The organism is Stenotrophomonas sp. SAM-B, from assembly GCF_013387485.1.
Classification (GTDB): domain Bacteria; phylum Pseudomonadota; class Gammaproteobacteria; order Xanthomonadales; family Xanthomonadaceae; genus Stenotrophomonas; species Stenotrophomonas maltophilia_AA.
Map to the genome: position 1 here is coordinate 77,672 of NZ_JABBXB010000001.1, position 57,017 is coordinate 134,688.

General features: G+C 68.7%; 52 protein-coding genes (2 of these 52 running past the window's edge). 39 read left to right on the top strand and 13 right to left on the bottom strand.

Features of this window, described 5'->3' with window-relative positions; genetic code table 11:
• From HH110_RS00320 to HH110_RS00350, 7 genes are all read left to right on the top strand, one after another.
• A protein-coding gene (locus HH110_RS00320; protein WP_176988452.1) for an FAD/NAD(P)-binding protein crosses the window boundary here: on the top strand, positions 1–861 show its 3' portion. The gene continues 531 nt to the left of window position 1, outside the view; only the last 861 of its 1,392 coding nucleotides appear in the window; its start codon lies beyond the left edge, outside the window; the stop codon is at positions 859–861.
• Between the two features lie 63 nt (positions 862–924).
• Positions 925–3,114: a DNA helicase II gene (uvrD, locus tag HH110_RS00325; RefSeq protein WP_176987803.1), complete on the top strand. Its 2,190-nt coding sequence runs from the start codon at positions 925–927 to the stop codon at positions 3,112–3,114.
• Positions 3,115–3,129: 15 nt separating this feature from the next.
• Complete coding sequence (locus HH110_RS00330) at positions 3,130–3,456, top strand: low molecular weight protein tyrosine phosphatase family protein (protein WP_176987804.1); 327 nt, start codon at positions 3,130–3,132, stop codon at positions 3,454–3,456.
• Between the two features lie 141 nt (positions 3,457–3,597).
• Complete coding sequence (locus HH110_RS00335) at positions 3,598–4,152, top strand: hypothetical protein (RefSeq protein WP_176987805.1); 555 nt, start codon at positions 3,598–3,600, stop codon at positions 4,150–4,152.
• Between the two features lie 199 nt (positions 4,153–4,351).
• The gene (locus tag HH110_RS00340; RefSeq protein ID WP_176987806.1) at positions 4,352–4,609 is read left to right on the top strand and encodes a hypothetical protein; all 258 of its coding nucleotides are present in this window, start codon (positions 4,352–4,354) and stop codon (positions 4,607–4,609) included.
• A gap of 49 nt (positions 4,610–4,658) precedes the next feature.
• Positions 4,659–5,228 (top strand): sugar O-acetyltransferase, encoded by a 570-nt coding sequence (locus HH110_RS00345; RefSeq protein WP_176987807.1) that lies wholly within the window; start codon positions 4,659–4,661, stop codon positions 5,226–5,228.
• 76 nt (positions 5,229–5,304) lie between these two features.
• On the top strand, positions 5,305–5,751 hold the full coding sequence (locus HH110_RS00350; protein WP_176987808.1) for a universal stress protein: 447 nt from the start codon (positions 5,305–5,307) through the stop codon (positions 5,749–5,751).
• Between the two features lie 131 nt (positions 5,752–5,882).
• Here HH110_RS00350 and HH110_RS00355 read toward each other — a convergent pair whose 3' ends face one another.
• Together HH110_RS00355 and HH110_RS00360 are read right to left on the bottom strand one after the other, a co-directional pair.
• Positions 5,883–6,122 carry a hypothetical protein gene (locus HH110_RS00355; RefSeq protein ID WP_176987809.1) on the bottom strand — a complete coding sequence of 80 codons (240 nt, stop codon included), beginning with the start codon at positions 6,120–6,122 and terminating at the stop codon, positions 5,883–5,885.
• Between the two features lie 82 nt (positions 6,123–6,204).
• Entirely contained in the window at positions 6,205–6,486 is a 282-nt protein-coding gene (locus HH110_RS00360) for a DUF2782 domain-containing protein (RefSeq protein WP_176987810.1), read from the bottom strand.
• Positions 6,487–6,583: 97 nt separating this feature from the next.
• Between HH110_RS00360 and polA the strand changes: the two genes are divergently transcribed.
• The gene (polA, locus tag HH110_RS00365) at positions 6,584–9,355 is read left to right on the top strand and encodes a DNA polymerase I (protein WP_176987811.1); all 2,772 of its coding nucleotides are present in this window, start codon (positions 6,584–6,586) and stop codon (positions 9,353–9,355) included.
• Between the two features lie 362 nt (positions 9,356–9,717).
• A complete protein-coding gene (locus HH110_RS00370; protein ID WP_176987812.1) occupies positions 9,718–10,191 on the top strand; it encodes a DUF421 domain-containing protein in 474 nt (157 codons plus the stop codon).
• 68 nt (positions 10,192–10,259) lie between these two features.
• Here HH110_RS00370 and hemF read toward each other — a convergent pair whose 3' ends face one another.
• Genes hemF through HH110_RS00395 form a run of 5 tightly spaced genes read right to left on the bottom strand, consistent with a single transcriptional unit; the run spans position 10,260 to position 16,359 of the window.
• Positions 10,260–11,156 (bottom strand): oxygen-dependent coproporphyrinogen oxidase, encoded by an 897-nt coding sequence (gene hemF, locus HH110_RS00375; RefSeq protein WP_176987813.1) that lies wholly within the window; start codon positions 11,154–11,156, stop codon positions 10,260–10,262.
• Positions 11,157–11,208: 52 nt separating this feature from the next.
• Positions 11,209–12,861, bottom strand: a complete 1,653-nt coding sequence (locus tag HH110_RS00380) for a hypothetical protein (RefSeq protein WP_176987814.1) — start codon at positions 12,859–12,861, stop codon at positions 11,209–11,211.
• A gap of 52 nt (positions 12,862–12,913) precedes the next feature.
• Positions 12,914–13,513 (bottom strand): hypothetical protein, encoded by a 600-nt coding sequence (locus HH110_RS00385; protein ID WP_176987815.1) that lies wholly within the window; start codon positions 13,511–13,513, stop codon positions 12,914–12,916.
• Positions 13,514–13,544: 31 nt separating this feature from the next.
• On the bottom strand, positions 13,545–13,964 hold the full coding sequence (locus tag HH110_RS00390) for an NUDIX domain-containing protein (RefSeq protein ID WP_176988453.1): 420 nt from the start codon (positions 13,962–13,964) through the stop codon (positions 13,545–13,547).
• Positions 13,965–13,992: 28 nt separating this feature from the next.
• Positions 13,993–16,359: a S9 family peptidase gene (locus HH110_RS00395; protein WP_176987816.1), complete on the bottom strand. Its 2,367-nt coding sequence runs from the start codon at positions 16,357–16,359 to the stop codon at positions 13,993–13,995.
• Positions 16,360–16,834: 475 nt separating this feature from the next.
• On the opposite strand from HH110_RS00395, the gene HH110_RS00400 reads away from it, so the two are divergent.
• Together HH110_RS00400 and cydB are read left to right on the top strand one after the other, a co-directional pair.
• A complete protein-coding gene (locus HH110_RS00400; RefSeq protein WP_176987817.1) occupies positions 16,835–18,232 on the top strand; it encodes a cytochrome ubiquinol oxidase subunit I in 1,398 nt (465 codons plus the stop codon).
• 1 nt (position 18,233) lies between these two features.
• Complete coding sequence (cydB, locus tag HH110_RS00405; RefSeq protein WP_176987818.1) at positions 18,234–19,247, top strand: cytochrome d ubiquinol oxidase subunit II; 1,014 nt, start codon at positions 18,234–18,236, stop codon at positions 19,245–19,247.
• A gap of 258 nt (positions 19,248–19,505) precedes the next feature.
• Here cydB and HH110_RS00410 read toward each other — a convergent pair whose 3' ends face one another.
• Positions 19,506–20,528, bottom strand: a complete 1,023-nt coding sequence (locus tag HH110_RS00410; protein ID WP_241696352.1) for a pteridine-dependent deoxygenase — start codon at positions 20,526–20,528, stop codon at positions 19,506–19,508.
• A 181-nt stretch (positions 20,529–20,709) separates the two neighbouring features.
• Between HH110_RS00410 and HH110_RS00415 the strand changes: the two genes are divergently transcribed.
• From HH110_RS00415 to HH110_RS00515, 21 genes are all read left to right on the top strand, one after another.
• The gene (locus HH110_RS00415; RefSeq protein WP_176987819.1) at positions 20,710–21,444 is read left to right on the top strand and encodes a beta-ketoacyl synthase chain length factor; all 735 of its coding nucleotides are present in this window, start codon (positions 20,710–20,712) and stop codon (positions 21,442–21,444) included.
• Complete coding sequence (locus HH110_RS00420) at positions 21,437–22,240, top strand: 1-acyl-sn-glycerol-3-phosphate acyltransferase (RefSeq protein WP_176987820.1); 804 nt, start codon at positions 21,437–21,439, stop codon at positions 22,238–22,240. The genes HH110_RS00415 and HH110_RS00420 overlap by 8 nt, the downstream gene beginning before the upstream one ends.
• Positions 22,227–22,487: a phosphopantetheine-binding protein gene (locus HH110_RS00425; protein ID WP_019185497.1), complete on the top strand. Its 261-nt coding sequence runs from the start codon at positions 22,227–22,229 to the stop codon at positions 22,485–22,487. The genes HH110_RS00420 and HH110_RS00425 overlap by 14 nt, the downstream gene beginning before the upstream one ends.
• Positions 22,488–22,507: 20 nt before the next feature.
• The gene (locus tag HH110_RS00430) at positions 22,508–22,765 is read left to right on the top strand and encodes an acyl carrier protein (RefSeq protein WP_176987821.1); all 258 of its coding nucleotides are present in this window, start codon (positions 22,508–22,510) and stop codon (positions 22,763–22,765) included.
• A 22-nt stretch (positions 22,766–22,787) separates the two neighbouring features.
• A complete protein-coding gene (locus HH110_RS00435; protein ID WP_176987822.1) occupies positions 22,788–23,339 on the top strand; it encodes a hypothetical protein in 552 nt (183 codons plus the stop codon).
• Positions 23,332–25,017 (top strand): AMP-binding protein, encoded by a 1,686-nt coding sequence (locus tag HH110_RS00440; protein WP_176987823.1) that lies wholly within the window; start codon positions 23,332–23,334, stop codon positions 25,015–25,017. The genes HH110_RS00435 and HH110_RS00440 overlap by 8 nt, the downstream gene beginning before the upstream one ends.
• Positions 25,010–25,795 (top strand): glycosyltransferase family 2 protein, encoded by a 786-nt coding sequence (locus HH110_RS00445; RefSeq protein WP_176987824.1) that lies wholly within the window; start codon positions 25,010–25,012, stop codon positions 25,793–25,795. Before HH110_RS00440 ends, HH110_RS00445 begins: the two co-directional genes overlap by 8 nt.
• Positions 25,792–26,739, top strand: coding sequence for an acyltransferase (locus tag HH110_RS00450; protein ID WP_176987825.1), 948 nt, complete (start codon positions 25,792–25,794; stop codon positions 26,737–26,739). The genes HH110_RS00445 and HH110_RS00450 overlap by 4 nt, the downstream gene beginning before the upstream one ends.
• Positions 26,729–28,285, top strand: coding sequence for a histidine ammonia-lyase (hutH, locus tag HH110_RS00455; RefSeq protein ID WP_176987826.1), 1,557 nt, complete (start codon positions 26,729–26,731; stop codon positions 28,283–28,285). Before HH110_RS00450 ends, hutH begins: the two co-directional genes overlap by 11 nt.
• Positions 28,272–28,694, top strand: coding sequence for a thioesterase family protein (locus tag HH110_RS00460; RefSeq protein ID WP_176987827.1), 423 nt, complete (start codon positions 28,272–28,274; stop codon positions 28,692–28,694). Before hutH ends, HH110_RS00460 begins: the two co-directional genes overlap by 14 nt.
• Positions 28,691–29,311, top strand: coding sequence for an outer membrane lipoprotein carrier protein LolA (locus HH110_RS00465; RefSeq protein ID WP_176987828.1), 621 nt, complete (start codon positions 28,691–28,693; stop codon positions 29,309–29,311). The genes HH110_RS00460 and HH110_RS00465 overlap by 4 nt, the downstream gene beginning before the upstream one ends.
• A complete protein-coding gene (locus tag HH110_RS00470) occupies positions 29,304–31,649 on the top strand; it encodes an MMPL family transporter (RefSeq protein ID WP_176987829.1) in 2,346 nt (781 codons plus the stop codon). Before HH110_RS00465 ends, HH110_RS00470 begins: the two co-directional genes overlap by 8 nt.
• 44 nt (positions 31,650–31,693) lie before the next feature.
• Positions 31,694–32,935: an NAD(P)/FAD-dependent oxidoreductase gene (locus HH110_RS00475; RefSeq protein WP_176987830.1), complete on the top strand. Its 1,242-nt coding sequence runs from the start codon at positions 31,694–31,696 to the stop codon at positions 32,933–32,935.
• Positions 32,923–33,474, top strand: a complete 552-nt coding sequence (locus HH110_RS00480) for a DUF3261 domain-containing protein (protein WP_176987831.1) — start codon at positions 32,923–32,925, stop codon at positions 33,472–33,474. The genes HH110_RS00475 and HH110_RS00480 overlap by 13 nt, the downstream gene beginning before the upstream one ends.
• On the top strand, positions 33,471–34,658 hold the full coding sequence (locus HH110_RS00485; protein WP_176987832.1) for a beta-ketoacyl-ACP synthase: 1,188 nt from the start codon (positions 33,471–33,473) through the stop codon (positions 34,656–34,658). The genes HH110_RS00480 and HH110_RS00485 overlap by 4 nt, the downstream gene beginning before the upstream one ends.
• A gap of 2 nt (positions 34,659–34,660) precedes the next feature.
• A complete protein-coding gene (locus tag HH110_RS00490; protein WP_241696353.1) occupies positions 34,661–35,116 on the top strand; it encodes a hypothetical protein in 456 nt (151 codons plus the stop codon).
• On the top strand, positions 35,113–35,844 hold the full coding sequence (locus HH110_RS00495) for a 3-ketoacyl-ACP reductase FabG2 (protein WP_176987834.1): 732 nt from the start codon (positions 35,113–35,115) through the stop codon (positions 35,842–35,844). Before HH110_RS00490 ends, HH110_RS00495 begins: the two co-directional genes overlap by 4 nt.
• The gene (locus tag HH110_RS00500) at positions 35,844–37,085 is read left to right on the top strand and encodes a beta-ketoacyl-ACP synthase (RefSeq protein ID WP_176987835.1); all 1,242 of its coding nucleotides are present in this window, start codon (positions 35,844–35,846) and stop codon (positions 37,083–37,085) included. Before HH110_RS00495 ends, HH110_RS00500 begins: the two co-directional genes overlap by 1 nt.
• Positions 37,086–37,160: 75 nt before the next feature.
• On the top strand, positions 37,161–37,598 hold the full coding sequence (locus HH110_RS00505) for an excinuclease ATPase subunit (protein WP_176987836.1): 438 nt from the start codon (positions 37,161–37,163) through the stop codon (positions 37,596–37,598).
• A 229-nt stretch (positions 37,599–37,827) separates the two neighbouring features.
• Positions 37,828–38,094, top strand: coding sequence for a YcgL domain-containing protein (locus tag HH110_RS00510; protein ID WP_176987837.1), 267 nt, complete (start codon positions 37,828–37,830; stop codon positions 38,092–38,094).
• Positions 38,087–41,422 (top strand): ankyrin repeat domain-containing protein, encoded by a 3,336-nt coding sequence (locus HH110_RS00515; protein WP_176987838.1) that lies wholly within the window; start codon positions 38,087–38,089, stop codon positions 41,420–41,422. The genes HH110_RS00510 and HH110_RS00515 overlap by 8 nt, the downstream gene beginning before the upstream one ends.
• 72 nt (positions 41,423–41,494) lie before the next feature.
• Here the strand turns inward: HH110_RS00515 and HH110_RS00520 are convergent, their stop codons facing one another.
• Entirely contained in the window at positions 41,495–43,300 is a 1,806-nt protein-coding gene (locus HH110_RS00520) for a monovalent cation:proton antiporter-2 (CPA2) family protein (RefSeq protein ID WP_176987839.1), read from the bottom strand.
• A gap of 345 nt (positions 43,301–43,645) precedes the next feature.
• Here HH110_RS00520 and mgtE point away from each other — a divergent pair, with 345 nt between their 5' ends.
• The 3 genes from mgtE (at position 43,646) to HH110_RS00535 (ending at position 48,575) form a co-directional block, all read left to right on the top strand.
• On the top strand, positions 43,646–45,016 hold the full coding sequence (mgtE, locus tag HH110_RS00525) for a magnesium transporter (protein WP_176987840.1): 1,371 nt from the start codon (positions 43,646–43,648) through the stop codon (positions 45,014–45,016).
• Positions 45,017–45,102: 86 nt separating this feature from the next.
• Positions 45,103–47,832: a bifunctional acetate--CoA ligase family protein/GNAT family N-acetyltransferase gene (locus HH110_RS00530; RefSeq protein WP_176987841.1), complete on the top strand. Its 2,730-nt coding sequence runs from the start codon at positions 45,103–45,105 to the stop codon at positions 47,830–47,832.
• Between the two features lie 47 nt (positions 47,833–47,879).
• Positions 47,880–48,575 carry an alpha/beta fold hydrolase gene (locus tag HH110_RS00535; protein WP_176987842.1) on the top strand — a complete coding sequence of 232 codons (696 nt, stop codon included), beginning with the start codon at positions 47,880–47,882 and terminating at the stop codon, positions 48,573–48,575.
• A 141-nt stretch (positions 48,576–48,716) separates the two neighbouring features.
• On the opposite strand, the gene dkgB is transcribed toward HH110_RS00535, so the two are convergent.
• Positions 48,717–49,520, bottom strand: a complete 804-nt coding sequence (gene dkgB / locus HH110_RS00540; protein WP_176987843.1) for a 2,5-didehydrogluconate reductase DkgB — start codon at positions 49,518–49,520, stop codon at positions 48,717–48,719.
• A 143-nt stretch (positions 49,521–49,663) separates the two neighbouring features.
• The gene (locus HH110_RS00545) at positions 49,664–50,878 is read right to left on the bottom strand and encodes an MFS transporter (RefSeq protein WP_176987844.1); all 1,215 of its coding nucleotides are present in this window, start codon (positions 50,876–50,878) and stop codon (positions 49,664–49,666) included.
• Between the two features lie 126 nt (positions 50,879–51,004).
• Here HH110_RS00545 and HH110_RS00550 point away from each other — a divergent pair, with 126 nt between their 5' ends.
• Positions 51,005–51,907 (top strand): LysR family transcriptional regulator, encoded by a 903-nt coding sequence (locus HH110_RS00550; protein ID WP_176987845.1) that lies wholly within the window; start codon positions 51,005–51,007, stop codon positions 51,905–51,907.
• Positions 51,908–51,989: 82 nt separating this feature from the next.
• Here HH110_RS00550 and HH110_RS00555 read toward each other — a convergent pair whose 3' ends face one another.
• Positions 51,990–54,122 carry a methyl-accepting chemotaxis protein gene (locus HH110_RS00555; protein ID WP_176987846.1) on the bottom strand — a complete coding sequence of 711 codons (2,133 nt, stop codon included), beginning with the start codon at positions 54,120–54,122 and terminating at the stop codon, positions 51,990–51,992.
• Between the two features lie 181 nt (positions 54,123–54,303).
• Between HH110_RS00555 and HH110_RS00560 the strand changes: the two genes are divergently transcribed.
• Positions 54,304–54,756, top strand: coding sequence for an Rrf2 family transcriptional regulator (locus HH110_RS00560; RefSeq protein ID WP_176987847.1), 453 nt, complete (start codon positions 54,304–54,306; stop codon positions 54,754–54,756).
• Positions 54,746–55,654, top strand: coding sequence for an NAD(P)/FAD-dependent oxidoreductase (locus HH110_RS00565; RefSeq protein WP_176987848.1), 909 nt, complete (start codon positions 54,746–54,748; stop codon positions 55,652–55,654). Before HH110_RS00560 ends, HH110_RS00565 begins: the two co-directional genes overlap by 11 nt.
• A 75-nt stretch (positions 55,655–55,729) precedes the next feature.
• On the opposite strand, the gene HH110_RS00570 is transcribed toward HH110_RS00565, so the two are convergent.
• Entirely contained in the window at positions 55,730–56,689 is a 960-nt protein-coding gene (locus HH110_RS00570; protein WP_176987849.1) for an aldo/keto reductase, read from the bottom strand.
• Between the two features lie 225 nt (positions 56,690–56,914).
• Between HH110_RS00570 and HH110_RS00575 the strand changes: the two genes are divergently transcribed.
• A protein-coding gene (locus tag HH110_RS00575) for a class I SAM-dependent methyltransferase (protein ID WP_241696387.1) crosses the window boundary here: on the top strand, positions 56,915–57,017 show its start. Its footprint extends 707 nt past the window's final position; only the first 103 of its 810 coding nucleotides appear in the window; the start codon lies at positions 56,915–56,917; the stop codon falls past the right edge of the window.

Below are 57,017 nucleotides of genomic sequence, written 5' to 3' on the forward strand. Positions count from 1 at the left end.
CCCGGTGCCGATGCCCTGCCGCCCGCGCAGGTGGTGGAAGCCTGGGACTACGACGGCGTACGCGTGCTGGCCGGCGATGACGATCTGGCCATCATCGGCTCCGGCCTGAGCATGGCCGACAGCGTGGTCGCGCTGGCCGCCGCCGGGCACCGTGGGCGGATCTTCGTCCTGTCGCGCCACGCGCTGCTGCCGTTGCCACACGCCCACGGCGCGGCGGTCAGCTTCGATCCGCAGCCGCTGCTGGCGATGTCGTTGCGCCAGCGCGTGCGCGAACTGCGCGGGCAGGCCCGCGCGGCTGTCGCCCAGGGCATCCCGTGGCAGAGCGTGATGGACCGCATCCGGCCGATGGGCCAGGCGCTGTGGTTGAGCCTGGGCGAGGGGGACCAGCGCCGCTTCCTGCGCCACGTGGTGCGCTATTGGGACGTGCACCGCCACCGCATCGCCGAATCGGTGCATGCCCAGGTCGCCGAGCTGGAGCGCAGCGGCCAGCTGCAGCGCCACCGCGCTCGGCTGGACACGGTGCTGGTGCAGGAAACCGGGCTGCAGCTGCACGGGCGGAGCCCGGGCAGCGGGCTCCCACCGCTGACCGTGGCGGCGGTGATCAACGCCACCGGCGTGGAGACCCGCGCGCTGTCCATGCGCAATCCGCTGATCCGGCAGCTGCTGGCCGACGGCCATGCGCGCCCGGGTCCGCATGGCCTCGGCCTGGATACGACGGTGGAAGAGGGCGGCCTGATCGACGGCCATGGCCAGCCGCAGCCGGCGATCCGGCTGGTCGGCAGCCTGCGCATCGGCACCCTGTGGGAGAGCCTGGCGATCCCGGAGCTGCGCGGACAGGCCGAGCGGGCCGCGCGCGGCTGAACCCGTTCGATCCGGGCGCCGGGTAACGGCCCGGAGCGACCCGCCCGAGGGTAAAATGGGGACATGGATGTTTCCCACTTGCTCGACGGGTTGAACCCCGCCCAGCGCGAAGCTGTGTCCGCCCCGCCCGGCCACCATCTGGTGCTTGCCGGTGCCGGTTCCGGCAAGACCCGCGTGCTTATCCACCGCATCGCCTGGCTCAATGAAGTCTGCGGCGTGCCGACCCATGGCATTTTTGCGGTGACCTTCACCAACAAGGCCGCCGGCGAGATGCGTCACCGCATCGACCTGCAGCTGCCGCAGGGCAGCCGTGGCGCCTGGATCGGCACCTTCCACGGCCTGGCCCACCGCCTGCTGCGCCTGCACTACCAGGACGCCAAGCTGCCCGACAGCTTCCAGGTGCTGGATTCGGACGACCAGCTGCGGCTGGTCAAGCGCGTGGTCCAGCAGCTGGAGATCGACGACGGCAAGTTCCCGCCGAAGCAGATCGCGTGGTGGATCAACGAGCAGAAGGACGAGGGCCGTCGCCCGCAGCATATCCAGCCCGAGCCGCATGACGCGTGGCTGGAAACCATGCGCCAGGCGTATATCGCCTATCAGGAGCGCTGCGATCGCGCCGGCCTGGTCGATTTCGCCGAGCTGCTGCTGCGCGCGCATGAACTGCTGCGCGACAACCCGGCGCTGCTGGCCCACTACCGCTCGCGCTTCCGCGAAATCCTGGTGGACGAGTTCCAGGACACCAACGCCATCCAGTACGCCTTCGTGCGCGTGCTGGCCGGCGATACCGGCCACGTGTTCGTGGTCGGTGATGACGACCAGGCCATCTATGGCTGGCGCGGCGCCAAGGTCGAGAACGTCCAGCGCTTCCTCAAGGATTTCCCGGGCGCGCAGACCGTGCGCCTGGAGCAGAACTACCGCTCCACCGCCAACATCCTCGGCGCGGCCAACGCGGTGATCGCGCACAACCCGGACCGTATCGGCAAGGAGTTGTGGACCGACAGCGGCGACGGTGACCCGATCGATCTGTACGCGGCCTACAACGAGATGGACGAGGCGCGTTACGTGGTCGAGCGCGCGCGCCAGTGGGTGCGCGATGGCGGCAGCTACGGCGACGTCGCCGTGCTCTACCGCAGCAACGCGCAGTCGCGTGCCTTCGAAGAAGCGCTGCTCTCCGAGCAGGTGCCGTACCGCGTGTACGGCGGCATGCGCTTCTTCGAGCGTGCCGAAATCAAGGATGCGCTGGCGTACCTGCGGTTGATGACCAACCGCAACGATGACGCGGCATTCGAGCGCGCGGTCAACACGCCGACGCGTGGCATCGGCGACCGCACCCTGGATGAAGTGCGCCGCTTGGCGCGTTCCCACGCGATCTCGCTGTGGGAAGCCACCATGCTGACCACCCAGGGCAATGCGCTCGCCGCGCGCGCACGCAACGCATTGGCCGGCTTCCTGGTGCTGGTCAACCAGCTCCAGGCCGAAGCCGACGAGATGACACTGGCCGAACGCATCGACCACGTGCTGGTGCGCTCGGGCCTGCGCGAGCACTGGTCCAAGGAAAGCCGCAACGCGCTGGATTCGGAATCACGCGCGGACAACCTGGACGAACTGGTCTCGGTGGCTTCTCGCTTCGTCCGTCGCGAAGACGATGTCGAAGAAACCCAGGACATGAGCGAGCTGGTCGCGTTCCTCGCCTACGCCTCGCTGGAGGCCGGCGAAGGCCAGGCCCAGGCCGGCGAAGAAGGCGTACAGCTGATGACGCTGCACGCCGCCAAGGGCCTGGAGTTCCCGCTGGTGTTCCTGGCCGGCATGGAAGACGGCCTGTTCCCGAGCGCGCGCTCGCTGGAAGAAAGTGGCCGGCTGGAAGAAGAGCGTCGCCTGGCCTACGTGGGCATCACCCGCGCGCGCCAGAAGCTGGTGCTCTGCTATGCCGAATCGCGCCGCATCCACGGCCAGGACAACTACAACGTGCCCTCGCGCTTCCTGCGCGAAATCCCGCGCGAGCTGGTGAACGAAGTACGCCCGAAGGTGCAGGTCTCGCGCGGTACCTCGCTCGGCGCCAACCGGGTGATGGGCCATGCGGCGCTGGAAGCACCGCCGCTCAAGCTGGGCGCGATGGTCAACCATCCCAAGTTCGGCGAAGGCATGGTCACCGACTACGAAGGCAGCGGCCAGCACGCCCGCGTGCAGGTCGAATTCATCGAGGCCGGCAGCAAGTGGCTGGTGATGGCGTACGCCAATTTGACGGTGCTCTGAGCAGGTGTGTCACGGATGACGCGCCACGTGCTCTTCATCTGCAGCCAGAACCGCCTGCGCAGCCCGACCGCTGAGCAGGTGTTTGCCGATTGGCCGGGCATCGAGACCGCTTCTTCGGGTCTCAAGCCCGATGCCGACGTACCTGTCAGTCCCGAACTGCTGCAGTGGGCCGATCTGATCGTCGTGATGGAGCGCGCTCACCGCAGCCGGTTGGCCAGCCGCTTCCAGCGCTGGCTCGGAGGCAAGCGCATCGTGTGCCTGGATATTCCGGACGATTACGCGTTCATGGCACCTGCGCTGGTTGCGTTGCTGCAGACCAAGGTGCCACCGCTGCTGCGGTGAGCCGAGGCAGGCGCCCGGCGGATGCGCCGACGTCTGCGGTAGTGCCGGCCGCTGGCCGGCTGCGCTTTACCGTGGCGGTGTCGGGAGCCGGCCAGCGGCCGGCACTACAATGGCGTCACCCCCTTCGAACAGGCCCCCGCCATGACCGATTCGCTGCTGCACCTCACCGTCAAATTGAACGCCAGGCTCCAGCCCGAGCATCGCCATGAGCTGTTCGAAGACCCGCTCGATGCGCTGCTGGGCAGTGCCGAGCTGGGTGAGATCACCGGCGGTGGCACCGCGCTGAGCGAAGAAGGCGAAGTGGATTACGGCGATATCGAGATCGCGTTGAACGATCCGGCCTCGCTGCCCGGCGTGATCGAACTGCTGGAGCAGCTGGGCGCGCCGAAGGGTTCGCTGATCCAGCGCGAAGGCGCTCCCGATCAACCGTTCGGCGTTACCGAAGGCCTGGCCTTGTATCTCAACGGCACCGATCTGCCGGACGAAGTCTACGAGCAGTGCGATTCGAACTATGTGTTCGAGCAGATCGTCGAGCGCATCGACGGCCACGGCGAGATATGCAGCTGGTGGCAGGGCCCGACCGAGACCGCGCTGTATCTGTATGGCGCCTCGTTCGACACCATGCACGCGCGTATCGCCGATCTGCTGGCGAGCTACCCGCTGTGCCAGGGCGCACGCGTGGTGCGTACCGCCTGATCAGCCGTCCGGCGCGTGGCCTGCCGCTGCAGCACGGGCAGCGCATGCGTGCGCCATCCGCGTTGCAGTGGGCCAGAGCGCCTCGCTTCATCCCCGATCGCCCCCGACTCATCCCGGATTTCACGCAGTTCGTCGCGTGCCGCTTGTCGCTCCCCGGGCCGGCGCCCAGAGTCTGCCCCTGTCCGCTGGGAGCGCACTCGTGAACAAGGGAATTCCGTATCTGCTTGCTGCACTGGTCCTGCTGACATGGTCGGCAGGCTGGGCAGAGCCGGTGCTGGGCCTGTTCCAGCACGCCCAGACCTGCCTGGCCGGCGGTGGCGACTTCGACCTGCTGCGCCTGCGCTGCCAGCCGCAGCCCAGCGTGGTGTACATCGGCCGGGCGACGCTGTGGTTCTGGCTGGGTGGCATCGTCTTCGCGGTGGTCGCATTGCTGGGCACGCGCTACAAGGCGCGCTGACAGGCGGGCGGCCAACCGGCATCATCAGCCTCTGTCCGAAGGAGGCCATATGGGTCCGAGCGAAAAGGAAAAGATGCTGTCCGGGAAGCCGTATCGCCCGGGCGACCCGGAGCTGCAGGCCGACATGGCCGCGGCCAAGGTCTGGATGGTCCGCTACAACGCGGCACTGGCCGAGAGCCCGGCCGCGCGCCGCGCGCTGCTGCGCGAGCAGCTCGGCGCGGTCGGCGAAGGCGCGGTGATCCGGCCGCCGTTCCATTGCGACTACGGCTACAACATCCGCCTGGGGCAGGGCGTGTTCCTCAACTACAACTGCGTGATCCTGGACGTGGCCGAGGTCAGCATCGGCGATGGCACCCAGATCGGTCCCGCGGTGCAGCTCTACGCCGCCGACCATCCGCGCGACCCACAGGCGCGCGCCGAGGGCCTGGAGTCCGCCAGGCCGGTGCGGATCGGCCGCAACGTCTGGATCGGCGGCGGCGCGATCGTACTGCCCGGCGTCAGCATCGGCGACGATGCGGTGGTGGGCGCGGGCAGCGTGGTCACCCGCGATGTAGCGGCCGGCGCGACCGTGGTCGGCAATCCCGCACGGGAGGTGCCGGCACGGCCGCACGGCGATTGATCCAGCTCAAGGCGTCGCGTCCACATCGGGTGTGCAATGGTGGTGTCCCCATTGCCCATCCCCAAGGAGCTCTGCCATGTACAAGCGCATCCTGATTGCCACCGATGGTTCGGAGCTGGCCGGGAAAGGCCTGGCCAAGGGCCTGGAGCTGGCCAAGGACCTCGATGCGGAGGTCGATATCGTGACTGTCTCCGAGCCGTGGGCGGTCGGCATGTACGACGCCATGGGCTGGAGCGTGGGCTACATGAACACGCCTGAGTACAAGGCCGACCGCGAAGAGACCGCGCAGAAAGTGCTGCAGCCGGCCAAGGCCGCCGCCGAAGCGCAGGGCCTGCGTACCGCCACCGTGCACGTGCTGGACCGCTATGCCGCCGACGGCATCATCGATACCGCCACCGAGCGCGGCAGCGACCTGATCGTGATGACCTCGCATGGCCGCCGCGGCGTCACCCGCGTACTGCTGGGCAGCCAGACCGCCGAGGTACTGGCCCGCAGCACGGTGCCGGTGCTGGTCATCCGATAACGGGGAAAGCGGTATCCGGTAACGGGGACACCGGTAGTGCCGGCCGCTGGCCGGCTCCTCGGGTAGTCCGATGCAAGCGCAGCCGGCCAGCGGCCGGCACTACGCATCCGTTGCGCAGCGTGCGCGCCCGGTTAGTCGCGCAGCTTCAACGTCTGCGATTCATCCAGCGTGCCATCCGGCTGCAGCACCACGTAACGCTCGCCGCTGCGGTCGAACAGCACCGGGATCGGGTCACGGAACAGGGGGCGGCGCACGAAGCGCAGCTGCCAGCCGAAATGTTCGAGTGTCTCCACCGCCTGGCGCTGCTCCGCGGTCAGGCCGGCGCGCAGTTCAGCCGGATTCGGGACGTTGCGGCGTTCGGGTGTGGTCATCGAGCGTAAACGTGCAGGGACGGGCTTGCTGCCCCGGCCACCGTGTGCGGGCACGGGGCGGCGGGGCGGACACCAGCGGGGTTCACCAGCTGTAGAGCTTCCAGTAGACCGGCGAGACGCCGTCCTTGTCGCTGTCCATGCGGCCATCGCCGTTCTGGTCGTACATGTAGAACGGCGCGCCGCGCGACGGGGTCACCTTGACCATCCGCAGCTGGCCACCGACCCGGTATTCCTCGATGGTGTCGCCATTGTCCTGGACGGTCTTGAGCACGTCGGCACCCGAGACATCGACCGGGGGCCTGCCACCACCACCGGTGGCACAGCCGGCCAGCGCGAGCAGGCCTGCGAGCAACAGAATCTTCATGGGCCGGGAGTCCTTGGGCGAAGAAGGCCTGATTATGCCCGATGGATCGTGAGCCCGGTGCCGACGACGGTCAGGGCCGGGCGCGTAGAATCGTCATATGAGCCGATTAGTCCTGATTGACGGGTCCAGTTACCTGTATCGCGCGTTCCACGCGCTTCCGCCGCTGACCAACGCACACGGTGAACCCACCGGTGCCTTGTTCGGTGTGGTCAACATGCTGCGCGCCACCCTGAAGGAGCGCCCCGAGTACGTCGCCTTCGTGGTCGATGCGCCCGGCAAGACCTTCCGTGACGACCTGTATGCCGACTACAAGGCCAACCGCCCGCCGATGCCCGACGACCTGCGCCCGCAGATCGAGCCGATGTGCCGCATCGTCGAGGCGCTGGGCCTGAGCATCCTGCGCATCCCCGGCGTGGAAGCCGACGATGTGATCGGCACGCTGGCCCTGCAGGGCCACCGCGAGGGCCTGCAGGTGACCATCTCCACCGGCGACAAGGATTTCGCCCAGCTGGTCCGCCCGGGCATCGAGCTGGTCAACACCATGACCGGCAGCCGCATGGATTCGGACGCGGCCGTGATGGAGAAGTTCGGTGTGCGCGCCGACCAGATCGTCGACCTGCTGGCGCTGATGGGCGACGCGGTCGATAACGTGCCCGGCGTGGAGAAGTGCGGGCCCAAGACCGCCGCCAAGTGGCTGTCCGAGTACCAGCACCTGGATGGGGTGATGGCGGCGGCGCCGACCATGAAGGGGAAGATCGGCGAGAACCTGCGCGCGGCGCTGGAGCGCCTGCCGCTCAACCGCGAGCTGGTCACGATCCGTACCGATGTGCCGCTGGAGGTCTCAGCGCAGACGCTGCCGCTGCGCGAGCCGGACGTGCCGTCGCTGAGCGAACTGTACCTGCGCTACGGCTTCACCCAGGCCCTCAAGGAGCTGGGCGGCCCCGTGCCGGCCCCGGCCGCTGCCAGCGATGCCCCGGTCAGCCTGCGCGGCACCGCAGCCGGCTACGCTCGTGCTACGCCGGATGACGCGGTGGTGCCGGTCGATCCCGCACTCTCGGCCCCCGGCGAGTACGAGATGGTGCTGACCACCGGGCAGCTGGAGGCCTGGGTGCAGCGCCTGGCCGATGCCGAGCTGATCTCGTTCGATACCGAGACCGACGCGCTGGACGCCATGCGCGCCAACCTGGTCGGCATCAGCCTGGCGGTCGAACCGGGCCGGGCCGCCTACATCCCGGTCGGCCACGATTACCCCGGCGCGCCGGCGCAACTGCCGCGCGAGCAGGTGCTCGAGGCGCTGCGTCCTGCCCTGGAAGACCCCGCCAAGAAGAAGCTTGGCCAGCACGGCAAGTACGACCTGCACGTGCTGCGCCGCCACGGCGTGAACCTGCAGGGGTATCACGACGACACCATGCTCGAGAGCTTCGTGCTCAATTCCACCGCCACGCGCCATGACATGGACTCGCTGGCGATGCGCTACCTGGGCTACACCACGATCAAGTTCGAGGAGGTCGCCGGCAAGGGCGCCAAGCAGATCTCGTTCTCGCAGGTCGGCCTGGACGAAGCCTGCCGCTATGCCGCCGAAGATGCCGACGTGACCCTGCGCCTGCACCACGCGCTGCAGCCCCAGCTGCAGGCCACGCCGTCGCTGGACAGCGTCTACCGTGACATCGAGATGCCGCTGGTGCCGGTGCTGGCGCGGATCGAAGCCAATGGCGTGCACATCGACATGGCCGAGCTGCGCCGGCAGAGCCAGGACCTGGGCTCGCGCATGCTGGCCGCCCAGCAGAAGGCCACCGAGCTGGCCGGGCGCACCTTCAACCTGGATTCGCCCAAGCAGCTGCAGGCCGTGCTGTTCGACGAGCTCCAGCTGCCGGCGCTGGTGAAGACCCCCAAGGGCCAGCCCAGCACCAATGAAGAGGCGCTGGAGGCGATCGCCGAGCAGCACGAACTGCCGCGCGTGATCCTGGAGTACCGCGGGCTGGCCAAGCTGCGCAGCACCTACACCGACAAGCTGCCGGAGATGATCAACCAGGACACCGGGCGGGTACACACCAGCTACCACCAGTCCGGTGCCGCCACCGGCCGGTTGTCGTCCTCCGATCCGAACCTGCAGAACATCCCGATCCGCACCGAGGACGGCCGCCGCATCCGCCGCGCTTTCGTGGCCCCGCCGGGCCGCAAGATCCTGGCCTGCGATTACTCGCAGATCGAACTGCGGATCATGGCCCACCTCTCCGAGGACCCGGGCCTGGTGCGGGCGTTCGAGCAGGGCGTGGACGTGCACCGGGCGACCGCGGCGGAAGTCTTCAGCCGGCCGTTGGACGAGGTGACCTCCAACGAGCGCCGCGCCGCCAAGGCGATCAACTTCGGCCTGATGTACGGCATGAGCGCGTTCGGGCTGGCCCGCAACCTGGGCATCGACCGCGGCCAGGCCCAGGACTACGTGGCCCTGTACTTCAGCCGCTACCCGGGCGTGCGCGATTTCATGGAGCGCATGCGCCAGCAGGCCCGCGAGCAGGGCTATGTCGAGACGCTGTTCGGCCGCCGCCTGTACCTGAACGACATCAACGCCCGCAACCAGGGCCTGCGGGCCGGTGCTGAACGGGCCGCGATCAATGCCCCGATGCAGGGCACCGCCGCGGACATCATCAAGCGCGCCATGGTGAACGTGGACAGCTGGCTGCAGGACCACGGCGACCAGGCCAAGATGATTCTGCAGGTGCACGATGAACTGGTCTTTGAAACCGAAAGCGGTTTCCTCGACACCTTGCGTTTGAAAGTCGTTGAATTGATGTCCTCCGCTGCCGAACTGCGTGTTCCGCTGGTGGTGGATGCGGGCGTGGGCGATAACTGGGACGAGGCGCATTGAGGCCTGAATCACAGTCAAAAGGCTGAATTGGTTCAGTGCCCCGCGATAATCTGACTGTTGGATGAATGTTCATGGGAAGAGGCCCGGATTAATTGGGCCCCTTCACGAACTATCAATGTTCGGAGTGCTTTTATAGACCTCGACAGGCGCAATGCCTGTTGTGGATCTCTCCCATCCCCTGGAGCAGATCTCGGAACGGGGGCTCCTCCCCAAGCGCCCGTTCCCCGGCCCCGCTAACCTCCCCCTGGTTGGCGGGGCTTTTTATTTGTGGCGTTGGAACGCACCTCGCCGCCCGCGACGCCCGGCCATTGCCTCGCGCCCGGTGCCGGCCCATGCTGGCCTGACCAGTCCGGGGAGAGGCAATGAGCGACCTGTTTGCATTGGCCATGCCGTGGTGGGAATTCATCCTGCGCGCGGTGGTGGTGTACGCGGTGGTGCTGGGCATGGTCCGGCTGTCCGGCAAACGCGCGCTGGGCCAGATCACCCCCTTCGACGTGCTGCTGATCGTGCTGCTTGGCAACGCGGTGCAGAACGCGCTGCTCGGCGAAGACACCTCGCTGGGGGGCGGCCTGCTGCTGGCGGCGACCCTGATCTCGATCAACTACGGCGTGGGCTGGCTGAGCACGCGCAGCCGTCGCGTGGAGACCCTGGTCGAAGGCGAGCCGATCCTGATCGCCCGCGACGGCAAGGTGCTCGATTCGGTGCTCAAGCGCGAACTGGTCACCCCGGCCGATCTGGACGCCGCGATGCGCCAGCAGGGCTGCCTGTCGATCGACGACGTCGCCCTGGCGGTGCTGGAGATCAACGGACACATCACGATCGTGCCGAAGAAGTAATTAACGGGGACGGAGGTAGTTAAGCGCATGCGCTTAACTACCTCCGTCCCCGTTATTGCTCGTTATTGCTACACCCAGTCGCGCGGCACCAGGTAATCCGCCAGACGCGCCTCATCGCTGCCGGCCTCCGGCTGGAAGCCATACTCCCAGCGCACGCGTGGCGGCAGGCTCATCAGGATGCTCTCGCTGCGCCCGCCGCTCTGCAGCCCGAACAGGGTGCCGCGGTCGTAGACCAGATTGAATTCGACGTAGCGGCCGCGACGGTACAGCTGGAACTCGCGCTCGCGCTCGCCATACGGGGTGTCCTTGCGACGCTCGACCAGCGGCAGATAGGCCTCCAGGAAGCCATCGCCGACCGCGCGCAGATAGGCGAAATCACGCTCGAAATCGCCGTGCAGGTCGTCGAAGAACAGGCCGCCCACACCGCGCGTCTCGTTGCGGTGGCGCAGGAAGAAATACTCGTCGCACCAGCGCTTGTGCGCGGCATAGCGCTCCTCGCCGAACGGCGCGCACAGATCGTGCGCGACCTGGTGCCAATGCCGCACGTCCTCGTCGATCGGATAGAACGGGGTGAGATCGAAGCCGCCGCCGAACCACGACGCGACCTCCACGCCATCGCGCTCGGCGCGGAAGTAGCGCACGTTGGCATGCGTGGTCGGCAGGTACGGATTGGCCGGATGGAACACCAGCGATACGCCGGTGGCGCGCCACGAGGCACCGGCCAGCTCGGGGCGGTTCGCCGAGGCCGACGGCGGCAGGCGCGTGCCGGCCACATCGGAGAACCCGATCCCGGCCTGCTCGAAGACCGCGCCATCGCGCAGGATGCGGGTGCGGCCACCGCCGCCCTCCGCGCGTTGCCAGACATCTTCGGCAAAGCGGGCCTGGCCGTCGGCGGTTTCGATCGCCGCACAGATGCGGTCCTGCAGGTCGGTCAGATACGCGCGGACGCGGTCGAAGTCGTTCATGGGCGCTACTTTACCGCAGGCCGGTGCACGGCCTGCGTGTGCCCGTGCGAGCTCAGCGGCCGCCTTTGCGGTTGGTGCTCTTGCTGTTTTTCGTCGGGGCGGGCGTTGCGGGCGGCGTGTCCTCAGCATCGGCGTCCGCATCTGCATCTGCATCCGCATCCGCTTCGGCCGCCATGCGCTCGGCGATCTGCTCCAGCCCGGCGCTCACCTGCATCAGGCCCCAGTTGCGGGTCGCGTGCACATCGCAGGCGACGTGCGTGCCTTTGCCATCCTTCGCGCAGAGGGCGGCCATCTGCTCGGGCAGCGCCTCGTCACCGGTGTGTTCATAGACGCTGGCCAGGTTCTCGCAGCCTTCGCGCACGCCGGCCGTGCACAGCTTCAGATAGAACGGCGCCGCCTCGGCCCAGCGGTTGCGCAGGGCCAGCTGGTGGCCGGCGGCATTGCAGCCCTGCAGCTTGCCGGCCGCGCAGCAGGCCTGGGCGCCGCCCTCACGGGTCAGCGTCGGGCAGTCCTGCGGCAGCGGGGTTTCGACGAACACCACCGGCGCGCTGCACTGCTGCGCCTCGCCGGTGCGTTCGTAGTAGCTGAAGCGGTTCCAGCTGTCCATGCCGATCAGGTTGCCGTTGGCCAGGCGCTTGAACACGAAGTCGTCGCCCTGGTCGTGGCGCACGCGGATGTCGCCGTCGACCAGGCGCGCGCGCAGCTTGCCGCCGAAGCCGCTGTCGATCATGCCGCCATCGCCGAACGGCAGATGGTCCATCAGGCCCTGGCTGGCCAGGTAGCTGCCGCAGGGCAGTGCGGTGGCCGCCAGTGGCGTCAGTGCGTTGGCATCCAGCTTGGCCAGCGGCGCCGCCCGCTCACAGGCGCGCGGGTCTTTGCCGCGGCTGCAGGCCCGCTGCAGCGCATCGCGGGCGGGGACCAGGCGGCCGGCCTCCCACAGGGCCTCCGCGGCCTTGGCGCAGAACGTACCGCCGGTCTGTGCCTGGCAGATCGTGGCGATCTCATCGAGCTGAGCTGCCGGCAGCGGCGAGGCATCGGCGGCGGCGAGCCCGCCGACCAGGGCCTTGGCGAAGGCTTGGCCCATGGCGTCACGCGCGGCCTCCAGGCAGGCGGCCTGGTCGTACTGGGCGGAGTCGGCCTTGCAGACCTCCGGCTCGGCCATGTCAGGGCTGTCGTCCTGCGTCGCGGCCAGCGTCCTGGCCTCGTGTGCCTCGGACTGGAAGTTGGCCAGCAGGCGCTTGCAGGCGGCCGGGACATCCTCGCGGCACCACTGGCGGAGGCGGTCGTTGTTGGCGAAAAGCATGTCGTCCAGGCAGGTGCCGATCTCGGCCCGGCAGGACGCAGCGGGGAACACCGTGGCGGGGCGACAGGTGGCGGCCTTCTGCAACCGGTACGCGTTGAAGCGGTCGCTGAGCCGGCGGCCGCCGTCCTCCACGGTCAGCGCGACAACGCCGCCGTTGTCCAGGTCGGCCAGCTTCAACTCGTTGCCGAGGCGGCTCAGCAGGTACGGTTCGGGCGCCTGCCCGGGAATCTGCCGATAGCCCTGGTTGGCGCTCTCCAGCGTCAGCGTGGTGCCGGTGTCCTCGGCCAGGAAGGTGCCGCAGACCATGGCCTGGGCCGCCGCGGGCAGGCTGACCGCCGTGAGCAGGGTGAACAGCGTCGCGCGCCAGCCGTGGCGGCGCAGGAGGGGAATCGAAACAGTCACAGCATCATCCTTGCGGGGGTGGTGCAGCGCACGCCGGCGCTGCGGGGGAAACTCAGCGGCGGAACAGCGCACGCACATCCGGCGCGCAAAGGCGCACGATCAGCCAGACATGGAGCACCGCGAACGCGACGGCGGTCAGTCCGGTCAATCCCGTCCAGATCACACGCAGCACCCGCAGGTCTCTACGCAGCTGCAGGATCTCCAGCGAGTAGGTCTCCGCCGGCAGCTGCGCCAGCACATGCCGGAACGCATCGTCGACGGCCCAGACCACCACTCCGTTGAGTACGGCGGTCACGGCGAGCAGCACGACGAACGACGCCCACGCCCCACGCCAGCGGCGCAGCATGCCCCAGCACGACACGGCGCCGGCCAGGGCCGACACACACAGCAGCACGTTGGCCAGGACCGGGTGAGCCAGCAGCCACTGCAGCGTGCCGGGCAGCCAGTGCAGGTCCTCGCCGGCCAGCAACGCCTGCAGGGTGTCGGTAGCGGACAACGGAATGGAGATCAGCGCCAGTACCGCCCACAGCGCGGCCGAGGCCAGGCAGACCAGCAGCACGGACTTGAGCAGGGGCGCGAGGAACGCAGGTGCGCCATCCCCGCTGGGGCGTGGCGTGAACGAAGGCAATTGCGGGGGAAACGACGCTGACATCCGGTGTCCTGGTTGGGGCAGGCCACGACGTCTAGGTCGCAGCCACCGCGTTCGCGGCCGCGGGCAGGATATGGTCTGCGCTCAACGGTGCCAAGCGCACGCCATGCGGCGGGCGCGGCGGCACCCAGGCCAGTTCGGCGATTTCCGCCTGTGCCCGGGGCGTGCCGGTCACCGTCACCCTGTACGCATCGGCGCGCACACGGTGCCCGGCTTCGTGCACCGCCCACGCCTCGAAGCGGCCCAGCGCCACGGCGCTTTCCTCCACCAGGGTGACACCGAGTTCTTCCTGCAGCTCGCGCGCCAGCGCGACCAGGGGCGCCTCACCGGGCTCAGGCTTGCCGCCGGGCTGGATGAAGGTCTCCGAGCCCTGTTTGCGCACCACCAGCACGCGGCCGCCGGCATCGAAAACGACCGCGGCGACGATATCGATCGTCGCCGCGGCGTGCTGCACGTCAGGGGGAACCGACGTCATCGCTGGATTACTTCAGGGTCTCTTCGAACAGCTTGAGGATGCGCTTGTACTGGTCCAGCCAGGAATCGGCACGCACATAGCCGTGGCGCTCCAGCGGGTACGGCGCGATCGTCCAGTTGTCCTTGTGCAGCTCGATCAGTTTCTGGGTGAGGTTGACCGAGTCCTGGAAGAACACGTTGTCGTCCATCATCCCGTGCGCGATCAGCAGGTGATCCTGCAGGCCTTCGGCATATTCGATCGGCGACGACGTGCGGTACGCCTCCGGGTCGATGTCCGGGGTGTTGAGGATGTTGGCGGTGTAGCCGTGGTTGTACTGGTGCCAATCGACCACCGGACGCAGCGCCGCGCCGGCCTTGAATGTGCCCGGCGAGCGGAACAGCGCCATGAAGGTCATGAAGCCGCCGTAGGAACCGCCGTAGATGCCGGCGTGGTCACGGTCGCCCTGCTTGGTCTCGACCAGCCAGTCCAGGCCGTCCTTGTAGTCTTCCAGCTCCGGGTGGCCCATGTTGCGGTAGATCGCCGTGCGCCAGTCGCGGCCGTAGCCGGCGCTGCCGCGGTAATCCATGTCCAGCACCACGTAGCCCTTCTGCACGAGCAGGTTGTGGAACATCTGCTCGCGGAAGTACGCGGGGTACTGCTGGTGGACGTTCTGCAGGTAACCGGCACCGTGCACGAACATGGCGATCGGGTACTGCTTGCCCGGCTCGAAGGTCTCCGGGCCGTAGTACTTGGCCCAGACCACGCCGGCACCGTGCTTGGACGGCACCTGCACCAGCTTGGGCTGGATCCACTCGCGTGCCTTGAACGCGGCGGTGCGGGTATCGGTCAGCACCTTGGCCTGGCCACCGGCGGCGGGTACGACGGCCAGCTGGGTCGGCAGGTAGGCGCCGGAGTAACGCACCAGCAGCTGCTGGCCGTCCGGGGAGAGCGAGAAGTCTTCCACGCCATTGAGCGAGGTCAGCTCACGCACCTGCCTGCTGGCGTTGTCGACCGCGCACACCTCGTAGTCGCCGGGCGACTGCTGGTTGCACAGGAAGTAGAACCCGCGGCCGTCGGCGCTGGGCACCGGCATCGAGGTTTCCCACTTGCCGCCGGTCAGCGCCTGCGGCCTGGCCGTGCCCTGCTGGGTGTACAGGTGCGAATAGCCGGATTCTTCGGACAGCAGCCACAGCGTGCGGTTGTCGTTGGACCAGCCGAAATCGTTGAAGCTCCAGTTGACCCAGGCGCTGTCGGTCAGCCGATGACGCGTCTCCAGCTTGCCGCTGGTCGGGGTCACGCTGGCGATCCAGCGATCCTTGTTGTCGTTGGCACGCAGCATGATCGCGGCCTGCTGGCCATCGGGGCTCCAGCGGATGCTGGGCGCACCGGGGCCACCGAGCAGTTCCACCGGGCGGTTGCCCTTCAGGGCGTCCTTGCCGGCCGCCTTGCGCAGCGCGGCCAGCGGGTCGGTGGCGATGCCCGGCAGGCCGTCCAGCGACAGCGGCTTGACCGTACCGGCGACGGCATCGACCAGCCACAGCGCGTTCGGTTCCGGATCGTTGCGACCGACGCGGGTGCGGGTGTCTTCGAACTCTTCGTAACCGGATTCGGTCACGTATTTGGGCATTTTGCCGCCGCGGCCTTCATCGAAGCTCTTCGGCTTGGTCACCACGATCAGGGTGCGCGCATCGGGCGAGAGCACGCTGTCGACGATCTCCACGTCGGCGCCCAGATACACCGGGCCCGGCGCGCGGGTGCCGTCGGCACGGCGCCAGCTGGCTTCCTGCGCCTTGAGCGCCTCGCGCTGGGCGCGGTCGTTGCGCAGCGTGGCCAGGGTGCGCAGCTGCTGCTCGCGCAGGGTGTCGGCCTTGGGGGCGTCGTCCGGGTTCTTCTCGGCCTTCAGGCTGGCCACCTGCTGCACGCCGGCGGCGGCGGTCCAGTGGAACCACTCCTGGCCGGTGCGCCAGATCACACCGCCGTCGCGGGCGAAATTGACCGCGCCGGACTTCTCCGTGCTGCGGGTCAGCTGGGTCAGCGCGCCGCTGCGCAGGTCGCGCACGAACACATCGCCATTGCGCACGAAGACCGAGCGCTGGCGGGTGCTGTCGTAGACCGGGCTCTCCACGTCGAGGGTGCCGCGCTGGTCATCGCCGACCTGGGCGGCCACGCCACCGGCCACCGGCTGGCGGAAGGTGTCGCGCACCGGGCTGCCGGTGCGCTTGAGCTGGTACTCGACCTGCTGGCTGTTCCAGGACCACCACGCGCTCTCGACCGGCGGTCCGATCCAGTCCGGGTCGGCCATCGCCTGCTCGATGGTGATCGGCGTCGGCGCCGCATGGGCAGCGCCGCCGAGAGCGGCGAGCAGCAGCAGGGACAAAGGCAGCGTTCTGGGCATTGCGGGCGGCACCGTAGTGGAAAACCCTGCAAGCGTAGCAGCCGCAAGGGCGGGGGGAGGGGGCCACAGGTCATGGGGGTGACGGCCGGTGGGTCGGGCGCTGGGCCCCCATACCCTTTCCGGCGAATGTCCTCCGGCGTCGGCCTGCGGCCGCCCCCTCCTCCTTTATTTCGCCTCCAAGGGTATGGGGGCCCAGCGCCCGACCCACCGACCGCCGTCAGAGACCTTCGATTTCCTGCGTGCTCACCGCGAGCCGAGCCCCGTAGCGGCCGGTAGGCTCCTGGGCAAAATAAAGGAGGAGGCCGCCACGCGGCCGGGGGACATTTGCACCAGGGGCCTGCCGGCTGCTACGGGGCCCTCACGCTCGCGGTAGCCCTGCGACAAAGTGAAGCAGCGCGTCACCGGGTCGCATGTGCCTTTCACGGATACCGGCCCAGACTGGTGCGGATTTCCAGAAACCAGCCGGAGGCGTCACGTGGACGCGTTGTTGTTGTCGCGGATCCAGTTCGGGTTCGTCATCAGTTTCCATGTGCTGTTCCCGGCCTTCACGATCGGTACCGCCAGCTGGCTGGCGTTTGTCGAATCGCGCTGGCTGCGTACCGGCAATCCGGTCTGGCGCGAGCTGTACTTCTTCTGGCAGAAGATTTTCGCCGTGTCCTTCGGCATGGGCGTGGTCAGCGGCATCGTCATGGCCTTCCAGTTCGGCACCAACTGGCCACGGCTGAGCGAGGTCGCCGGGACGGTGATCGGGCCGCTGCTGACCTACGAAGTGCTCACCGCGTTCTTCCTGGAGGCCAGCTTCCTGGGCGTGATGATGTTCGGCTGGGGCAAGGTCTCGCCGCGCCTGCACTTCTTCTCCACCTGCATGGTGGCGCTGGGCACGCTGGTCTCCACGTTCTGGATCCTGTCCTCCAACAGCTGGCTGCAGACGCCGGCCGGTTACGAAATCATCGACGGCATCGTGCACCCGCAGAACTGGTGGCAGGTGGTGTTCAACCCGTCCTTCCCGTATCGCCTCGCACACATGGCGCTGGGCTCGTTCATCACCACGTGCTTCGTGATCGGCGGCGTGGGCGCGTGGTACCTGCGCAAGGATGTGCACCGCGAGGCCGGGCGCAAGATGCTGCTGGCGGCGGTGGGTTTCGCCGCGTTGACGGTCCCGGTGCAGATCTTCGTCGGCGACATGCACGGCCTGAACACGCTCAAGCACCAGCCGATGAAGATCGCGGCGATGGAAGCGCACTGGCACTCCGAAGGCGAGGGCAAGGGCGTCCCGCTGGTGGTGTTCGCGGTGCCCAATGAAAAGGCCGAACGCAATGACTACGAAATCGCGATCCCGCGCCTGGGCAGCCTGATCCTGACCCATTCGCTGGACGGCAGCTTCGATCCGCTGACCTCGGTGCCCGCCAGTGATCGGCCCCCGGTGGTACCGGTGTTCTTCGCGTTCCGGGTGATGGTCGGGCTGGGCACGCTGATGCTGCTGCTGGCCTGGGTCTCCGCGTTCCAGTGGTGGCGCGGCAAACTGCTGCAATCGCGCTGGTTGATCCGCGGCTGGAACTGGATGCTGCCCAGTGGCTTCATCGCGCTGATCTCGGGGTGGTTCGTGACCGAGATGGGCCGGCAGCCGTGGGTGGTCTACGGCGTGCTGCGTACCGCCGATGCGGTGGGTCCGCAGAGCGCGTGGATGACCGCGCTGTCGCTCGGCGTGTACATCGTCGGCTATGCGTTCGTGTTCGGCTGGGGCGTCTGGTACCTGGTGAAGATCATCCGTACCGGTCCCAAGCCGCACGATCCGGCGCCGAAACTGGATGCCGGCAGCCACACCCCGGCGCGGCCGCTGTCCGGTGCCGATGAACCGCTGGAGGAGCGCTGAGATGGAAATGACGACCTGGCTGCCCGTGGCATGGTTCGCGGTGATCGGTTTTGGTGTGCTGATGTACGTGGTGCTGGATGGCTTCGTCCTCGGCATCGGCATCCTCGCGCCGATGGCCGAGGATGAAGAACAGCTCGACATCATGATGAACACCGCCGCCCCGATCTGGGACGGCAACGAAACCTGGCTGGTGCTGGGCGGGGCCGGGCTGATGGCGGCCTTCCCGAAGGCCTACGCGGCGCTGCTGTCGGCGCTGTACCTGCCGGTTCTGCTGCTGGTGGTGGCGCTGGTATTCCGCGGCGTGGCGTTCGAATTCCGCTTCAAGGCGCACCGCTCGCGCAAACTGTGGAGCGTGGCGTTCGGCCTGGGCTCGCTGCTGGCCGCCTTCGCGCAGGGCGTGATCCTGGGCGCGCTGGTGCAGGGCCTGCAGGTGGTGGACGGTCGTTACGTCGGCGGCGCGTTCAGCTGGTTCAGCCCGTTCTCGATGCTGACGGGCGCGGCGGTGGTGTTCGGTTACGCTTTGCTGGGCAGTACGTGGCTGATCCTCAAGACCGAAGGCCGCGAGCAGACCTTCGCCCGCACCTTGACCCGCCCGCTGGTGGTGGCGGTGATCGTGTTCATGGGGCTGGTCAGCGCCTGGCTGCCGTTCCTGGATTCGCGCCTGATGGCGCGCTGGTTCAGCGATGGCAATTTCTGGTGGCTCTCGCCGGTACCGTTGCTGACTCTGGCGGTCGCCACGGCACTGTGGCGCAGCGCGATGCACCCCAAGCGCGACCTGCCGCCGTTCCTGCTGACGCTGGCCCTGTTCGTGCTCGGCTTCATCGGACTCGTCCTGGGCATGTGGCCCTACCTGCTGCCGCCGAGCATGACGTTGTGGCAGGCGGCCGCGCCGGCATCGTCGTTGAGTTTCAGCCTGGTCGGGCTGGTGATCCTGCTGCCGGTGATCCTGGGCTACACGGCGTGGTCGTACCGGGTATTCCGCGGCAAGGTGCGGGCGGATGTGGGGTATCACTGAGGCGTCGGCTGGTCGTTGTCCTGATGGGGCGAGGGCGGCCACCCCCTGCCGGGACGCGCCGTAAACCCATCCATGGGGGCTCGACGGGCGCCATCCATGGCGCCCGACGGTCCCGTCAGGGGGTAGCCACCCTCTCCCTGGACACGTCGCGTTGCCGGTGGGAAATGGCAACAGCAAAAGCTGGTGCATGAGCAGCCGACCAGCGGTCGGCACTACAGGGGCCTGCAGCCGGCGAAGGGGAGGACAGCCGCCGGGAACTCAGCCGTGCAGCCCTTCGATCTCCACCAGCAGCTCCGCACGACACACCTCGGCGTGCAACACCACGAACGGCGGCGCCGTCGGCAGTGCCGCCATCTGCGCCGCCACCGCCGCCATATCCTCCGCACGACGCACATATACCTTCAGCACCGACGTCAAACCCAGCACCGGTGACAGCGACGGCCGCTGACCGCGCGCCGTATCCACCAGACTCTGCAGATTCGTCAGCGTCTCCCGCAACTGCTCATCCACCGCCCCCGTGTGCTGCGACACATGCCCCACGATCGCCGCCGTCCCCGACTGCAGCAACGGCAGGCCCGTGGCCAACGGCGGCAGCAGCGCCCGCGAAAAACTCGGCGACTGCGGCCCGTACTGGCGTGGATAGCGGAACGCGCTCACCTGGCGCGGATTCTCCAGCGGCAAGCCCGGCTCGCGCGCCGACAACCAGTACACCTGCAGGCGGCGCTCGCCATCGAAACGGCCAATGCACGTCGCCGCCGGCAGCGCGGCTTCATCCAGTTCCCGCAGGCCCCGCACGCGGCCCACGCAGAAACGCCGGTAGCGCTCCTGATCGCCCTCGCCCTCGGTCACCGCGTCGAGATAGTTCCAGGTCCGCAACAGATGCGGATACCCGCAGCGCGACAGGAACGCGCTCATCCGCGCGTAGGCCTCGGCCGCGGCGGTCTCGATGTCGCTGTCGATCTCGTCGATGTCCAGCACCCCGAACAGCAGCTGGCCGTTGTGCGACCAGCGCACGCCGTCGGTGACACCGTGCTCGACGGGCGTGCCACCACGCCAGACCTCGACCTGCGCCGGGCCCTGCTCGGCCAGCGGCACCTGCAGCCAGCGCGGGTCCGCCAGCGGCGCGGGGTTCAGGCCGAAGCCGAACACCGCCAGCGTGTGCGGGTCGGCCAGGGCCGCGTCACGCTGCGCCGCCGGGACGTAGGCGACATGGAACAACGCAGGTCCGGAGGAAAGGGGGGCGACTGCCGGGGCCGTTGCGTTGTCGATCGTGTTGCTCATTTCAGAATGTGAATGCTGCCAGTGCCGAGAGTGTCATGATAGCGTGCGCTCCTTTCTCGGCACCGCCACCGGTGCCAGGCGATGTCGACGACAGGCGTGGAATGGCTGGCATGGGGGGCCGTTCTGCGTTGCCACCATGGCTCGTGCCTTCTCTTGGTACCCATCCATCATGTTGGCGGGAATGATTGAGTTTTCTGTAATCGATTGGGCGGCGTGGGCGCCGGGCATCACGACCCGGGCGGAGTGGCAGGCGTGGGCGAAGGCCCCCTGGCTGCCGGCCGGCGACGATACCCCGGCGTTGTCCGAAGTGCCCGCCATGCAGCGGCGCCGGATCGAACGGCTGGGGCGCATGGCGATCCAGACCGCGTGCTGGTGCGAGCAGCCCGACGACGGTGGCCAGGTGCCGCTGGTGTTCGCCTCGCGCCATGGCGATGTGGCCCGCTCGATGGAACTGCTCAACACCTTGAGCGCGGACCAGCCGATGTCGCCGACCGGCTTCGGGCTGTCGGTCCATAACGCGATCGCCGCGCTGTACTCGATCGCCCGCGGGCATCGGGGCAACTATCTGGCCCTCGCGGCCGGCCGCGCCACGGTCGAGACCGCCTGCGTCGAGGCCTTCGGGCTGCTCGCCGATGGCGCGCCCGAGGTGCGCCTGGTGGTCTATGAATCCCCCTTGCCACCGATCTACGCCGGCTTCGCCGACGAGCCCGACCCGTTCTTCGCCTGGTGCTGGCGGCTGGGCCCGGCTGACGGTCAGGGCACCCGGCTGTCGCTGGGCTGGGGCGCCGGCGGCGAGGACCGTCCCTCCCAGGGGCTGCCGCACGGCCTGGAAGCCCTGCGCTTCCTGCTCGACGGCGGGCCTGCGTTGGGGCTGGATGCCGACGGCCAGCATTGGACCTGGCAGCGCCATGGCTGAGCGTTGGCCGGCCCGGATCAACCGTGCCTGGCGGGTGCTGGGCACGGGCCTGAGCTTTGCCGCCTTCGGGATCGGCGGGCTGGTGCTGGGCGGCCTGCTGTTCCTGTCGCTGCTGCTGATCCGCGATCCGGTGCGCCGGCGCGTGCTGGCCCGGCGGCTGGTGCAGGCCGGGTTCGCCACCCACGTGGGCCTGATGCACCGGCTCGGGCTGATGACGTATGACATCCGCGGGGGCGAGCGCCTGCAGCGCAACGGTCTGCTGATCCTGGCCAACCACCCGACCCTGATCGACGTGGTGCTGTTGATCGCCCAGCTCCCCAATGCCGACTGCGTGGTCAAGCAGGCGGTGGCGCGCAACCCGTTCATGCGCGGCCCGGTCCGGGCCGCGGGCTATGTCTCCAATGACGACGGTGCCGGGCTGGTGGACGACTGCATCGCCGCGGTCCAGGCCGGGGGCAACCTGGTGATCTTCCCCGAGGGCACCCGCACCGTACCCGGCCAGCCGCCGAAGCTGCAGCGCGGGGCGGCCAACATCGCCGTGCGGGGCCGGCTGGACATCACCCCGGTGCGGATCACCTGCACCCCGCCCACCCTGACCAAGGGCCAGAAATGGTATCGTGTGCCATCACGGCGATTTCACGTTCAGCTGGAAGTCGGGGAAGATCTCCCGATTGCCCCGTTTCTGAACGAGACCGGCGATGCGCCCAGGGGGGATGCCTTGGCGGCCAGGCGTGTGACCGATCATCTTGCCCATTACTTCGACTTCGCTGGAGACCCGACCCGTGCAGGCACTTGAGCACGAGATCAAGGAATTGATCATTTCATCGCTTTCACTGGAAGACATCACTCCCGAAGACATCGATTCCGCCGCCCCCCTGTTCGTGGAGGGGTTGGGCCTGGATTCGATCGACGCGCTGGAACTTGGATTGGCCCTGCAGAAAAAGTACGGTGTCAGCCTGTCAGCCGATTCGGAAGAGACCCGTCGCCATTTCTCCAGCGTGCGTGCCCTGAGCGAGTTTGTCGCCGCACGCCAGCCGTCCTAACGGCGCGACAGGATTTACCCATGACCAAGACCGAACTTTTCGAGCGCATCGTCAAGATCCTCAAGGACAGCTTTGAGATCGAGCCGAGCCGCATCACGCCCGCCGCGCGCCTGTACGACGACCTGGACATCGACAGCATCGACGCGGTCGACCTGATCGTGCAGCTCAAGCCGTTGCTCGGCCGCAATCTGCAGCCGGAAGCGTTCAAGCAGGTGCGTACCGTGCAGGACATCGTCGATGTGGTGCACGGGCTGTTGCCCGGTCAAGCGGCCGCCTGACGGCCATCGCTGAAGACTGACCATGGTCCGGGTACGCGTCGCGGCGTTTGCGTTGCTGTCGCTGGCATACCCGCTGGTGGTCTACCTGTCGCTCGGCCGGTTCGAACCACGCTGGTTGTCGCTGCTGCTGTTCACCCTGGCCGCGCTGCGCGCGCTGACCACCCGCCAGGCGGTGTGGTGGGTGGCCGCGCTCGGCACCGGCCTGCTCGCCCTGATCGCCACGGCCTTCAACGAGGCGCTGCCGCTGAAGCTGTACCCGGCACTGGTGAACGCGGTGATGCTGGTGATCTTCGCCACCAGCCTGCGTTTCGGGCCCAGTGCCGTGGAGCGCTTGGCGCGGTTGAGCGAGCCGGATCTGCCGCCGTTCGCCGTGCTCTATACCCGCCGCGTCACCTGGATCTGGTGCGGCTTCTTTGTTCTCAACGGAAGTCTGGCCCTGGCCACGGCGCTGTGGGCGTCCAACCAGGTCTGGGCGTTCTACAACGGAGTGTTGGCCTACGTGATGATGGGTGCGCTGTTTGGCGGGGAATGGCTGGTCCGGCGACGGGTCAAGGCGGCGCACGCGCATGGCTGAGTGGATCGCCCTGGACCGGTTGGCGCTGGCGCCGCGGCCCGGCCGCATCGTCGGCATCGCCGGCGACACCGTGGTGGACCACCCGCAGTTCCGTGCGCAGGTGCTGCGCTGGCAGCAGGCGTTCGCGCGGGCGCCCGGCACCGACTGGGCGCTGTATTTCGATGACACGCTCACCTTCGCCGCCGCCCTGCTGGGCGCCTGGCATGCCGGGAAGCGCGTGTTCCTCGGCGGCGACAACCTCCCGGCCACGCTGGAAGGGCTGAGCCCGCGCGTGGCCGGATTCGCCGGTGACGTGCCGGCGCGGTACGCACCGCTGCAGCCCGATGCGGAGGTCGACCCGGCGCGGGTGCTGCAGCCGCTGGATGAGGCGGTGCTGGAGCTGGTGGTGTTCACTTCCGGCAGCACCGGCGCGCCGAGCGCGATCGTCAAGCGCATGCGCCAGCTGACCCGCGAGGTGGATGCGCTGCAGGCCGCCTTCGGCGAGCAGCTCGATGGCGCGCAGGTGCAGGGCACGGTCTCGCACCAGCACATCTACGGGCTGCTGTTCCGGGTGTTGTGGCCGCTGGTGGCCGGGCGCGCGATCCAGCCGCGGCGGTTCTTCCACGAAGACCTGGTCAGCGCGCTGGGCGGCCAGCCGTCGGTGCTGGTGGCCACCCCGGCCCATCTCAAACGCCTGCCCGAGCAGCTGGACTGGTCCTCGCTGGGCGGCCAGCTGCGCGCGGTGTTCTCCTCCGGCGGGCCATTGCCGACCGAGGCCGCTCTGCAGGTGCGCGCCTTGATGGGCGTGGCGCCGACCGAGGTGTTCGGAAGCAGCGAGACCGGTGGCATTGCCTGGCGCCGCTGGAGTGCCGAACAGCCGCAGTGGCATCCGCTGCCGGGCGTGGCGTGGCGGATCGACGCGGGCTGCCTGGTGGTCCGCTCGCCGCACCTGGACGGCGACGACTGGTGGTTGACCCAGGATCGGGCCGTGGCCGATGACGGCCACAGTTTCCGCCTGCTCGGCCGCGCCGACCGCATCGTCAAGATCGAAGAGCGCCGCGTCTCGCTGGACGGCCTGGAGCAGCAGCTGCGTGCGCACCCGGCGGTGCAGGACGTGCGCGTCCTGGTGCTGCCCGGCGCGCGCGAACAGCTGGCCGCCGTGGTGGTGCCGCAGGCGAGGGGCGCCGCCCAGTGGGACGATGCCGAGCGCCGCCGCCAGGCGCAGCAGCTCGTCGCACATCTGGCCCGCAGCCACGACGCCGTGACCCGGCCGCGTCGCTGGCGTTTCATCGATGAATTGCCTTTCAACGCGCAGGGCAAGGTCACGGCCGCGGCATTGGCCGCGCTGTTCCGCCCGGTGATGCCCACGGCCGAGTGGCAGCAGCGCGATGACACTACCGCCGCGCTGAAGTTCGTGCTGGATCCTGACCTGGTCGCGTTCGACGGGCACTTCCCGCAGGCGAAGATCCTGCCGGGCGTGGTCCAGCTGGACTGGGCGATCCACTACGGCCGCAGCGCGTTCACGATGCCGCCGCGGTTCCTGCGGATGGACGCGGTGAAGTTCCAGCACGTGGCGCGCCCGGGCGACTGCCTGCAGCTGAGCCTGGGCTGGGATGCAGCCAAGTCCGCCATGAGCTTCCGCTATGTCTCCGACCATGGCGTGCACGCCAGCGGCCGGGTGGTGTTCGGCGATGCGTGAGGACACCGGTACCCGCGTGAGCAGGCCGGCCTTCGCCCCGTTGGTGGTGATCCCGGTCTACGACCACGCGCATGCGATCGGCGCGGTGGTGCAGGGTGTGCTGGCCAGTGGCGTGCCGTGCCTGCTGGTCGACGACGGTTCTCACTTGCCGTGCGCGCAGGTGCTCGATGCGCTGGCGCGCGCGCACGCACCGCAGGTCACGCTGCTGCGGCTGCCGATCAACCAGGGCAAGGGCGGCGCGATGCTGGCCGGGTTCGCCGAAGCGGCGCGCCTGGGGTACACCCACGTGCTGCAGATCGATGCCGATGGCCAGCATGAAACCGCCGACATCCCGCGCTTCGTGGCGTTGTCGCAGGCGCAGCCGGAGGCGGTGATCTGCGGCATCCCGGTCTACGATGCCAGCGTGCCGAAGGCCCGCCTGTATGGGCGCTATGCCACGCATATCTGGGTCTGGATCAATACGTTGTCGCTGCAGATCCGCGATTCGATGTGCGGCTTCCGGCTGTACCCGCTGGCACCGGTGACGCGCCTGATCGGCGAGGAAACCATCGGCCGGCGCATGGACTTCGACAGTGAGATCCTGGTGCGGCTGTTCTGGCGTGGCATCAAGGTGATCAGCGTGTCGACTGCGGTCACCTATCCCAGCGATGGCGTGTCGCACTTCGATGTCTGGCGCGACAACGTGCGCATCAGCCGCATGCATGCGCGCCTGTTCTTCGGGATGCTGTGGCGCGCGCCGCGGCTGCTGTGGCAGCGCATCGCGGGCCCGCGCGCATGACCACGCCTGCACCCGGAAGCGCGCCGCACTGGGCCGACATCGGCGAGTCCACCTCGGCCGCCGGCGTGCTGTTCCTGTGCTGGGTGCATCGCTGGTTCGGCCGTTGGCCGTTCCGCCTGTGCGTCTACCCGGTGGTGCTCTGCCATTGGCTGACCAACCGGGTCGCGCGCGAATCCTCGCTGCAGTACCTGGAGCGCCTGCAGGCGCATACCGGCGTGTTCGCCTCGGCACCGGGACGCTGGCAGAGCCTGAAGCACTTCGCGCTGTTTGCCGACACCATGCTCGACAAGCTGCTCGGCCTGGGTGGCCGCTATCCACCCGAGCACATCTACCTGCAGCGCGACCTGGTCCTGGACAAGATCGCGCGCCGCGAAGGCGGCCTGATCCTCACCGCGCACATCGGCTGCCTGGAGCTGTGCCAGGTATTGGCCGAGCGGGTGCCGGGCTTCCACATCACCGTGCTGGTGCACACCGCCCACGCGCAGCGCTTCAACCGCCTGATGCAGCGGCTCGATCCGCTGGCCTCGGTGGAGCTGCTGCAGGTCACCGACATGGGCCCGGCCACCGCGGTCGAGCTGCAGCGCCGGGTGGAGGCGGGCGGCTTCGTGGCCATCGTCGGCGACCGAGTGCCGTTGCGTGGCGGGCGCACCGTACCGGCCTCGTTCCTCGGCCACACCGCGCAGTTCCCGATCGGCGCCTATGTGCTGGCCGCGGCGCTGGCCTGCCCGGTCTACACCATGGCCTGCCTGCATCATGGCCGTGGCTACCAGGTGCGCTTCGAACAGTTCACCGACCGCATCGTATTGCCGCGCGGTTCGCGTGACGCCGCGCTGACCGCGCAGGCCGAACATTTCGCCCGGTGGCTGGAAGTTCAGGTCACCCAGGCACCCTTGGACTGGTTCAATTTCTTCCCCTTCTGGGATCAGGCATCTCATGGCAAGTAAGGCCGATCAGGCACCCTCCGTCCGCTTCGGCGATGCGCCGCTGACCATCGAAGACGTGGTCGCGCTGTCGCAGCGCCAGGCCCGGGCCGTCGTTACCGACGATGCCGCGTTCACCGCGCGCATCCAGCGCGGCGCGGACTTTCTCGATCGCCTGCTGCGCGAAGATGGCGTCATCTACGGGGTGACCACCGGCTATGGCGATTCGTGCACGGTGAACATTCCGCCGGCGCTGGTGGCCGAGCTGCCGCATCACCTGTTCACCTATCACGGCTGTGGCCTCGGGCGCTTCCTGGATCCGCAGGAAACCCGCGCGGTGATCGCCGCACGCCTGTCCTCGCTGGTGCGCGGCATGTCCGGCGTCAGCCACCCGCTGCTGCAGGGCCTGGCCACGCTGCTGCACCACGATGTGCTGCCGCTGATTCCCGCCGAGGGTTCGGTCGGTGCCAGTGGCGATCTGACCCCGCTGTCCTACGTGGCCGCGGTGCTGTGTGGCGAGCGCGAGGTGATGTACCAGGGTGCGCGCCGCCCGGCCGCCGAGGTGCTGGCCGAGATCGGCATGACCCCGCTGCGGCTGCGGCCCAAGGAAGGCCTGGCGATCATGAACGGCACCGCCGTGATGACCGCGCTGGCCTGCCTGGCGTATGACCGCGCCGACTACCTGACCCGGCTCGCCACGCGCCTGACCGCGTTCAACGTGCTGGCCAGCGACGGCAACGCGCACCATTTCGATGAAATGCTGTTCGCCGCCAAGCCCCATCCGGGCCAGACGCAGATCGCCGCGCGCCTGCGCCAGGACCTGCACAGCGACCGCCCGCCGCGCAATGAACAGCGCCTGCAGGACCGGTACTCGCTGCGCTGCGCCCCGCACGTGATCGGCGTGGTGCAGGACGCACTGCCGTTCTTCCGCCAGCTGATCGAAACCGAGCTCAACAGCGCCAACGACAATCCCCTGATCGACGTCGAAGGCGAGCGCATCCTGCATGGCGGCCACTTCTACGGTGGCCATATCGCCTTTGCGATGGATGCGCTGAAGAACACCATCGCCAACTTGGCCGATCTGCTCGACCGGCAGATGGCCCTGGTGGTGGACGCGCGCTACAACCACGGCCTGCCGGCCAACCTGTCGGCCGCCACCGGTGAGCGTGCGGCGATCAACCATGGCCTGAAGGCGCTGCAGATCAGCGTCTCGGCCTGGACCGCCGAAGCGCTCAAGCAGACCATGCCGGCCTCGGTATTCTCGCGCTCCACCGAATGCCACAACCAGGACAAGGTCAGCATGGGCACCATCGCCGCGCGCGATTGCCTGCGCGTGATCGAACTGACCGAACAGGTCATCGCAGCGCTGCTGATCACCGCCCGCCAGGGCGTGGCCCTGCGCGAGCGCGTCGGCATGAAGGCGACCCTGCACGGCGACCTGGCCGCGATGTACCAGGACCTGTCCGCGCGCATCGCCCTGATCGAGGAAGACCGTGCGCTGGATGGCGAGCTGCGCGCCCTGCTGGACGATATCCGCGCACAGCGCTGGGAGCTGTATGCCGACGCCTGAGCTGAGCTTCGAGGTGGCGCTGTCGCCGGCCTTCCACGACTGCGATGCGATGCAGGTGGTCTGGCATGGCAACTACTTCAAGTACTTCGAGATCGCGCGCTGCGCGCTGCTGCAGCGCTACGACTACGACTACCCGCAGATGCGCGATTCCGGCTACCTGTGGCCGGTGGTCGATGCGCGGGTGAAGTACATCCGGCCGCTGCTGTACGGCCAGGCGCTGCGCGTGCGCGCCACGATCACCGAGTGGGAGAACCGCTTGAAGATCGCCTACGAGATCCTGGACGCGGACAGCGGTGCCACGCTGACCCGCGCCCATACCATCCAGGTCGCGGTCGACGCGGCCACCAATGAAATGCTCTACCTGTGCCCGCCGGTACTGTGGGAGCGTCTGGGAGTGCAACCGCAATGAACCGTTTCCTGCGCACGCTGTGCGTGCTGGTGATGCTGGCGGTGGTCGCCCCGGCGTGGGCCGCCACCGATGTGGAGGTCGTCAAACAGCGCGTGGCCAAGGTCGACGTGCTGCGCGGCGAGTTCACCCAGGAGAAGCAGGTCGCCGGCTTCAAGAACCCGCTGCGCTCGCAGGGCCGCTTCGTGCTGGCCCAGGCGCATGGGGTGATCTGGACCACGCTCAAGCCGTTCCCCTCCGAGGTGGTGGTCACCCGTGACCGCATCCTCAGCCGGCAACGCGATGGCAGCAGCCGGGTCGAAATGGATGGCCGCCAGCAACCGGCGATGCGCTCGGTCAACGCGATCATGTTCGCGCTGATGAGCGGCGATGCGCAGGCGCTGTCGGCGCAGTTCACGGTCAAGGTCGAGGTGTTGCCCGGCAACGCCTGGAAGATGCAGCTGACCCCGCGCTCGGCGATGCTCGGCAAGGTGTTCGCGCAGCTCACCCTGAGCGGCGACCGCTACGTGCGCGAGGTCCAGATCAACGAGGCCAACCAGGACGTCACCCGCATCCACTTTGCGGGTATGAGCGAGACGCCGGCCACGCTGAGCGCGGACGAGGGCGGCCGGTTTGAATGACGTGCTGACCTCGAACGGCCGCCTGCAGCGCATCTGGCGCTGGCTGGCCATTGTGTGGCTGCTGGTGCTGGTCGGCCTCGGCGTGCAGCAGTGGCAGCTGTGGAAGAGCGAATCCCGGATCGACACCGACATCCTCGCGCTGTTGCCACAGGACGCGCATGACCGCCTGTTGTCCGATGTCACCCGGCGCATCGCCGATGCCAATGCACGTCAGATCGTGGTGCTGCTGGGGAGCACCGATGCGGCACAGACCAAGGCGGCCGAGGCGGCCTTCCGCGACGCCATCAAGGCAGAGCAGGGCGCGGCCCCGCTGCTGCAGGAAAGCGGCTCGATCGAGGGCTGGTTCGATCAGGCCCGCGCGTTCTACGCACCGTATCGCGACCGCCTGCTGACCAGCGCACAGCGCGAGCGCCTGCAGGACGAGCCCACCGAGGGCCTGGCAGCGTCGGCACTGGCGGCGCTGTACGGTCCGATGGGCGCACCGCGCCTGACCGAATGGCGCCAGGATCCGCTGTCGCTGTGGCCGCAGTGGTGGCAGGAACGCGCGCTGGGCTCGGGCCTGCAGATGGGCGATGACGGCCTGCTGGAGGCCGACGGCAAGCATTGGTCGATCGTGCAGTACGACACGGTCGGTTCGGCCTTCAAGCTGGACGGCGAGCGGCACATCGATCTGCTGCTGGATATCGCCGCGGAAGCCGCCACGAAGCAGGCACCGGGCCTGGAGGTGCTGCGTGCCGGCGTGCCGCTGCATGCCGAAGCGGCGGCAGTGCAGGCCAGCTGGGAAATCAACACGATCGGCTGGGGTTCGCTGGCGGCGGTGCTGCTGCTGGTGTGGCTGGCGTTCCGCTCGCTGCGCCCGATCCTGCTGGTCGCCGCGTCGCTGCTGATCGGCTGCGGTGTCGCGCTGGCGGTGACCGTGCTGGTGTTCGGCAAGGTGCACGTGCTGACCCTGGTGTTCGGTGCGTCGCTGGTCGGCGTTGCCGAGGACTACGGTATCCACTGGTTCGCCTCGCGCCAGGCCGAGCCCGCCGACCGCCGCTGGAAGCTGCTGCGGCATCTGCTGCCCGGCCTGTGGCTGGCCCTGCTGACCAGCGCGCTGGCCTATCTCGCGCTGGGCCTGGCGCCGTTCCCGGGCCTGCGCCAGATGGCGCTGTTCTCGGTGGTCGGCCTCGCGGCCGCGTTCCTGACCGTGATCTTCTGGTTCCCGTGGCTGGATGGCGGCGAGATCCGCCGCACCGGGTTCGCCCGCTGGCTCGGCGCCACGCTGGAGCGCTGGCCGCGCCTGCATGGGCGCAGGGCCGCGGTGTTCCTGGGCGTGGTCACCGTGCTGTCCGCGCTCGGCATCGCCCGCCTGCAGACCAACGATGATCTGCGCAGCCTGCAGTCGTCGCCGCCCGCGCTGATCGCCCAGCAGATCCGCATCAGCCAGATGCTCGGCATGCCCAGCCCGGCCCAGTTCTACCTGGTGCAGGGCGACACCGCCGAACAGGTGCTGCAGCGCGAAGAAGCGCTGATCGACCGGCTGCGCGTGCTCGAGGCCGACAAGCAGATCGGGGGCTACCGCGCGATCAGCGATTGGCTGCCTTCGCAGCAGCGGCAGCACGCCGACGCCGCGTTGACTGCCAGGGTCGAGCCGCAGGTGCTGGCCCAGGTCGGTGAGGCCGTCGGTGAGCCACTGCTGCGCCCGGCCTACGCCGCGCAGGATCTGCAGGCCGACGCCTTCCTCGCCTCGCCGGCGGCGATGCCGTTCCGCCACCTGTGGCTGGGCACGGTCGGGCAGGGGGTGGCCTCGGTGGTGATGGTCGACGACCTCTCTCGCGCCGATGCGCTGACGCTGCTCGAAGCGCAGGCCAAGGGCATCGACGGCGTGCGCTGGGTCGACCGCACCGCCGATTTCTCGCAGCTGCTCAAGCATTACCGCAAGCTGATGAGCGGCCTGCTGCTGATCGGCATCGCGCTGGTGTTCGCGGTGCTGTACTGGCGCTACCGCGGGCAGGCCTGGCGCGTGCTCGCGCCGACCCTGGTCGCCGGCGCGCTGACGCTGGCGCTGCTGGGCCTGTTCGGGCAGCCGCTGCAGCTGTTCAACGTGCTCGCCTTGATGCTGCTGCTCGGCATGGGCATCGATTACGGCATCTTCCTGATCGAACACCGCGGCGATGCCAGTGCCTGGCTCGCGGTCTGCGTAGGCGCGGCCAGTACCTGGCTGTCCTTCGGCCTGCTCGGGCTGTCGGCCACGCCGGCGCTGCGCGCGTTCGGGTTGACCCTGCTGTTCGGCATCGGTCTGGTCTGGCTGATTTCGCCGCTGTTCCGACCACCGCCGCACGACGCACCGCACTGAGCGACCGCGTTTTCCCTTTCATGATCTGATCAAGGATGTATCCGATGAACCCGCACGTGGAACGTACTGACATCCTGGTCATCGGCGCCGGCCCGGCCGGTTCCGTGGCCGCTGCGATGCTGCGCCAGCAGGGTCGCCAGGTGCTGATCCTGGAGCGCCAGCAGTTCCCGCGCTTCTCGATCGGCGAGAGCCTGCTGCCGCAGAGCATGGAGTACATCGAGGCCGCCGGTCTGCTGCAGGATGTGGTGCAGGCCGGGTTCCAGTACAAGAACGGCGCGGCCTTCGTGCGCGGCGAGGCGACCACCGAGTTCGACTTCCGCGACAAGTTCTCGCCCGGCTGGGGCACCACCTACCAGGTGCAGCGCGCCGACTTCGATGACGTGCTGGCGCGCGGTGCCGAGCGCATGGGCGCCACGCTGCGCTTCGGCGATGAAGTGCTGTCGGTGCAGCCCGGGCGCCCGGCGCGGGTGCAGGTGCGCCGCCCGGACGGCAGCGAATACACCATCGAAGCCGGCTTCATCCTCGATGCCAGTGGTTTCGCCCGGCTGCTGCCGCGCCTGCTGAAGCTGGAGTCGCCGTCGAACTTCCCGGTGCGCGGCGCGATCTTCTGCCACGTGCGCGACCACATTCCCGCCGGCGCGGGCTTCGACCGCAACAAGATCCTGATCACCACCCATCCCGAGCACGTGGACGTGTGGTACTGGACGATTCCGTTCTCCAACGGCTGCTGTTCGCTGGGCGTGGTGGCCGAGCCGACCTTCTTCGAACGCTACCCCGGTACCGATCTGGAGAAGCTGCAGGCGATCGTCGGCGAAGACCCGAACCTCACCCGACTGCTCAGGAACGCCGAGTGGGCGGTGCTGCCGGTGCGCACCATCACCGGTTATTCGGCCAACGTCTCTTCATTGTGGGGCGAGGGCTATGCGTTGCTGGGCAATGCCGGCGAGTTCCTGGACCCGGTGTTTTCCTCGGGCGTGACCATCGCCTTCAAATCGGCGCAGCTGGCCAGCGATTGCCTGGCACGCGAACAGGCCGGCGAAACGGTGGACTGGGAGCAGGACTTCTCGGTGCCGTTGCGCGCCGGCGTGAAGACCTTCCGGCGGTTCGTCGAGGCCTGGTATGCCGGCGGCTTCCAGAAGATCATCTACCATCCCGATCCGCAGCCGGAGGTACGCCGCATGATCTCTTCGATCCTGGCCGGCTACGCCTGGGACACGCAGAATCCGTATGTCGCCGATGCCAGTGGCCGGCGCCTGCGCGTATTGGAGGAACTGTGCAGCGCCTGATCCTGACCCTGTTGCTGAGCCTGTTGCTGGCCGCGTGTGCCAGCACCCGGATGCCCACGCCGCTGGTACAGCTGCCCACGCTGCAGCTGGCGCCCTCGGCGTTGCCGCAGCCGGTGCAGCTGCAGCAGCGCCTGCAGTTCCGCTTCGGCAGCCACGAGCGCGAGCTGGATGCGCTGCTGGAAGTGGATGCCGGGCAGGTGCGGTTGGCCGTGCAGGCCATGGGCCAGACCGGCGTGCGCATGGTCTGGGACGGGCAGCACCTGGAACAGACCCGTGCGCCGTGGCTGCCGCCGCAGGTGCGCGGCGAACGCGTGCTGGACGACCTGCAGTTCTCGCTCTGGCCGGCGGCGGCGATCCGCGCCGCACTGCCGGCCGGCTGGACCCTGCAGGAATCCGATGGCGTGCGGAGCCTGGAGCAGGGCGGCAAATCCTGGCTGGTGCGCGACACGCTGCCCGATGGCCGCGTGCGCCTGCGCAACCTGGCCGAGGGCTATGAACTGGTGATCGAATCGATGGACATGGGGCAGGGCCAAGAGTGAGCAGCAGTGCGGTCTATCTGAACGAACTGGGCGTGATCTGCGCGCTGGGCGCCGACCGCGCCGAGGTGCGCGGCGGCCTGTTCGCGGCACAGCCCGGTGGATTGCGCGACAACGATGCCATCCTGCCCGGCCGCACGCTGGCACTGGGGGAGGTACATGCGCCGTTGCCGGACCTGGCCGAGCTGCCGGTGGCGCTGCGTGGCCGCAACAACGGCCTGCTCGACGCTGCGCTCGGCCAGATCCGCGAGGCCGTCGCTGCCGCCGTGGCCCGCTTTGGCGCCGAGCGCGTCGCGGTGATCATCGGCACCAGCACCTCGGGCATCGGCGAATCGGAGAGCGCGCTGCGCACCTACCATCGCGACGGCACATGGCCGGCCGATTTCCATTATGCGCAGCAGGAAATGGGGACCGCCGCGCGCTTCGTGCGCGAGCGGATCGGCAGCACCGGCCCGGCGTGGACGATCTCCACCGCGTGTTCCTCCAGCGCCAAGGCGCTGATGTCGGCCGCGCGCCTGCTGCAGGCCGGCGCGGTCGATGCGGTGGTCGCCGGGGGCGCGGATTCGATGTGCCGCTTCACCGTGGCCGGGTTCAGCGCGCTGGAGTCGGTCTCGGCGTCGCGCTGCAATCCGTTCTCGGTGAACCGCAGCGGGATCAACATCGGCGAAGGCGCGGCGCTGTTCCTGATGACGCGTGAGCCGGGCCCGGTGCGCCTCGCCGGTTGGGGCGAATCCTCCGACGCGCATCACATGTCCGCCCCGGACCCGCAGGCGCGCGGCGCGATCGATGCCATGCAGCAGGCGCTGGACCGGGCCGGCCTGGCCGCGGCGCAGATCGACTACGTGAACCTGCACGGCACCGCCACCGGCCACAACGATGCGATGGAAAGCCAAGCGGTCGCGGCGGTACTCGGCACGCAGGTGCCGGCCAGCTCGACCAAGCCGCTGACCGGGCACACGCTCGGTGCCTCCGGGGCGATTGAAGCGGCGCTGTGCTGGATGACGCTGGCGGACAACCCGGACCAGCAGCTGCCCACCCACTGGTGGGACGGGCAGGCCGATGACGCCTTGCCGGCGCTGGCGCTGGTGGCACCGGGCACGTGCGCCGCGCAGCCGCTGCAGCATGTGCTCAGCCACTCGTTCGCCTTCGGTGGCAGCAATGCCGTGCTGGCGCTGGCCCGGGGATGAGCATGCCGTTGCCCGATGACATCGACGCGGTGCTCCCGCACCGCGACAGCATGCGCCTGATCCACCGCGTGGTGGCCTGGGAGGACGCGTCCATCGCGGTCGAGGTGGACGTGCCGGCGCAGGGTCTGTTCTGCACCCCCGACGGTGTGCCTGCCTGGGTCGGGGTCGAATACATGGCCCAGGCGATAGCCGCCTGGGCCGGGTGCCGCGCGCGCCATGCGGGCCGGGTACCGTCGATCGGCTTCCTGCTCGGCACCCGCCGTTACACCGCCCACCAGCCGTTCTTCGCCGCCGGCAGTTGCCTGCGGGTGGAGGCGAACTGCGAGCTGTTGGGCGAGAATGGCCTGGGCATGTTCGCCTGCCGGATCCTGGCAGGTGATATCGAAATGGCGGTCGCCAACGTCTCCGTGTTTGAACCCACGGATGCGATGGCCTATCTGGAGACTGGAGAGGCATGACAGGGAATTTGACCGTGCTGGTGACCGGCGCCAGCCGTGGCATCGGCCGTGCCGTGGCGCTGCGTTGCGCGCGCGACGGCTTCGATGTGGTGGTGCATTGCCGCAGCCGCATCGAGGAAGCGCAGGCCGTGGTGGCCGACATCCAGGCCCTGGGCCGCCAGGCCCGGGTGCTGATGTTCGATGTGGCCGACCGTGACGCCGCGCGCACCGCGCTGGAAGCGGATATCGCCGAGCACGGCACCTATTACGGGGTGGTCTGCAACGCGGGCATCGCCCGTGACGGCGCCTTCCCGGCGATGCCGGCCGAGGATTGGGATGCCGTCATCCACACCAATCTGGACAGCTTCTACAACGTGCTGCATCCGTTGGTGATGCCGCTGGTGCGCCGGCGCAAGCCGGGCCGCATCGTCACCTTGTCCTCGGTGTCCGGCCTGGTCGGCAACCGCGGCCAGACCAACTACAGTGCGGCCAAGGCCGGGATCATCGGCGCCACCAAGGCGCTGGCGCTGGAACTGGCCAGCCGCGCGATCACCGTCAACTGCGTGGCCCCCGGCCTGATCGAGACCGAGATGGTCAATGAGGAAGTCGTCGAGCACGCGCTCAAGTTGATTCCCGCCAACCGCCTGGGCCAGCCGGACGAGGTCGCTGCGGCGGTGTCCTTCCTGCTCTCCGAATCGGCCGGGTACATCACCCGCCAGGTGATCTCGGTCAACGGAGGCATGGTCTGATGGCCCGTCCCGATCGTCGCGTCGTGGTCACTGGCGCCGCTGCCATCAGCCCGCTCGGGCAGGATTGGGCGAGCATCCGCGCGCGCCTGCAGGCGCGGACCAACGCGGTGCGCTACATCCCCGAGTGGGAAGTGTTTGATGGCCTGAATACCCGCCTGGCCGCGCCAGCCGAAGAATTCGAGCTCCCGTCCAACTACAACCGCAAGACCACCCGCAGCATGGGCAAGGTGGCGGTGATGTCGGTGCGCGCCACCGAACTGGCGCTGGAGGCGGCCGGCCTGCTGGGCCATCCAGTGCTGCGCAGTGGCATGGCCGGCGTCGCCTACGGTTCGTCCTCGGGCAGCCACGAAGCCACCGCCGAGTTCGGCCGGATGCTCCATGAGCACACCACCGAAGGCATCAGCGCCACCACCTACCTGAAGATGATGAGCCACACCTCGCCGGTGAACATCGGCGTGTTCTTCGGTTTGTCCGGCCGCGTCTACACCACCTCCAGCGCCTGCACCTCGGGCAGCCAGGGCGTGGGCTCGGGCTACGAGGCGATCCGCAGCGGCAAGCAGACGGTGATGGTCACCGGCGGTGCCGAGCAGCTCGACGCCACCGCCGCAGCGGTGTTCGACACCCTGTTCGCCACCAGTGTGCGCAATGACGCGCCGCAGACCACGCCCAGCCCGTTCGATGCGAACCGCGACGGCCTGGTGCTGGGCGAGGGCGCCTGCACGTTGATCCTGGAAGAACTGGAGCATGCGCAGGCGCGCGGCGCCACGATCCTGGCCGAAGTGGTCGGCTACGGCACCAACAGCGATGGCCAGCATGTCACCCAGCCCAGCGCCGGCACCATGGCGCAGGCGATGCGGCTGGCGCTGGAGGATGCCCAGCTGGCCGCCGATCGGATCGGCTACGTCAACGCACACGGCACCGCCACCGAGCATGGCGACATCGCCGAAACCCAGGCCACCCACCAGGTGTTCGGGCCGGGCATGCCGATCAGCTCGCTGAAGAGCTACGTCGGCCACATGCTCGGCGCCTGCGGTGCGTTCGAGGCCTGGCTCAGCATCGAGATGATGCGCGAGGGCTGGTTCGCCCCGACCCTGAATCTGCATGAGGTCGATCCCCGCTGCGGTGCGCTGGATTACATCGCCGGCGAGGGCCGCGCATTGCAGACCGACTACGTCATGAGCAACAACTTCGCCTTCGGCGGCATCAACACCTCGTTGATCTTCCGCCGCTGGCAGGACTGACCGCTGTTTCCGGCCCGCGTCGCGGGCCGGCCGTTCCGTAGACCCCTCGCATCCCCCCAACAAGGAGAAAGTTGAATGCGTCGTTTTGCCCTGATCGCCGTCACCGCCCTGCTCGCCGTTGCCAGCACCGCCCAGGCCCGCGATACCCGTGTCGAGCAGTCGCTGCATGAGCTGGTCAATTCCGCTGAAGCCCGCAATGTCGGCATCGACGGCAGCGTGAAGTTCTATCTGGCCGGTGAAAAGGTCAGCGTGGTGGAACGTCTGGGCGAGGACGTGACCAACAAAAAGACCAACGCCGCCAACAAGAGCGACGCCGAGGCCTGCCGCTGGGTGGCCCTGTCGGCGCTGCGCGCACTGCAGGATGGCGCCAAGTCGCGCGGTGCCAATGCCGTGGTCGACATCGTCAGCTACTACAAGAAGAACGAATTCAAGAGCACCACCAACTACGAATGCTATGCGGGCGCGATCCTGGCCGGCGTGGCGCTGAAGGGCACCTACGCCAAGGTGAAATAAGCACGCACGACCACCGTCCCCCGGGGCGGTGGTCGGCGGAAAGCGACGCATTCATCACGGCGGCGTGGGCAGACTGCAGCGGCGCCCAGCTGAACGACATCGCGACATTGATGAACCTCATGCTGTCCCGCGACGGAAAACCGACAGCAGACCGTGCACGCAGCTTTCACCTGTGCCGGCTTTCCTCCACAATCATTGCCATTCACTACCCTGGGCAAAGCCCTGCGGCATGCAAGCCTACGTCTATAAAAGCCAACGCAAGCAGGACAGCTTCGTCTATCTCGCCGTTCGTGATGACTTCTCGGTCATCCCGGACGCGGTGAAGGCCTCGCTGGCGCCGTTCCAGTTCGTTCTCGAAGTGGCCCTGACTCCCGACCGTCGCCTCGCCCAGGCCGATGCCGCACAAGTGCGCCAGAACCTGACCGAGCGGGGATTCCACCTGCAACTGCCGCCGCCGCCCCTGGCGCCGGTCCGGATCCCGCGACGCAATGACTGACGCCCAACGCCCCCGCGCCGTTGCCTCCGCTGCCGCGCTCGGCGTGCTGCTGGCCCTGGCTGCGGCCGTCGGTGGCGTGCCCGGCGCTGTGTGCGCCGCGCTGGCCCAGCCGGCGTTCGCGCTGGCGGTGTCGTGGTGGCGCCGCACCCGGCCGCTGCAAGCGCTGCCGCAGGTGGCGCGCCAGGATGCTCCCGCGCTGCTGGCGCTGTGGTCCCTCGGCCCGCTGCTGCTGACGTTGCTGGTGGCCTGGCCACTGAGCGCACTGCACGACAGCGGCAGCCTGGCGGCCGTCCTGGGCCTGAGCGTGGCGGTCAGCGCCGCGCTGCTCGGGGTCTGGCGGACCTGGCCGTTGTGGAATGACGTGGAGCGCAGCGAAGGCAGCCTGGCGCGCCACTGGCAGACCCTGGCCGGGCGCGACCTGACCGCCTGGCGCGGCCTGGCCGTCGCCGCGCTGGTGGTCCTGGTCTGCGCGCTGGTGGTGCTGCCGGCGTGGCCGGGCCTGGTGTCGGACGCACTGCACTGGCCGATCGCCGCTGCGGTCGTGCTGCTGTCGCCGTTGGCGCACGTGCTGCTGCAGGCGATCGCCCCGGCCGACGCGTTGACGGCGACGTTGCCGGTCCAGATGAGTGGCGACCGCGAGGATCCGTTCGCCGGGCATCACGCCGAGCCCACGCCGCTGGAATCCATCGGCCTGCACGAACAGCAGCCGGCGCTGTACGACGCCGCGCGCAGCGGTCGGGTCGACCGCGCCCTGCAGCTGCTGCAGGCCGGCGCGGACCCGCACGGCCTGCCTGATCCGGCCTGGCGCGACCAGCGCAGCCTGGCCGTGCTCGCCGCGGTGCTGCCGGACCTGCGCCTGCTGCGTGAACTGATCGCCCGTGGCGTGGGCGTCAACGCGCCGCATCGCGGCATGACCCCGCTGCTGGCCGCCACCCGCGACAGCTGGCACGGTCGCCCCGAGGCGGTGATGACCCTGCTCGCCAACGGCGCCGACCCGCGTGCGGTGGACAGCGAAGGCAACACCCCCCTGCACCATGCCGCGCGCAGTTCCGATCCCGGCGTCGCCGCCCTGCTGCGCGATGCCGCCGCCGAAGTGGACGCGCTCAACGACGATGGCTGGTCACCGCTGGCGGTCGCCTGCCAGGTCGGCAACTGGCGCTTGGCCAAGTTCCTGCTCGAACGCGGCGCGAAGACCGAGCCGGCCGAAGGTACGCCCGTGCTGCTTGCCGCCGCCGGTACCGAAGAAGACGATCCGGCCGGTGTGCAGCTGCTGCTCAAGCACAAGGCCCGCGCCGACGCGCGTGACCGCCAGCGCCGCAGTGCGCTGCACGAAGCCGCGCTGGCCGGCCATGTCGACATCATCGATGTGCTGCTGGCCGCCGGCGCCAATCTGGAAGCGCGCGATGCACTGGCGCGCACGCCGTGGCTGGAAGCCGCGCGTGGTGGCCGTGCCGGCGTGGTGGAACACCTGCTGCCGCACCAGCCCGACCTCAATGCGGTCGATGGCGAAGGACGCAATGCGGTACTGCTGGCCTGCATGGCGGACAACGTGTCGCCGCTGCTGGTGCGCCGCCTGCGCGACCTGGGCATTGCCGTCGACGTGGCCGATCCACAGGGCCGTCGCGCGGTGGACATCGCCGCCGGCGCCGGGCGCTGGGCGATCGTGTCGCTGCTGGATCCCGCCTACCCGCTGCCGTCCGCGGTCAGCGATGGCCTGGTGATGTCTGGTGACAGCGATGCGGCCGCGCCCTCGCTGCCGGACCGCCCGCCGCTGGAACTGCTGCGCGAAGCGCTGAGCTTCGGCAACGTGGAGGGCATGGCCGCGCTGGCCCGCCTGTGTGCGCCCGAGGAACTCGGTGCGCTGCTGCACGATGCCGAACTGGCGCTGGACCCACAGGCGCTGGACTGGTTGCTCGCGCATGGTGCGGCGCCCGAAGTGCTCGATGCCTGCGGTGATACCCCGATGTTCGCGCTGCTGGCGCGGGGCATCGACGCGGTGCCTGCGCTGCAGGTGCTGCTGCGCCGTGGCCTGTCCCCGGCCGGCCGCGGTGGCCTGGCGCGGCTGCTGAGCGCCTGCGCCCAGCACGACCACGCCTCGCGCGGGCTGGAACAACTTGCGCTGGAACTGCTGGAACGCGGCGCGGATCCGTTCGCGCCGTCGCCGGCCGGCGACCCGCCGCTGTCATTGGCCGTGCGCCTGGGCTGGCTGCGCCTGCAGCACGCGCTGCTCACCCAGGGCGTGGACCGCGAAGCGCGCGACAGCCATGGCATGACCGCGCTGCATCTGGCCACCGCGCTCGCACGCGAAGGCTCGATCAAGCTGCTGGTCCAGCAGGGCGCCTCACCCGAAGCGCGCGCCGCTGACGGCCAGACGCCGCTGGGCGTGGCGCTGTCGATCGGTCGCCGCGACCTCGCCGACTGGCTGGACTGGCGGGTATGGCCGTTGCCGCGCCGCGCGCTGCGCGACGGCGACCTGCCGGCTGCCGCGATGGCCGGCGATGCCGATGCCGTGCGTCGCCTGATCGATCTCGGCTTCGGCGTCGATGTGGTCGACGCCCAGGGCTGCACCGCGCTGCTGCGTGCCGCCGGTGGCGGTCACCTGGCCGTGGTCGACCTGCTGCTCACCCGCGGCGCGAATCCGCAGCATGCCGCGGCCAGTGGCGCCACGCCGTTGTCGGCGGCGGTGAGCATGCGCCAGATCGATATCGTTTCGGCCCTGCTGGATGCCGGTGCCGAACTCGAATACCGCCTGCCAGGCGGCGTCACCGTGCTGATGCTGGCCTCGGCGCTGGGCCTGCCGGACATCGTCTCGCGCCTGCTCACCGCCGGTGCCAACGTCCATGCGGGCGATGCCCAACAGCTCGGCCCGCTGCACTGCGCCGCGCTGTACGGCTTCAGTGCGCGCGACCGCTCGCGTCTGCTCGCGCTGCTGGACACGCTGCTGCTGGCCGGCGCCGAACCGGACCAGGCCGCTGTCGGCTCGGTCACGCCGTTGCTGCTGCTGCTCGGCGCCCGCGCCGAACCGGGCACCGCCTGCGACGAGCAGATCGTGCTCGCCGCGGTGGAGCGCCTGCTGGACGAAGAGGTCTCGCTGGACGTGCGGGATCCGCGTGGCTTCGGTCCGCTGCATCTGGCGGCCCTGCACGGCCTGCCGCTGCTGGTGCAGCGCCTGCTGCGTGCCGGCGCCGACCCGGACGTGCGCGATGCACTCAACCGCAGCCCGCGCGAGATCGCGGTGATGCGTGGTTTCATCGACGTCGCCGGCGAATTCGAACCGCTGGTGCCGGGGGTGTCCTCGATGGCCCGGTTCCTGCGCGATAACGGCTGAGCCCCGCCTGGTAATGCCGGCCGCTGGCCGGCAGCGCTCAATGATGCACGGGCAGGTGCACCCGCAGGTCCATCAACGCGGTGGGGTGCCGTCCGCACCCTTCCCATCACTCTCCGCATCCGCCTCGAACAGATGCATCAGGTCCGCACGCGCATCGCGCGAGGTCTGGATCACCGCCGCTTCGTCGTCGTAGACCAGGTACTGGTCGCGCAGCAGCTTCTCGTCGTGCTCGCGGAAACGCTGCACATGGTTGCGTGCGGTCTCCACCGACATGCCGAGTGCGATCAGCATCCGTTCGCTCAGTTCCAGGCTGGTCCCGAACACTTCGCGGAACGGCTCGGCGGACATGTCCATCAGGCGCCACGCATGCTGTCGGTTGCGCGCGCGCACCAGCACCACCGCATCCGGGTACATGCGCCGGATCAGCCGCGTGGCCCGCATGTTGGCGTCCGGATCATCCAGCGTGACCACATACACGCGGATGTGCTCGCCGCCGGCGGCACGCAGCATTTCCGGCCGGGTCGGGTCGCCGTAATACAGCTTGTTGCCGAAGCGGCGCAGGTCCGAGACCGTGTCCGGATTGGACTCCAGCGCCACGAACGGAATCTTCTGCGCGGTCAGCAGGCGCGCCACGACCTGGCCGAAGCGGCCCATGCCGGCGATCATCACCTGGGGCTGCACATCGTTGATATCGACGGTGTCGGCCGGCTGGGCGGGGGCCTTGGGGCCCTCGTCGCGGCCCAGCAGGCGGATCAGGCCGATCATCAGCAGCGGGGTGATCGCCATCGACAGGCCGACGATCGCCACCAGCCGGTCATGGTTGGCGTTGCCGAGCAGATGCGCGCGCTGCGCCTCGTTGAACACCACGAACGCGAACTCGCCGCCGAGCCACAGCACGCTGCCCAGCAGCACCGCGTGGCGGGTCCGCAGTTTGGCCAGCTTGCCGATCCCGAACAGCAGGCCGAACTTGACCACCAGCAGGATCGCCACGCCCGCCGCGATCATCATCGGCTCGGCGACGATGCGGTCCAGGTCGATGCCCATGCCCACGGCGATGAAGAACAGGCCGAGCAGCAGGCCCTTGAACGGCTCGATCTGCGATTCCAGCTCGTGGCGGAATTCCGAATCGGACAACAGCACACCGGCCAGGAAGGCGCCCAGGCTGGGGCTCAGTCCGGCCTCCTGCATGAACCACGCGGTGCCGAGCACGACCAGCAGCGCGGTCGCGGTGAACACTTCCGGGCTGCGCGTGCGCGCGATGATGTTGAACAGCCGGCGCAGCACCGGCCGGCCGCACAGGATCACGACCGCCAGCGCACCGATCGCGATCGCCACGTCATTCCATTGCAGGGTGTCGTTGCGCGCACCGCCGAGCAGCGGGATCGCCGCCAGCAACGGGATCGCGATCAGGTCCTGGAACAGCAGGATCGCAAAGCCAAGCCGCCCGTAATCGCTGTTGATCGCCTTGTGTTCGGACAACAGCTGCAGCCCGACCGCCGTGGAAGACAGCGCCAGCGCGATACCGACGATCAACGCGCTCTTCCACTGGAAGTGATCCAGCATCAGCAGGCTGCCCAGCACCAGCGCGCTCAGCGCCACCTGCAGCGCGCCGGCCCCGAACACCGAGCGGCGCATCACCTTCAGGCGGGCGGGGGACAGCTCGAGGCCGATCACGAACAGCAGCATCACCACGCCGATCTCGGCGGCACTGAGGATGCGGTCGGCGTCCTGCACGAAGCCCAGCCCATCCGGGCCGAGCACCACGCCGGCGGCCAGGTAGCCGAGCACCGCGCCGAGGCCGAGCTTCTTGAACACCGGTACCGCGATCACCGCGGCCAGCAGCAGCACCAGGGCCAGCTCGAGCGCGCCGCTATGCATGGGAGAACCTGCTCATGGGATCGTGTGCCGTGCGCGTGGAAAACCTCCCCGGCAGCCGGGGCCCGTGGCCGGGGCCACGCACCATTATGCGGCCGGCATGGACGCCGAAGGCCACTGTCACCCGAACGGGCCGCGGCCCAAGGGTTGACCTGCGTCACACCCGGGTCCAGACTGCCCGCCGCTGCTGGCGCGTCCGCCGTCGGCAGTACACCCCTCCGGAGTCTCCAACCCATGTCCAGCGACAGTAGAAGTCGACCTTGCTCGACGCCAGCGATGGCTACCGCCTGACACGGGTCGGTTCGCCAGCGTTGGCGTCGCGCAATGCGATACCCACAGGCGAATACGATGAACCAGAAAGACCTGCTGCGCCCGGTGGCCGATGCCGCCTCGTTGAGCGCACCCCTCGATAATTTCAACACCGCCGATGCGGTGGAATTCCTCAACACCCTGAGCCTGTCGCGCGCCGCCGACACGCTGGCCGCGTTGCCGTTGCCGCGTGCGGTGAAGATGCTCGAACAGCCCGAGCTCAACCGCGGGGGCGATCTCGTGGCGGCCATGCCTGTGGCCCGCGCGGCCGCCCTGCTCGGGCTGATGGCCGACGATCGCGCGACCGATATCGTCCACGAGCTGGACGAGGACGAGCGTGCGCGCCTGATCCCGCTGCTCAGCCCGGAAGCGCGCAAGGCGATCCAGCAGCTGCTGAGCTACCCGGCGCACACCGCCGGTGCGCTGATGACCACCGAGTTCGTCAGCGTGCCTTCGGACTGGACGGTCGGGCGCACCCTGCAGCACATCCGCGAGGTCGAGCGCACCCGCGAGACGGTGTACGCGATCTACGTGCTGGACCCGCACACCCGCGCGCTGGTGCAGGTGGTGACCATGCGCCGGCTGATCACCGGGCTGCCCGAGGAACCCATCCTCGACGTCGCCCAGGTCAACCCGCCGGTGACGGTGGAGGTGCAGATGGACCAGGAAGAGGTCGCGCAGCTGATCCGTCGCCACGACCTGCTCGCGATCCCGGTGGTCGATGCGCAGCACCACGTGCTCGGCATCGTCACCGTGGATGACATCCTGGATGCACTGATCGAAGAATCCACCGAGGACGTGCACAAGTTCGGCGGCATGGAAGCGCTGGAAAAGCCGTACATGCAGATCGGCTTCTTCGAGATGCTGCGCAAGCGGGCGGGTTGGCTGAGCGTGCTGTTCCTCGGCGAAATGCTGACCGCCAGCGCGATGCAGCACTACGAGGACGAACTGGCGCGTGCGGTGGTGCTGACGCTGTTCATCCCGTTGATCATGAGCTCGGGCGGCAACTCCGGCTCGCAGGCCACTTCGCTGCTGATCCGCAGCCTGGCCCTGCGCGAGCTGCGCCTGCGCGACTGGTGGAAGGTGGCGCTGCGCGAGGTGCCGACCGGCATCACCCTGGGCGCGATCCTGGGCGTGCTGGCGATCATCCGCATCGTGTCCTGGCAGCTGCTGGGCCTGCACGACTACGGCGAGCACTGGCAGCTGCTGGCGCTGACGATCGGCGCGGCGCTGGTCGGCATCGTCACCTTCGGCTCGCTGTCCGGCTCGATGCTGCCCTTCATCCTCAAGCGCCTGGGCTTCGACCCGGCCAGCGCCTCGGCCCCGTTCGTGGCCACGCTGGTCGACGTCACCGGCCTGGTCATCTACTTCAGCATCGCCGCCATGATCCTGCGCGGCACCCTCCTTTAACGGGGACGGAGGTAGTTAATAACAGGGACGGAGGTGGTTATTAACCACCTCCGTCCCTGTTACTGTCTCTGTTACTGTCTGGTCGCATGAGCACCTACCACCTGCAAGCCGTCTTCCGCCCGCAGTCGGTCGCCGTGATCGGCGGCAGCCCCCGTGAACGCTCCGCCGGCCGCGCGGTGATGCGCAATCTGCGCGACACCGGGTTCCCCGGCAAGGTCGCCTGGATCAATCCGCGTTACAGCGAGATCGACGGCATCCGCACCGTGAAGCGGCTCAAGGACCTGGATTGGGTGCCGGAACTGGTGGTGATCACCGCCCCCGCCAGCATCGTGCCGCAGGTGGTGGCCACCGCCGCCGAGCGCGGCGTCAGTGCGGCGATCATCCTCACCGCCAACCTGGGCGAAGGCCCGGGCTCGCTGGCCGCGCAGGTGGAGGCCGCGGCCCGGCCCAAGGGCCTGCGCATCCTCGGCCCGCACTGCCTGGGCGTGATCGCCCCGCATGCGCGCTTGAACGCCAGCATCGCCGCGCATTTCCCGCAGGCCGGTGACCTGGCCCTGATCTCCGAATCCAGCGCGATTGCCGCGGCCCTGGTGGAGTGGGGCGTGGCACGCTCGGTCGGTTTCTCCGCCGTGGTCTCGCTCGGCGACACGCTGGATGTCGACTTCGGCGACCTGCTCGATTACTTCGCCACCGATTACCGCACCCGCGCGATCCTCCTCTACGTCGAACACATCCGCGACGCGCGCAAGTTCATGTCGGCCGCGCGTGCCGCCGCGCGCGCCAAGCCGGTGGTGGTGGTCAAATCCGGCCGCCACATCCGCATCAACCCCGATGCCGATACCCATGTGCAGGCGCTGGCCAGCGCCGATGCGGTCTATGGCGCGGCATTCAACCGCGCGGGCCTGCTGCGCGTGAGCGCGCTGGACGAACTGTTCACCGCCGCCGAAACGCTGGGCCGGCTCGGCACGTTCCCCGGTCGCCGGCTGGCGATCCTGAGCAATGGCGGCGGGGTGGGGCGGCTGGCGGTGGATCAGCTGCTGGCCCTGCGCGGCAGCCTGGCCGAACTGTCGCCGGCCACCGTCGCCCAGCTCGATGCGGTGCTGCCGCAAGGCTGGTCGCGCAGCAATCCGGTCGACATCGTGGTCGACGCCGATGGCGACCGCTACGCCGCCGCGATCGAAGCGCTGATGTCCGATACCGAGAACGACGCCGTGCTGGTGGTCAACGTGCCCACCGCGTTCACCTCCTCGGCCGATGCCGCGCAGGCCCTGACCCGCACGCTTGGCCTGCGTCCCCGCCATCACCGCGACAAGCCGGTATTCGCGGTCTGGCTGGGCAACGACGACCGTGCCACCGCCACACTCAACGCCGCGCGCGTGCCGACCTATCCCACCGAAGCCGAGGCCGTCCGCGGCTTCCAGCATCTGGTGCGCTACCGGGATGCGCAGGCCGCGTTGATGGAAACTCCGCCCAGCCTGCCGGAGGATTTCGTGGTCGATACCGCCGGCGCGCGTGCGCTGGTGGACGCCGCGCTCGCCGCCGGTCAGCAGTGGCTGGACCCGATCGCCACCCACCAGCTGCTCACCGCCTACGGCATTCCATCGGCACCGGTGATGCAGGCCCGTGATGCCCACGAGGCGATGGACCTGGCCCAGCCGTTGCTGGAGCAGGGCGCCACGGTGGCGATCAAGGTGTTCTCGGCCGACATCCCGCACAAGTCCGATGTCGACGGCGTGCGCTTGAACCTCAGTACCCTGCAATCGGTGCATGCGGCGGCCACCTCGATCATCGCGCGCGCGCACGAGAAGCGACCGGATGCGCGCATCGATGGCGTGCTGGTACAACCCACCATCGTGCGGCCGAAGGCGCGCGAGCTGATCGCCGGCATTGCCGACGACCCGACCTTTGGCCCGGTGATCGTCTTCGGCCGTGGCGGCACCGCCGTCGAAGTGATCGATGACAAGGCCATCGCCCTGCCACCGCTGGACCTGCGCCTGTCGCACGAACTGATCGGGCGCACGCGGGTCTCACGCATCCTCAAGGCATACCGCGATGTCCCGGCCGCCGACGAACGCGCGGTCGCCCTGATCCTGGTCAAGCTCGCCCAGCTGGCCGCCGACATTCCCGAGATCCGCACGCTCGACATCAATCCGCTGCTCGCCGACCGTGATGGCGTGATCGCGCTGGATGCGCGCGTGGCGATCGCACCGTCGCGCAAGCTGCACAAGGGCCGCGGGCATCCGCGCTTCGCGGTGTTCCCGTATCCCAAGGAATGGGAGCGCACCATCTCCCTGTCCGACGGCGCGCCGGCCTTCGTGCGCCCGGTCCGCCCCGAGGATGACGCGCTGTTTCGCGCGTTCTTCGCCCGCGTCACCGACGACGACCTGCGCCTGCGCTTCTTCCAGTCGGTAAAGCACTTCAGCCACGAATTCATCGCGCGTCTGACCCAGCTCGACTACGCGCGTTCCATCGCGCTGGTGGCCATCGACCCGCGCAGCGGCGACATGCTCGGCGCGGTGCGCCTGCACGCCGATGCGGACTACGACCGCGGCGAGTACGGCATCCTGATCCGCTCCGACCTCAAGGGCCATGGCATCGGCTGGCGGCTGATGGCGATCATGATCGAATACGCGCAGTGGCTGGGCCTGAACATCATTGAAGGCCAGGTGCTGCGCGAGAACAGCACCATGCTGGCGATGTGCCAGAGCCTCGGCTTCAAGACCCGGCTCGACCCGGACGATTCGACGGTGATGGTGGTGACGCTGCCGGTGCAGGACGTACAGGTGCCGCAGGCGCCCGATCCTGCAACGCACTGAGCCGATCGCGGTACGGCGCGTGCACGTGGCCGGGGCGACAATACGGGATGACCGATCGCCTCCCCCTGCTGCTGCTCCCCGGCCTGCTCAACGACGCTGAACTCTGGCGTGCGCAGATCGCCGACCTGTCCGATATCGCCGACTGCATCGTCGGCGACCAGACCCGCGGCGAGACGATGCAGGCGGTGGTCGAGGATGTGCTGGCACAGGCACCGGCCCGTTTTGCGCTGGCAGGATTCTCGCTGGGCGGCTTCGTGGCGCAGGCGATCCTGCGCACCGCGCCGGAACGGGTGCTGCGGCTGGCCCTGATCGACACCTCGATCCATGCCGACTCGCCCGAGCGTGCCAAGCAGCGCCAGACCCAGCGTGCCAGCGTGCGCCTGCCCGGGAAATTCCACGGCTTCGGCGACACCCTGATGCGCAGCTATATCGACGCCTCGCGGCTGGATGACTACGTGCTGGTCCAGCGCGTGCGCGACATGACGGCGCGGCTGGGCGCGGAGGTGTTCCTCCGCCAGAGCGCACTGGACCGGGTGGATGGACATGATGTGCTGGCCGGGTACCGCGATCCGCTGTTGATCGTGTGCGGTGCGAACGACCGCATCACCCCACTGGCGATCAGCGAGGAGATGCACGCGCTGGTGCCGCACTCGAACCTGGTCGTCCTGCCCGACTGTGGGCATCTGGCCCCGATGGAAAAGCCCGACGAGGTCAGCGCGGCAATGCGGGACTGGTTGCGGTGATACCGGCCACGCACTTCCGGTGATGCCGGCCAGCGGCCGGCACTACCCGATGATGTCACGCAGGCGCTGGCTTTTCCGGTAGGTGCCGACCGTTGGTCGGCACGCACCACCCACGCCCGACCAACGGTCGGGCGCTACCGATCAATCCCAGGCCGGCGCGATCGCTTCCGGGTTGGCCAGGCGATGCCCGCGGTCCAGCGTGGCGATCTGCGCCATGTCCTCATCGCTCAACCGCAGCTCGGCCGCCAGCAGGTTGCTGGCCAGGTTGTCGCGCTTGGTCGAGGACGGAATCACCGCAAAGCCCTGCTGCAACGCCCAGGCCAGCGCGACCTGGGCCGGGGTGGCCTGGTGGCGGTCGGCGATGGCCTGGATCACCGGGTCCTTGAGCACTTCACCGTAGGCCAGGCTCATGTAGGCGGTGACATGGATGCCCTGTTCCTTCAGGAACGCGATCAGCGCGCGGTTCTGCAGGTACGGGTGGACTTCGATCTGGTTGGTCGCGATCGCGTCGGCCCCGAGGATGTCGATGGCCTGGCGGGTTTGGGCGATGGTGAAGTTGGAGATGCCGATCTGCCGGGTCAGCCCGAGCGACTTGGCCTCGGCCAGCGCGCCTAGGTACTCGGCCATCGGCACGGCATCCTGCGGCGACGGCCAGTGGATCAAGGTCAGCTCGACGTGGTCGGTGCGCAGCTTGCGCAGGCTCTCGCGCAGGCTGGCCAGCAACGCGTCGTGCTGGAAGTTGGCGATCCAGATCTTGGTGGTGACGAACAGATCATCGCGGGCCACGCCGGATTCGGCGATGGCCTGGCCGACCTCGGCCTCGTTCTCGTAGATCTGTGCGGTATCGATGGCGCGGTAGCCGACGTCCAGTGCGTTGCGCACCGAGTCGATCACGGTCTGGCCCTTCAGGCGGAAGGTGCCGAGGCCGAATGCGGGAATGCTCATGGAAACTCCTTCATGGGGTGAGGTGCAGGCTACGCCGTGCACCGTAAAGCGACGTAGAGCCGACCGTTGGTCGGCTGCGGTTGCGTGAAACGAATCGTTGGGCGACTGCTGTCGCGTAAGGCGAACCGTCGGTCCGGGCTCGGTCAGTGCGCACTCACGGCGATGCCTTCGGCGCGGTCGGCCACACCATCGCGGCGGTCCAGGCGGCCACTTAACGCGGTCAGCCCGAAGGCGCCCATCACCACCAGCGCGCCCAGCCACGGGGTGTGCATCAGGCCGACGTGATCGACCACCAGGCCACCGAGCGAAGCACCGAGTGCGATGCCGATGTTGAACGCGGCGATGTTCAGGCCCGAGGCCACATCGGCGGCCTGCGGGGCGAACCGCTGTGCCTGCTTGACCACGTACACCTGCAGCCCCGGGACGTTGCCGAAGGCCACCGCACCCAGCGCCAGCACGGTCAGCAGCACCAGCCAGGTGTTGTAGGCGGTGAAGGTGAGCACGAACAGCACGGCCGCCAGCAACGCGAAGATCAGCTTCAGTGCCGGGATCGGGCCGCGACGGTCGGCCAGCCGGCCGCCCCACAGATTGCCGATCGCCACCGACACGCCATACACCAGCAGCACGCCGCTGACCGCATTGGCGGAGAAGCCGGTGACGTCCTGCAGGATCGAGGCCAGATAGGTGAACGACAGGAAGGTGCCGCCATAGCCGAGCGCGGTGATCGCGTATACCAGCAGCAGGCGTGGCTGTGCGAGCACGGCGAGCTGTTGGCCGAACGTGGCCGGCGCGCTGCGCTGCAGGTTGCGCGGCACGAACAGCAGGCTGCCGATCAGCGCGATCACGCCGAGCGCGGCCACGGCCAGGAAGGTCGCGCGCCAGCCCAGGTGCTGGCCGATGAAGGTGCCCAGCGGCACACCGGTGACCAGCGCCACGGTGAGGCCGGTGAACATGATCGCGATCGCACTGGCCGCCTTCTCCTTGGGCACCACCGAGGTGGCGATGATCGAGCCGATCGAGAAGAACACGCCGTGCGCCAGGCCGGTCAGCACGCGCGCCACGATCAGCGCGCCGTAGCCCGGGGCCATCCAGGCAATCAGGTTGCCGAGGGTGAACAGCAGCATCAGTGCGACCAGCAGAGTCTTGCGCGGCACCCGGCCAGTCAGCGCGGTGAGCACCGGCGCACCGACCGCCACGCCCAATGCATACAGCGACACCAGCAGCCCGGCCGAGGGCAGGGTGACGCCGAGGTCGGCGGCGATGGTCGGAATCAGGCCGACGATGACGAATTCAGTGGTGCCGATGGCGTACGCACCCAGCGTCAACGCCAACAAGGCCAAGGGAATACCACGGGACATGGACGGATACCGGTGGGGAGTGAGGCTGCGCAGTCTGCGCGCCGTACTCTTGCGGAAAAAGCGGCCTTCACGCCAATCACTGTTGCCCCATCGTCAATAATGGAGCACCTCCACCGTGCCGCCGCCATGAAAACGACCCTGGATGAGATGCAGGCCTTCATCGCCGTGATCGACAGCGGCTCGATCACCGCCGCCGCCGAACAGCTGGGCCAGACCACCTCCGGGGTCAGCCGGGCGCTGGGCCGGCTGGAGGAAAAGCTCGGCACCACGCTGTTGACCCGTACCACGCGGCGCCTGCAGCTGACGGAAGAAGGCGACGCCTTCCTGTCCCAGGCCCGCGCGATCGTGGCCTCCGTGGAAGCGGCCGAGGAGCAGATCGCCGCCCGGCGCCAACGCCCGGCCGGGCGCCTGCGCGTCGATGCGGCGATGCCCTTCGTGCTGCACGTGATCGCCCCGCTGGTGGCCAGCTACCGGGCGCGCTATCCCGACGTGGCCCTGGAGCTCAACAGCAGCGAGCGCTACATCGACCTGCTGGAGCGGCGCACCGATGTCGCCATCCGGATCGGGCCGCTGGCCGATTCCACCCTGCATGCGCGGCCGCTGGCCCACAGCCGCCTGCGCGTGATGGCGAGCCCGGCCTACCTGCAGCAGCACGGCACCCCGCGCGACGTGGCGGCACTCGGCGAGCACACGCTGCTCGGCTTCAACGAGCCCGATTCGCTCAACCACTGGCCACTGCCCGGCGCGACCGACGCGCTGCTGCACGTGCGCCCGGCGGTGGCGGTGTCCAGCGGCGAAACGCTGCGCCGGCTCGCGCTGGAAGGCGTCGGCATCGTCTGCCTGTCCGACTTCATGACCCACCGCGACCGCGAGGCCGGCGCCCTGGTGCAGCTGCTGCCGGAGATCACCGTGGAAGTGCGCCAGCCGATCCACGCCGTGTACTACCGCAACACGGCGGTCTCGGCGCGGATCAGCTCGTTCCTCGATCACCTGGCCGAGGCCATGGTCGGCACCCCCTACGTCCGGTAGTGCCGGCCGCTGGCCGGCACCGTCGCGATGTCCGCTGCATACGGTTGCCGGCCAGCGGCCAGCGGCCGGCACTACGGCTGCATCACGCGGCGCGGGCCAATCCGCCCACCGCACTGCGTCCCGCATCCAGCACGAACACATCCACCGCCGCATTCAAGGCGACGGCCTGCCCTTCCATGCTGCGCGCCGCCGCCGAGGCTTCCTCGACCAGCGCGGCGTTCTGCTGCGTGGTTTCGTCCATCTGCACGACAGTCTGGTTGACCTGCTCGATGCCGGCCGACTGCTCCTGCGACGCGGCGGCGATGTCGGCCATGATGTCGGTGACGCGCTGCACGCTGCCGACGATCTCGCCCATGGTCTGCCCGGCCTGCTGGACCAATGCCGCGCCACTGTCGACATCGGCCACGGACTGATCGATCAGGGCCTTGATCTCCTTGGCGGCACCTGCCGAGCGCTGCGCGAGGGTACGCACTTCGCTGGCGACCACCGCGAAGCCACGGCCCTGCTCACCGGCGCGCGCCGCTTCCACGGCGGCGTTGAGCGCGAGGATGTTGGTCTGGAACGCGATGCCGTCGATGACGCTGATGATCTCGGCGATCTGGCGCGATGAGGACTGGATGGCGCTCATGGTGGTGACCACCTGGCCAACCACCGCACCGCCCTGCGAAGCGACGGACGCGGCGCTCATCGAGAGCTGGTTGGCCTGTCGCGCGTGCTCGGCGTTCTGGCGCACGGTGGAGGTCAGCTCTTCCATCGAAGCGGCGGTCTCTTCCAGATTGGCCGCCTGCTGCTCGGTACGGCGCGACAGGTCACTGTTGCCCGCGGCGATCTCGCCGGCCGCGGTCTGGATCGACTGCGCGGCCTGCTTGATGTCGCCGACGATCGTGGTCAGCTGGCCGGTGGTGCGCGCCATGTCATCGCGCATGCGCGCGAACACGCCGTGGAAATCACCGTGCATGCGCGCGCTGAGATCACCGCCCGCGATCGCCTGCAGCACGCGCGACACCTCGCCCAGATCCTGCTCGGTGGTCTGCATCAGGCGGTTGAGGCCGCCGACCATCTCGCCGAAGTCGTGCTGGTAGCGCGCTTCATCGCCCCGCTGGCTGAAATCGCCCACGGCGGCCGCTGCGGCCAGCCGCTTGATCTCGGCATTGATCGCACCGAGGTTGGCCTTGGCCGTATCCAGCGCCTGGGTGATCACCGCCTTCTCGCCGGGCAGGCGTTCCATGTCCACCGACAGGTCACCGACCGCGTAATGGCCCATGATCTCGATCGCCCGCAGCTTCACCTGGATGTGGTTGGCGACCAGGGTGTTGGTGTCGCGCACCATCTGGCCATAGCCGCCGGGGAACACGGACGCATCCATGCGGTAACTGATCTCGCCCGCATCGTGGCGCTGCGCCATCGTCGCCTGGGCAGCCAGCACGGCCTTGAGGGTCTGGGTGACCTCGGCCATGGCCGTGCCCAGGCGGCCGATCTCATCGCGGCTGCGCACCACCACCGCATGCTCCAGATCGCCACGGGCGACAGCACGGGCGGCGGCTTCCACGGCGACCACCGGGGCGATCACGGCGCGTCGCAGCCACACCGCCAGCACCCCCATCAGCACCACGGCGGCCAGCGCCGTGGTGACCGCCGATGCCACCAGCGCGGCGCGCGCGCGCTCGGAGGTGGCATGGGTTTCGAACGCGGCACGTTCGCTGGCGCGCGCGGCCAGCGCATCCAGCGTGGTGCCCACGGCACGGTCGGCTCCGAGCACCAGCGCGTCGCCGGCCTGCGTGTCATAGCCACTGGCCGCGAACGCCTCCAGCGCGCCACGGTAGCGGGCCTCCAGCGCACGGTGCTCGGCCAGGAACTGGTGGGCCAGCGTGCGCGTCTGTTCGTCGCGGCTGGTGGCGAGCGTGCCGGCCAACGCTTCGATGCGGCGTCCTTCCGCATCGAATGCCGCCAGGTGGCGTTCGCGCTGTGCAGCGTCCGCACCGCGGATCAGCACGTTCTTCCACTCCTGCACCTGCAGGCGGAACTCGCGCTGCAGCAGCTCGGCCTGTGCCTGCCGGGCGACCTCCACCGGCACCTCGGCCGAGAGGTTGCGCCAGGCAGAACCCAGCCCCGCCAAGGCGGCCAGCACGATGATGACCAGGCCGAGCGACAGCGCGCCCAGCAGTTTGAATTGAAGACTCAGGGCGCGTGGACGCGCCGATGCGGAGGACGTCATGAGAGATCAAAAGTAAGGAAGGGCGATGCGGTATCGGTCTGTGAGGAACAGGCTGAAGTGCGACGCCAATCACGGTTACCGTTCCATTAAAGGTTGTGACGATGGCGTGTAGATGAATTTTTGTCACACATGGAACGAAACAGGACTGGACAGGCAACTAATATGTAACTATCGTTGTTACATGAAATCCAGCAACCAGTTCTCCGATGCGCTCCACGTCATGGCCCATCTGGTCGGCCAGGACGGCCCGCGCACCTCCGAACAGCTCGCCACCTGCCTGCCGACCCATCCGGTAGTGATCCGGCGCCTGTTGTCGGCCCTGCACAAGGGCGGCCTGGTGACCACCTTGCGTGGCCACGGAGGCGGCAGCCAACTGGCACGGCCGCCGGCGGAGATCACCCTGCACGACGTCTACGTCGCCATCGGTGCGCCCGCGCTTCTGCACACCGGTGCGCGCGAGACCGGCCGCGGCTGCCCGGTGCAGCGCGTGGTCAACGAAGCGCTCGACGACAGTTACCGCCAGGCCCAGGCCCTGCTCGAGGCCCGCCTGCGCGACACCACCCTGGCCACGCTGGGCGACGAGTTCGCCCGCCACCTGGCCCACCACGCTGCAGGAGTTCCCCATGACGTTTGATGCGATTGTCGTCGGCGGCAGTTTCGCCGGCCTGTCCGCCGCCCTGATCCTGGCGCGGGCGCGCCGCGACGTGCTGGTGATCGACAGCGGCCTGCCGCGCAACCGATTCGCCGCGCATTCGCACGGGGTGCTCGGCCAGGACGGCATCGCCGGCGCCGAGCTGCTGCGCAACGCGAAGGCGCAGCTGCTCGACTATCCCACCGTGCGCTGGATCAGCGACACCGCGACCCGCGCGCAACCGACGGTCGATGGCTTCGTGGTGGCTACCGAAAACGGCGACACCTGGGCCACGCGCAAGCTGCTGCTGGCGACCGGCATCCGCGACGAACTGCCCGAACTGCCCGGCCTGGCCGAACGCTGGGGCCACAGCGTGGTGCACTGCCCGTACTGCCATGGCTATGAAATCGGCGGCGGGGCGATCGGCCTGCTGGGTGGACACGAGAAGTCGGCCACGATGGCCGCGCTGCTCGCCGACTGGGGCGAGGTCACCCTGTTCGCGCACGGCATGACCCTGGCACCCGAAGAACTCACGGCCCTGCAGCACCGCGGTGTCAGCATCGAACACACAGCCGTGGTCGGGTTGGAAGGCGAGGCGCCGGCGCTGAGTGCCGCCGTGCTCGCGGATGGGCGCCGGGTCGAACTGCGCGCGCTGTTCGTGACCGCGCGGCAGCACATGGCGGCACCGCTCGTCGAACAGCTCGGCTGCGCGCTGGAAGAGAGTCCGATCGGCGTGCTGGTCCAGGTGGACCCCGGCAAGCAGACCAGCGTGCCCGGCATCTACGCGGCGGGTGATGCAACCCTGGTCGGCAATATCAGCCTGGCCAGTGCAGAAGGCGTACGTGCCGGCGTGAGCCTGCACCACGCGCTGGTCGCCGAGGACAGCCGCGCCAGTCGCTGAGGCGAGGGCGCCCGGCCCGGCCGGAAACAGAAACAGCCGCCCTGCGGCGGCTGTCCGTAACAGAGAACGTCGGGCTCAGGCCTGTTCGGCGCTCGCCGCATCCAGCTGCTGTACCTCCTGCGCCGACAGCGCGACGTTCGCGGCGGCCAGCACATCCTTCAACTGCTCGACACTGGTCGCACTCACGATCGGTGCGGTGATGCCCGGGCGTGCGATCAACCAGGCGATCGCGATCTGCGAGGGGCTCACGCCATGCGTGCTGGCCACGTCGTCCAGCGCCGTCAGGATGCGCAGCCCACGCGGATTGACGTACGTGTCCACCACTTTCTGGCCGCGCGCGCTGCTCTTGGCCGCATCGGCGGCGCTGCGGTACTTGCCACTGAGGAAGCCGCTGGCCAGCGAGTAATAGGTGATCACGCCCAGCTGTGCCTCGCGCACCACCGCTTCCAGCCCGGCCTCGTAACCGGCGCGGTCGTACAGGTTGTACTCCGGCTGCAGCGTTTCATAGCGCGGCAGTTTGTAGTCCGCGGAGACCTTCAAGGCGTCGCGCAGGCGCTCGGCGGTGTAATTGGAGGCACCGATCGCACGCACCTTGCCCTGTTCGATCAGGCGGCCGAAGGCGGCCAGCGTGGTTTCCAGCGGGGTGGATTCGTCATCTTCGTGCGCCTGGTACAGATCGATCACATCGGTCTGCAGGCGGCGCAGGGAGTCTTCCACCGCGGCGTTGATGTTGTCGGCGGACAGGCCGGGGCGCTCGGCCCACTTGGCCACCTTGGTCGCCAGCACCACCTTGTCACGCTTGCCACTGTGCTTGAACCAGCGGCCCAGGATGGTTTCCGATTCACCGCCCTGGTTGCCGGGCACCCACGCCGAATACGCATCGGCGGTATCGACCAGGTTGAAGCCGGCATCGACGAAGGCATCGAGCAGGGCGAAGGAGGTCTTCTCGTCCGCACTCCAGCCGAAGACATTGCCGCCGAAGGCGATGGGGGCGACATGGAGGCCGGAACGACCGAGTTCGCGCGTAGCAGTCATGGGTGATGTTCTCCCTGGGAATCGTTTCCACAGGATACGGCCGGCGTGGTGACAGCGTTGCGGCAGCAGGCACAAAACAGTGTTCCGGATTGCTGCGCCGCACTAACGCTTTGTGAACACCTGTGCACGCTTGGCTGCTAGTCTCGCCGCATCCCGCTACCGGAAGCCCCGCCGATGAAAGCCCGTTCGTTGACCTGTGCCTGCCTGTTCACTGTCTCCACCCTGATGCTTGCCGCGCCCGCGATGGCCATCAAGCCCGCCGGCCCGAACGCACAGGTCGCGATCACCCCGGCCGTGCAGAAGGCCGTGCAGGACAGCCGCCGCGATC

Coding starts and splice junctions, on each gene's coding strand:
- HH110_RS00350 (WP_176987808.1), top strand. CDS start 5,305: ATGTACAAGCGCATCCTGATTGCCACCGATGGTTCGGAGCTGGCCGGG.
- HH110_RS00515 (WP_176987838.1), top strand. CDS start 38,087: ATGACTGACGCCCAACGCCCCCGCGCCGTTGCCTCCGCTGCCGCGCTC.
- HH110_RS00545 (WP_176987844.1), bottom strand. CDS start 50,878: ATGTCCCGTGGTATTCCCTTGGCCTTGTTGGCGTTGACGCTGGGTGCG.
- HH110_RS00360 (WP_176987810.1), bottom strand. CDS start 6,486: ATGAAGATTCTGTTGCTCGCAGGCCTGCTCGCGCTGGCCGGCTGTGCC.
- HH110_RS00500 (WP_176987835.1), top strand. CDS start 35,844: ATGGCCCGTCCCGATCGTCGCGTCGTGGTCACTGGCGCCGCTGCCATC.
- HH110_RS00510 (WP_176987837.1), top strand. CDS start 37,828: ATGCAAGCCTACGTCTATAAAAGCCAACGCAAGCAGGACAGCTTCGTC.
- uvrD (WP_176987803.1), top strand. CDS start 925: ATGGATGTTTCCCACTTGCTCGACGGGTTGAACCCCGCCCAGCGCGAA.
- HH110_RS00355 (WP_176987809.1), bottom strand. CDS start 6,122: ATGACCACACCCGAACGCCGCAACGTCCCGAATCCGGCTGAACTGCGC.
- HH110_RS00345 (WP_176987807.1), top strand. CDS start 4,659: ATGGGTCCGAGCGAAAAGGAAAAGATGCTGTCCGGGAAGCCGTATCGC.
- hemF (WP_176987813.1), bottom strand. CDS start 11,156: ATGAACGACTTCGACCGCGTCCGCGCGTATCTGACCGACCTGCAGGAC.
- mgtE (WP_176987840.1), top strand. CDS start 43,646: ATGAACCAGAAAGACCTGCTGCGCCCGGTGGCCGATGCCGCCTCGTTG.
- HH110_RS00420 (WP_176987820.1), top strand. CDS start 21,437: ATGGCTGAGCGTTGGCCGGCCCGGATCAACCGTGCCTGGCGGGTGCTG.
- HH110_RS00560 (WP_176987847.1), top strand. CDS start 54,304: ATGAAATCCAGCAACCAGTTCTCCGATGCGCTCCACGTCATGGCCCAT.
- HH110_RS00370 (WP_176987812.1), top strand. CDS start 9,718: ATGAGCGACCTGTTTGCATTGGCCATGCCGTGGTGGGAATTCATCCTG.
- HH110_RS00430 (WP_176987821.1), top strand. CDS start 22,508: ATGACCAAGACCGAACTTTTCGAGCGCATCGTCAAGATCCTCAAGGAC.
- dkgB (WP_176987843.1), bottom strand. CDS start 49,520: ATGAGCATTCCCGCATTCGGCCTCGGCACCTTCCGCCTGAAGGGCCAG.
- HH110_RS00335 (WP_176987805.1), top strand. CDS start 3,598: ATGACCGATTCGCTGCTGCACCTCACCGTCAAATTGAACGCCAGGCTC.
- HH110_RS00570 (WP_176987849.1), bottom strand. CDS start 56,689: ATGACTGCTACGCGCGAACTCGGTCGTTCCGGCCTCCATGTCGCCCCC.
- cydB (WP_176987818.1), top strand. CDS start 18,234: ATGGAAATGACGACCTGGCTGCCCGTGGCATGGTTCGCGGTGATCGGT.
- HH110_RS00415 (WP_176987819.1), top strand. CDS start 20,710: ATGATTGAGTTTTCTGTAATCGATTGGGCGGCGTGGGCGCCGGGCATC.
- HH110_RS00395 (WP_176987816.1), bottom strand. CDS start 16,359: ATGCCCAGAACGCTGCCTTTGTCCCTGCTGCTGCTCGCCGCTCTCGGC.
- HH110_RS00495 (WP_176987834.1), top strand. CDS start 35,113: ATGACAGGGAATTTGACCGTGCTGGTGACCGGCGCCAGCCGTGGCATC.
- hutH (WP_176987826.1), top strand. CDS start 26,729: ATGGCAAGTAAGGCCGATCAGGCACCCTCCGTCCGCTTCGGCGATGCG.
- HH110_RS00465 (WP_176987828.1), top strand. CDS start 28,691: ATGAACCGTTTCCTGCGCACGCTGTGCGTGCTGGTGATGCTGGCGGTG.
- HH110_RS00410 (WP_241696352.1), bottom strand. CDS start 20,528: ATGAGCAACACGATCGACAACGCAACGGCCCCGGCAGTCGCCCCCCTT.
- HH110_RS00530 (WP_176987841.1), top strand. CDS start 45,103: ATGAGCACCTACCACCTGCAAGCCGTCTTCCGCCCGCAGTCGGTCGCC.
- HH110_RS00565 (WP_176987848.1), top strand. CDS start 54,746: ATGACGTTTGATGCGATTGTCGTCGGCGGCAGTTTCGCCGGCCTGTCC.
- HH110_RS00555 (WP_176987846.1), bottom strand. CDS start 54,122: ATGACGTCCTCCGCATCGGCGCGTCCACGCGCCCTGAGTCTTCAATTC.
- HH110_RS00535 (WP_176987842.1), top strand. CDS start 47,880: ATGACCGATCGCCTCCCCCTGCTGCTGCTCCCCGGCCTGCTCAACGAC.
- polA (WP_176987811.1), top strand. CDS start 6,584: ATGAGCCGATTAGTCCTGATTGACGGGTCCAGTTACCTGTATCGCGCG.
- HH110_RS00460 (WP_176987827.1), top strand. CDS start 28,272: ATGCCGACGCCTGAGCTGAGCTTCGAGGTGGCGCTGTCGCCGGCCTTC.
- HH110_RS00450 (WP_176987825.1), top strand. CDS start 25,792: ATGACCACGCCTGCACCCGGAAGCGCGCCGCACTGGGCCGACATCGGC.
- HH110_RS00520 (WP_176987839.1), bottom strand. CDS start 43,300: ATGCATAGCGGCGCGCTCGAGCTGGCCCTGGTGCTGCTGCTGGCCGCG.
- HH110_RS00505 (WP_176987836.1), top strand. CDS start 37,161: ATGCGTCGTTTTGCCCTGATCGCCGTCACCGCCCTGCTCGCCGTTGCC.
- HH110_RS00550 (WP_176987845.1), top strand. CDS start 51,005: ATGAAAACGACCCTGGATGAGATGCAGGCCTTCATCGCCGTGATCGAC.
- HH110_RS00435 (WP_176987822.1), top strand. CDS start 22,788: ATGGTCCGGGTACGCGTCGCGGCGTTTGCGTTGCTGTCGCTGGCATAC.
- HH110_RS00385 (WP_176987815.1), bottom strand. CDS start 13,513: ATGTCAGCGTCGTTTCCCCCGCAATTGCCTTCGTTCACGCCACGCCCC.
- HH110_RS00490 (WP_241696353.1), top strand. CDS start 34,661: ATGCCGTTGCCCGATGACATCGACGCGGTGCTCCCGCACCGCGACAGC.
- HH110_RS00440 (WP_176987823.1), top strand. CDS start 23,332: ATGGCTGAGTGGATCGCCCTGGACCGGTTGGCGCTGGCGCCGCGGCCC.
- HH110_RS00445 (WP_176987824.1), top strand. CDS start 25,010: ATGCGTGAGGACACCGGTACCCGCGTGAGCAGGCCGGCCTTCGCCCCG.
- HH110_RS00330 (WP_176987804.1), top strand. CDS start 3,130: ATGACGCGCCACGTGCTCTTCATCTGCAGCCAGAACCGCCTGCGCAGC.
- HH110_RS00475 (WP_176987830.1), top strand. CDS start 31,694: ATGAACCCGCACGTGGAACGTACTGACATCCTGGTCATCGGCGCCGGC.